We start from the raw sequence: 57,538 nt of genomic DNA on the forward strand, positions 1-57,538 counted from the left end.
GCGTTCTTGCAGCTGAAGTTGCTGATACTGCTGGAGTTTTTTCATCTTCACACCTTAGTTGAATAAAGGTGTTGCACTTCAGATTTGAGTCCGCCTTGCGCAACAGCCCTGTTTGGCTTGAAAACTGGTTAAAAAGCGCCGCTGCGGCGAGCGGCTTCAGTCCAGCTTGGACTCTGGCGCGCGGCACCACTTTTTTGCAGCGTGCCTGCCCGGTCGTGATGAGGCCGTCGGGTGCGCGCCCGTGCCGCCCGTCCGCAGTGCGGCAGTGGCTGAAACGGACACCTGCGTGTCAGCATGCTGACATGCTGGGTGTGTCATCATCAAAAATTATTCAAGCCGTTAAAAAAGAGAGACGCCGTGTCCTTTCAAATCCAGTACCAGCAAAAACGCCTTTCCGCCCTTGACGCCATTCGTGTCGTCATGAACGGGGACACCATCGTGGTTCCTACGGCGGTGGGCGAGCCGCCTGCGCTGCTGACGGCGCTCTCTGAGGCCAAGCGCGATTTCCAGGGGGTTCAGGTGGCGCAGATCCTGCCGGTTCGCAAGTATGGCTATTTCGACCCGGAAACCGCCGGGCATGTCCGGCACACAGCTTATTTTTTCAGCGGCGTTTCACGCGCCGGCGGCCAGGCGGGCTGGATCGACTTTATTCCGGCGCACTTTTCAGAACTTCCGGATTTGCTGAGGCGTCGGCTGATTGCCTCTGACGTGGTGTTTTCCATGGCCTCGCCAATGGACGAGCACGGCTTTTTCTCGCTCTCGCTGGCCGCTGACTACACGATGGCGGCGCTTAAAAACGCCCGGGCTGTGGTGCTGGAGGTCAATCCGAACGTGCCGTTTGCCAACGGCAACTGCCACATCCATATCTCGGAGATCGCCGCGCTGACGGAAAGCGACGACGCATTGATGGAAGTCGGGCTGCCCAAGATTGGCCCGGTGCAAGAAGCCATCGGCAAGTACGTCGCCGACATGATCCCGGACGGCGCGACGCTGCAAATCGGCTACGGCGGCATTCCGGACGCGGTGGTGATGCAGCTGACCGGCAAGCACGACCTGGGCGTGCACACCGAGATGATCGGCGACGGCATCATGACGCTGGTCGAAGCCGGCGTGGTGACCAACCGCAGGAAAAATTACCTGCCTGGGAAGATGGTGGCGACTTTTGCCCTGGGCTCGAAAAAGCTGTATGACTTTTTGCACCGTAATCCGGGGCTGGAAATGCACCCGGTCGATTTCACCAACGACCCGTATCTGGCCGGCCAGAACGACAATCTGCACGCCATCAATGCGACGATGCAGATCGACTTCATGGGTCAGTGCGGCTCGGAAAGCCTGGGCTCCTCACCTTATTCCGGTACCGGCGGTCAGACCGACTTCGTGCGCTCGGCGAACCGCTCGAACGGCGGCAAAGCCTTCATTGTGCTGCCCTCAACCGCCAAGAACGACACCATCTCGCGCATCGTGCCGGTGCTGTCGCCCGGCACGCATGTCAGCACCAGCAAGAACGACATCAACTACGTGGTGACCGAATACGGCGTGGCGCAGTTGCGCGGCAAAACCGCCCGCCAGCGCTGCGAAGCCTTGATCGCTATTGCGCACCCGGACTTTCGCAGCGAACTGCGTGATGCCGCCCGGCGGATGAAGCTGCTGTAAGGCGAACGTAGCGTTGAATCTGCGTTTCAAGTTCCATATGCTGAAATAGCAATAATTATGTAAGTTAAACCTAGTAATATTTCATTTTGTAATAAAAAGAAATATCTGTATGCGTTTTGCCCTGACTCTTGTAGCTTCCTCTGTCATTCTTGCTGCTTGCGGCGGAGGCAGTGATAACAACTCACCTTCTAATGACGCAGGACCATCTGCTCCCGTTGCAGTCCAGGCCACCCTGACATCGGCCAATTACTTGGCGGTTGCTCAGGAAACACTGTCCTCGTCTGCCTATCTGGCTACTGCGGCAGACCTTGCCACAGGCGCGCAGGTCAGTGATTCGGACGTACTGATCCGCTTCGGTCAAGATCAGCTTCCCAAGCTCACGCGCTGGTTTTCCAATTCGCTTGTTCAAGCTGTAGGGGCGGTACAAACGCAGACGGAAGCCTGCGCTGGCGGCGGCAGCCTCACGATTACGGAAACCGATATGAACGGGAACCGCAAAGTTGACGCGGGCGATTCCGCCACTCTGACCGCAGCGAACTGTGTATTTGAAGGCCAATCATTGAATGGGCAGTTGGCGTTAACGGTCAACAGCATTACAGGTGAGCCGGGCGAATTTCCCTATAGCCTTTCCGTTAGCCTCCTGTTTACTGAGCTGGCTGCCAAATCTTCAACGGTTCGCTCGGTCGGCAACGGCAACCTTGTCCTAGCTCTCAGCGCGCGTGCAGTAAACGACCAGTCACTGGGATTTAGCACTTCCAGCTTTGCAGTCGCCGCCACCTATAACAATGCAAGCTATAGCAGAGCACTCACAAACTATAAAACTTCCGTTGTTGTGCGTCCCGGAGGCACTGGCGCAACCTCTACCAGCACAGTGAGCGGAACGCTGAGCAGCACCGCCTTTGAGTCCAAGTCCATCGATATCACTACGCCGGTTTCTTTTGTCAGGGCAGGCACTCAGGCATACCCTGCAAGTGGTCAGTTCATCATCACCGGAGCCGCTGGCAGCAAAGTCCGCATCACGGCCACCAGCGCCACCATGCTCACCATTGAACTCGATGCAGATGGCAACGGAAGCTACGAGTTGTCCACCAATAAACGCTGGAACGAAATGCTTTGATGCCTGTTTTATCAGGCACTTTCAGGCACTCGCGAATTTTGAGGGTGCTTGAGCTGCTGGCAGGCCTGTCAATGTCCGGTGCTGCAGCGGCCACGGCTTGCGACTCTCCTGTCTTGGGCGCTCTGGCTGGTGTGGAGCGCAGCCAATGGGAAGAGTTTGACGCGCAGGGAAAGTCTCTTGTACGCGAGCGCGGAACGTTGGTGCTTGCGGGTTTGCAGGTTTCCGGACGTTGTAGCGACGTGGACTGGTCAGCGCAATGGACGCGTAGCCAAGGCGAGCGCGCGTATGACGGCATGACTACCACGCAGCAGCCCTTGCAAACGAACAGCCAGCTGCGCGCGCAGGCCATCACCATTGCCGCCTGGCTGCCTTTGGGCGAGGGCTGGGCTGTGGGCTCGCAACTGGACTACCGACAGCTTGACCGCAATATCGCCAGTACCGGCAGCGTGCTGGGTTACCCGGAGCGGTTTGACTACCTGCAGGCCGCACTGGGTGCGCGTTACCAGACGGCGCTGGCAGAAGGTTTGCGCCTCACGGCTTCTGGCTGGCTCGGTGGCGGGCCAGGCGGTCGTGTAAGGGTTGCTTTGCCGCGTGCTGATGTGGTGACGCTGGCACTCGGATCAAGCCGCTTGTTGGCCTTGCGTTTGCAGCTGGACGGCGGCGAATCAGTCCGGCCCGGTTGGTCGTGGCAGGCCGGTGTGGCGTATCGGCGTGAGCAAACCAGCGCAGGCACACCCGAAGCCCTTACGCGCAACGGCGTGACCGTCGGAGCTGCCTTTCAACCGCGCTTCGTGCAGCGCCATCTGGAAACCACTGCCGTGCTGGCTTATCGCTTCTGAGGGCCTTCGGCTTGTCCGGCACGACCGTCCACATTTGGAAGTGGCAGTGATTGATGTTTATGAGTAAAAAGTGCTTCTAGCGCAATCAGTACAAGCGCAAGCAGCTATAAAATAAATAGCAATTTGCAGTGCTGTGCCTGACGAGCGATGCCGTCGGCGCACACGCTTTTTACAGCGTGTGCGTCACCAGCCTGAAATCCGGGTCTTCTGCAAACGGCTTGACGGTGAAACCCAGGCTTTTCATGAGCTTGAGCATGCCGGGGTTTTGCGTCAGCACCAGGCCTTCTATTTCGGACAGGCCTTTTTCACGCGCCACGTCCATGATGCTGAGCATCAGGCGCGAGCCCAGGCCTTTGCCGCTGAAGTCGTCGGCCACCACCAGCGCAAATTCGCAGCTCGACTGATCCGGGTTGGTGATGTAGCGCGACACGCCCACGATGCGTTCTTTTTCAATCACGTCGCCCTCTGGCCCGGTCTTGCGTTCGCGGTACACGGCCACCAGCGCCATTTCCTTGTCGTAGTCGATCAGCGTGAAGCGCGCCAGCATGGCGGGCGGCAGCTCGACGATGGACGAAATGAAGCGGAAATAGCGGCTCTCGGGCGACAGGTGCAGCATCATTTCCTGCAGCATGCTGGCGTCGTCAGGGTGAATCGGGCGCACCGTGTATTCGCCGCCGCCGCGCAGGGGCCAGAGCTGCTCAAAGCGCGCCGGATAGGGCAGGATGGACAGATGGCTGTAGTTGTTGGCCCGGCCGCTGGACGCTTGCGGTGAATGGTCGATTACGATGCGCGCATCGACCGCCACCGCGCCCGAGGCGTCAACAATGATCGGGTTGATGTCCATCTCGCGCAGCTGGGGCAGCTCGCAGACCATTTCTGACACGCGCAGCAAAATCTGCTCCAGCGCATCCCTGTTGACGGCCGGCGCACCGCGCCAGTCGCCCAGTGTTTTAGCCACGCGGGAGCGGTCGATCAGGTGCCGCGCCAAAAACTGGTTAAGCGGCGGCAACTCCATCGCCCGGTCGTTGATCAGCTCGATCATGGTGCCGCCGGCGCCGAAGGCAATCACCGGGCCAAACGGCTCGTCGGTGACCAGGCCCACGCACACTTCGCGGCCACGCTTTGCGCGCGCCATGGTCTGCACGGTGATGCCGTTGATGCGGGCCTGCGGCTTGAGCCGGGCGACGGTCTGGATCATCTCGGCATAGGCATCGCGCACGCCGGTGGCGTTCTGGATGTTGAGTGCCACGCCTTCGACATCGGACTTGTGGCTGATGTCGGGCGAGTCGATTTTCAGCGCCACCGGAAATCCCAGCTGCGTGGCGATCATCATGGCTTCGTTCGCGCTGCGGGCCAAAATGGTCTGGGTGACGGGAATATGAAACGCCGACAGCAGCGTCTTGGACTCCATTTCGGTCAGCACCTTGCGGCGTTCGGCGAGCACGTTTTCAATGATCAGGCGCGCGCCTTCGATGTCGGGTTTGGCCAGCGTGGACAGCGGCGGCGGGGTTTGCTGCAGCAGTTGCTGGTTTTGGTAGAACGAGGCAATGTTGCCAAACGCGCCGACCGCCGCTTCGGGTGTGCGAAAGGTGGGGATCGCCGCGTCGCTCAGAATGCCACGACCTGCCACGACCGATGCGTCGCCCATCCAGCACGACAGCAGCGGCTTGCCCATGCTGCGCTTGACTTCGGCCAGCGCCTGCGCCACTTCGGAGGCGTTCACGCCTTCCTTGGGCGAGTAAATGGCCAGCACGCCGTCAATTTTCCGGTCATTGCCGGCCGTTTCAATGGCCAGTTTGTAATGCTCGGCGGTGGCTTCTTCGGACAAGTCAATCAGGTTTGTCAGTGAGGCTTGAGTGTTCAACAGCGGGCTCAAGGATTTGACCGATTCGGGCGAGAGTTTGCCCAGCTCCAGGCCGATTTCATTGACCCAGTCGGCAGCCAGCACGCCCGGCCCGCCGCCGTTGGTGACGATGGCCAGCCGGTTGCCCACCGGCCGGTAGCGCGAGGCCAGGCATTTGGCGGCTGAAAACAGGGCGACAAACGAGCGCACGCGCACCGCACCGGCCCGGCGCAAGGCGGCATCAAACACGTCGTCGCTGCCGACGATGGCGCCGCTGTGGGTTTGCGCCGCTTCGTTGCCGGCAGGCTGGCGACCCGCCTTGAGCACCACGACAGGCTTGGCATTGGCGGCTGAACGCAGCGCGCTCATGAAGCGGCGTGCGTTGGAAATGCCTTCCAGGTAGACGACTATGCTTTGGGTTTGGCGGTCATTGGCCAGAAAATCGAGCACCTGCGCAATATCGACCGAGGTATTGGGGCCGAGCGAGACGACTGAGGAAAAACCGACGCCGTTCTTGCTGGCCCAGTCCAGGATGGCCGCCGTCAGCGCGCCGGATTGCGACACCAGCGCCAGCGAACCCGGTTTGGCCATCGGCCCGGCGGCGCTGGCATTGAGTTGCAAGTGCGGGCGCTGCAGCCCCAGGCCGTTCGGCCCTAACAGGAACACGCCTTCACGGCGCGCAATTTTCTTGAGTTCGGCGGCATCGTCAGCGTTGATGCCGCTGGAAATTACCAGCGCCGAGCGGCAGGTCATGCGGCCGGCGATTTCAAGCGCAGCCGGAATTTCAGCCGGCGGCAGCGCAATGATGGCCAGGTCAGCGCCTGTTTGGGCCAGGTCGGCCAGTGTGCCGGTGGTGTTGATGTCCAAAAACCGCAGCACACCCGTGTAATGCTGCGCGCGCAAGGCGTCATTCAGCACCTTGGCGCGCGGCGTCAGGCTGTCGGGGTCGTCCACCTGGCCGGCAAAGACAACGATGGATTGAGGGGCGAAAAGGGGGGTGAGGTAGTGTTTGTCCATGATGGTGTTCAGTCGGCGCCAATCAGCACCTTGATATGCGCGGCAACGCTGCGGGCCAGCGGGCTCAGGACATAACCGCCTTCGAGGCACGAGATGACCCGGCCTTTGCAGTGGCGATCGGCCACCGCCATGATCTGCTTGGTGACCCACTCGTAGTCGGCCTCGACCAGTGCCAGGTTGCCCATGTCGTCTTCGCGGTGCGCGTCGAAGCCGGCAGAGATATAGATCATTTCGGGCTTGAAGGCCTCCAGCGCAGGCAGCCATTGCTGGCTGACGGCTTCGCGGAATTTGTCACTTCCCGAGCGCGAAGGCAGGCCGATGTTGACCATGTTGGGGCCTTGTGCGTTTTCGCCGGTGAACGGGTAAATGCCGAGCTCAAAAATCGAGCACATCAGCACCCGTTCGTCGCCGCGAAAAATATCTTCGCTGCCGTTGCCGTGGTGGACATCAAAGTCGATCAGCGCCACGCGCTGCACGCCGTGCCGGGTAAAGGCATGGCGGATGCCGACGGCGACGTTGTTGAAAAAGCAAAAGCCCATCGCCTTGTCGCGCTCCGCATGGTGGCCGGGCGGGCGCACGCAGCAAAACGCGCTGGGCGCTTCGCCGGACATGACCAGGTCGGTGGCCAGCACCACCGCACCGGCGGCGCGCAATGCGGCCGTGACGGTGAACGGATTCATGTCGGTATCGGGATCAACCTTGTGGTAGCCCTCGGTGGGCGAGGCGGCCATGAGTTCGCTGACATACAGCGAGGAATGCGCGTGCGACAGCTGCTCTGGCGTGGCCAGCGGCGCGTCGTAGGGATGCATGTAGTCGAGCAGGCCCTTGACCAGCAGCATGTCGTTGATGGCGCCCAGGCGCTCGGGGCATTCGGGGTGATGGGCGCCCATTTCGTGGCGCGCGCAATCGGCGTGGGTGATGTAGGCAGGCAGCAAAATTTGTCTCCTTGAAGCAACTCTGGCGACTTCGGCCAGATACGTGCATCCTGACAGTCTAGGCTTGCGCGTGCATTACCGGCTTGATGCAGCGCAATTTTTCTGACGACTGCGGGTCTAGATTTGTCTTGGAAAGCCGACGCGCATGGCGCGGCTTGCCGTGAATGCCCCCGACCAGCGTCAGGCTGATCAGGGGCGTCAATGGCTTACATCCGCTCGAAAATCGCCGCAATGCCCTGGCCGCCGCCAATGCACATCGTCACCAGTGCGTAGCGGCCCTGGATACGTTCGAGTTCATGCAGCGCCTTGACCGTGATCAGCGCGCCGGTGGCGCCAATCGGGTGGCCCAGCGAGATGCCCGAGCCATTCGGATTGACCTTGGCCGGGTCGAGGCCGAGGTCGCGGCTGACGGCGCAGGCCTGGGCGGCGAAGGCTTCATTGGCTTCGATCACGTCCAGGTCATTGACGGTGAGGCCGGCTTTTTTCAGCGCCATTTGCGTGGCAGGCACCGGGCCGATGCCCATGTACTTCGGGTCTACGCCGGCATGCGCGTAGGCCACCAGCCGGGCCAGCGGTTTGAGGCCGCGCGCTTTGGCGGCGCCGGCTTCCATCAGCACCACGGCCGCAGCCGCGTCGTTGATGCCCGACGCATTGCCGGCGGTGACGGTACCGTTTTCTTTGACGAACACCGGCTTGAGCTTGGCCATGTCGGCCATCGAGCAGTTGGGGCGGAAATGCTCGTCCGTGTCGTAGGCGACTTCACCCTTGCGGCTTTTCAGCATCACCGGAACGATCTGGTCTTTGAAATGGCCGGCTTCCACGGCGCGCTGGGCGCGGTTGTGGCTTTCAACGGCCAGTGCGTCCTGCTCTTCGCGCGTGATGCCCCATTTGGCAGCGATGTTTTCAGCCGTCACGCCCATGTGAATGGTGTGGAACGGGTCGTGCAGCGCACCGACCACCATGTCGATCATCTTGGTGTCGCCCAAACGTGCACCAAAACGCATGGCCGAACTGGCGTAGGGGCCACGGCTCATGTTCTCAGCGCCGCCGCCAATGGCGATGTCGGTGTCGCCCAGCAAGATGGACTGGCTGGCCGAGATGATGGCTTGCAGGCCGGAGCCGCACAGGCGGTTGACGTTAAACGCTGGCGTGCCTTCGGCGCAGCCGCCGTTGATGGCGGCCACGCGCGACAGGTACATGTCTTTCGGTTCCGTGTTGACGACATGGCCGAACACCACATGGCCGACATCCTTGCCCTCGACACCGGCGCGCGCCAGCGACTCGCGCACGACCAGCGCGGCCAGTTCGGTGGGCGGCGTGTCTTTCAGGCTGCCGCCAAAGGTTCCAATGGCGGTGCGCACACCGCTGACAACTACAACTTCACGGGTCATGAAAATCTCCTGGGTTTTAAAAATAGGCCACATGCAGTGTGGACTGGCTTGACTACGCCCGGCTGACACGGGAGTTGACGCAAATCAGTATGTCACGACTCCGGACGCTGGCTGTTGATAACCTTGATCTGTGTCATTTAATGATAAAAAATGGCCTTTGTGCAATCTGCATGGGCGTAAGGCGCTATAAAAAAAGGAGTGATTTGAAAAGTCTGAGCCGCAAGTTGCCAAGCCTGGTGCGGCAAGTAACGCCCGCTCAGTGAACCCCGCTCCGCGTTTGTGTTCAGGCTGTTTGAGTTGTGGCAAATGAAAGCCCTGCAGGACAAGGCGCACAGGCAATGCCCATAAAATAGGCACAACCCGTAGAGCGAGACAGCGCAGGATTTCATTGACTTTGAGGTGCTCCCCACCAACCCCGAGAGGCAAGCACTGACCCGCGCCGTGATGGCCTGCATTTGACTGCGCGCCATGCAGGCACTGCGTATCGGAACCACCCGGATTTTGCAGGTACGCCGGTTTCTGACGGCTGATCCCAAGCAGGCCCTGACGGCATCAGCCGCCGGCCTGAAAACTGAACTGATAGAGGCTTGACATGTTTTACCCCCAGGAATTTGACGTGATCGTGGTGGGCGGCGGCCATGCCGGCACCGAGGCCGCGCTGGCTGCCGCCCGCATGGGCTGCAAGACGCTGCTCTTGAGCCACAACATTGAGACGCTCGGCCAGATGAGCTGCAATCCGTCGATAGGCGGCATTGGCAAGGGCCATCTGGTGAAGGAAGTCGATGCGATGGGCGGCGCGATGGCGCTGGCCACCGACGAAAGCGGCATCCAGTTCCGCATCCTGAATTCGAGCAAAGGCCCCGCCGTGCGCGCCACCCGCGCCCAGGCCGACCGGATTTTGTACAAGGCAGCGATTCGCCGCATGGTCGAGAACCAGCCTAATCTGTGGCTGTTCCAGCAGGCGGTCGATGACCTGATGGTCGAGGGCGACCGGGTGGTGGGCGCAGTGACGCAGGTGGGCATCAAGTTCCGCGCGCGCACTGTGGTGCTGACGGCGGGCACATTTCTGGACGGCAAAATTCATGTCGGCCTGAGCAACTACGCCGCTGGCCGCGCTGGAGACCCACCCGCCGTGTCGCTCAGCAGCAGGCTGAAAGAACTCAAGCTGCCGCAAGGCCGGCTGAAAACCGGCACGCCGCCGCGCATTGATGGCCGCTCGATTGACTTCAGCAAATGCGGTGTGCAACCGGGCGACGGCATGCCGGGCGGCACCAAAGGGCCGGTGCCGGTGTTCAGCTTCATGGGCGGGCAGATTGCGCATCCGCAGCAGATGCCGTGCTGGATCACGCATACCAACGAACGCACGCACGACATCATTCGCTCGGGTTTTGACCGCAGCCCGATGTTCACCGGCAAGATTGACGGCGTGGGGCCGCGTTACTGCCCGAGCGTCGAAGACAAGATCAACCGTTTTGCCGACAAGGACAGCCACCAGATTTTCCTGGAGCCGGAAGGCTTGACGACCCACGAGATTTACCCGAACGGCATCTCAACCAGCTTGCCGTTTGACATTCAGTACGCGCTGGTGCGCTCGATGGTGGGAATGGAAAACGCCCACATTCTGCGGCCCGGCTACGCGATTGAATACGACTACTTTGATCCGCGCGCCTTGAAAACCAGCTTTGAAACCCGTGCCATTAGCGGCTTGTTTTTTGCGGGCCAAATCAATGGCACCACGGGCTATGAAGAAGCCGCTGCGCAAGGCATGTTCGCCGGTATCAACGCCGCGCTGCAATGCCAGGGCAAGGAAGCCTGGCTGCCCAAGCGCGACGAAGCATATCTGGGCGTGCTGGTCGATGACTTGATCACCAAGGGCGTGACCGAGCCGTACCGCATGTTTACCAGCCGGGCCGAGTTTCGGCTGATGCTGCGCGAAGACAACGCCGACATGCGACTGACCGAAAAAGGTCGCGAGTTGGGCTTGGTCGATGACGCCCGCTGGGACGCCTTCAACCGCAAACGCGATATTGTTTCACGTGAAACACAGCGGTTGCGCGCGCTCTGGATCAACCCGAACAACCTGCCGGTCAGCGAAGCCGAGCGGGTTTTGGGCAAGGCCATTGAACGCGAATACAACTTGGCTGATTTGCTGCGCCGCCCCGATGTGAGCTACGCCGGCTTAATGTCGCTGAGCGACGGCAAATATGCCAACCCGGAAATTCCGACCAGCGAAGCCGATGTTTCACGTGAAACATTGAACGAAGCCGCCTTGCCTGCTGATCTGGTCAAAAGCGTGATCGAGCAAATCGAGATCACCGCAAAATATGCTGGCTATATTGATTTGCAAAAAGTCGAGGTCGAACGTGCGTCGCATTACGAAAGTTTGAAACTTCCGGCTGATCTGGATTACTTGCAGGTCGCCGCCTTGAGTTTTGAGGCGCGACAAACGCTGGCCAAGCACCGACCCGAAACGCTCGGGCTGGCGTCGCGTATCCAGGGCATCACGCCGGCCACGATTTCTTTGCTGTTGGTGCATTTGAAAAAGAACCTGTGGAAAAACACAACGCCCCTTAAAGCCACCGAGCAGGCAGAACTTTGATGGCCGGCACCGAACACGATTTGCGCCGCACCTTGACAGCAGGGTTGCAGGCGCTGCAATTGGACTTGAGCGAACAACAGGTTGACCAGTTGCTGGCTTACCAGGCAATGATTGCCAAATGGACGAAGGTTTACAACCTGACTTCTGTGCGCGACCCGGCTGAAATGATGACGCACCACCTGCTCGACAGTCTGGCTGCTATTGCTGCCTTGCAGCGCCATTTGCACAGTGCTGGTCTGGAGCAGGGCAGTCGTCTGCTGGATGTCGGCTCGGGGGCCGGTTTGCCGGGCGTGGTGATTGCGATCTGCTGCCCACGGGTTGCCGTGACCTGCGTTGATACCGTGGCCAAGAAGGCCGCCTTTATCAAACAGGCGGCGCTGGCCTTGAAGTTGCCCAATCTCACAGGTTTGCACGCCCGCGTCGAAAGCATCACTGAAACTTTTGATGTGATTTGTTCTCGCGCTTTTGCGTCGCTGGTTGACTTCACCAACTGGTCTGTTGCTGCGCTCGCACCGCAAGGCGTCTGGATGGCGATGAAGGGTAAATATCCTGCGGATGAGCTTCAGGCATTGCCGCCCGCTATTGCAATGTTTCACGTGGAACAATTGAAAGTCCCTAGCCTTGATGCCGAGCGCTGCATCCTGTGGCTGCGACCGGTGTCGTAAACTCAGCCTCTTCTACTACCGGAAAAATCCCATGTCAGGATCGTTTGTGGGTGTTGCCGACTATGGCGCTTTTGTCATCGCCATCCTGGTTTTTCTGGCTATTCCCGGCCCCGGCAACCTGGCGCTGATCACCTCGACAAGCAAGGGCGGCATTGCGGGCGGCATGGGTGCCACGCTGGGCGTGATTGCCGGCGACCAGTCGCTGCTCTGGGCAGCGGTGGCGGGTGTTTCGGCCATCATGGTGGCGTATCCGGCCGCTTTTCATGCAGTGCAGTGGTTGGGTGCAATTTACCTGGCCTGGCTGGGCACAAAAATGCTGCTGGCCAAGCCTGGCGCTGCGCCTATTTTGCAGATCAAGCCGCACCACTATTTTCGCCAAGCCTTGTTCATCACGCTGCTTAACCCCAAAGCCATCGTGTTCTACCTGGCGTTTTTCCCGCTGTTCGTCGACCCAGTACAGCACCAAGGGCTGAAAACCTTTGGCGTGATGGCCGCCACCATTGCGGTGCTAACTTTTCTTTATGGCCTGACGGCTGTGCTGCTGACCTGGACACTGGCCGAGCGTTTGCGGGCCAATCCAAAAATAGTAACCACGCTGGAAAAGGCAGCGGGCATGTTCCTGGTTGCGTTTGGCATCAAGCTGGCGCTTTCCCGGTAAAAGATTCAGGCATTTCTCTTTTCCTTCTACGGAACAAAACCAAAAATACGCTATGGCCAAAATATTCTGCATTGCCAACCAAAAAGGCGGCGTCGGCAAAACCACCACCACCGTCAATCTGGCCGCCGGCCTGGCCCAGATCGGCCAGCGCGTGCTGATGGTCGACCTGGACCCGCAGGGCAATGCCACCATGGGCTCGGGCGTGGACAAGCGCAAGCTTGAAATGACGGTCTATGACGTGCTGCTCGAAGTGGCGTCCATCGTCGATGTGCGCGTACGTAGCGAAAAATGCGGCTACGACGTGCTGGGCGCCAACCGCGAACTGTCTGGCGCCGAGATCGAACTGGTCACGCTGGAGCGGCGCGAAATGCGCCTCAAGAAGGCGCTGGCCAAGGTGGACAAGGACTATGACTTCATCCTGATCGACTGCCCGCCCTCGCTGTCGATGCTCACGTTGAACGGCTTGTGTGCGGCGCATGGCGTGGTGGTTCCCATGCAGTGCGAATACTTTGCGCTGGAAGGCGTGACCGATCTGGTCAACACCATCAAGCAAGTCCACGCCAACCTGAACAAGGACTTGCAGATCATCGGCTTGCTGCGCGTCATGTTCGACCCGCGCATCACGCTGCAGCAGCAAGTCAGTGAGCAGCTCAAAGGCCATTTTGGCGAAAAGGTGTTCAACACCGTCATTCCGCGCAACGTGCGGCTGGCCGAAGCGCCAAGCTACGGTTTGCCCGGCGTGATTTTTGACCCCAACTCCAAAGGCGCTCAAGCGTTCGTCGCTTTTGCCCGGGAAATGGTCGGGCGTGTGATGTAAGGCGTGAAATACGTCTTTTAAGCGTCAAATCCATTGCTTGCGCACAGTCCACGGGCGTAAGCAGCTATTAAAAGCATAGCGAATTGCGTGCTGACAGCATTTTCTTTTTAAAGAGTCGATTTAAGGCATGAATCCCTGCAATGTTCTGATTCTTCCCGGCTGGCAAGGCAGCGGGCCGGCGCACTGGCAAAGCCGCTGGGAGCGCACGCACTGCTACACGCGGGTTGAGCAGCACGACTGGATGCGGCCACTGCGGGGCGACTGGATTGCGCGGCTTGAAGACGTGCTGCTGTCGTGCGACGCGCCGGCTGTGCTGGTGGCGCACAGCCTGGGCTGCCAGCATGTGGCGGCCTGGGCCGCGCATTCGCGCAATACGCACCGCGTCAAGGGCGCATTGCTGGTGGCCCCGCCCGATGTCGAGCGGGTCGATGTGCGCGCCTTGCTGCCGAGCTGGTCGCCAGTGGCGCGGGGCCGCTTGCCGTTTCAAACGCGGCTGTTTGCCAGCAGCAACGACCCTTTTTGCAGCCTTGAGCGCGCGCGAGAATTTGCTGCTGCGTGGGGCACCAAAGTAATCGATGTCGGACCGCGCGGCCACCTGAATGCCGACAGTGGCCTGGGCGACTGGCCAGATGCGCATGAACAGTTGCTGCAGCTGATGGGTGATACTTCCGCCGATGCGTTTTAACGCCCGCGCCCCCGATTCTTCAGATTAAAGAAAGACAAGACAACTTCATGGTCACCAAAAAACAAAAAGGTCTGGGCCGTGGGCTCGAAGTGCTGCTCGGCCCCAAGGTGGACGATTCAACTGAGGCGGCGAATGCCTTGACGACGGCCACCAGCCCCGGCCTGCCGGCGTCGCTGCGGCTGGATGATCTGGTGCCAGGTCAGTACCAGCCGCGCACCCGCATGGACGAAGGGGCGCTCTATGAGCTGGCCGAATCCATCAAGGCGCAGGGCATCATGCAGCCGATTTTGGTGCGCCGCCTGCGCAGTGGCCCGAACGACGGCAAGTACGAAATCATTGCCGGCGAACGGCGTTTCAGGGCTGCCCGGCTGGCCGGACTCGACAGCCTGCCGGTGCTGATCCGCGATGTGCCAGACGAGTCGGCGGCGGCCATGTCGCTGATTGAAAACATCCAGCGCGAAGACCTCAACCCGCTTGAAGAAGCGCAAGGCCTGCAGCGTCTGGTGAAGGAATTCGGCCTGACGCATGAACTCGCTGCGCAGGCCGTGGGCCGCTCGCGCAGCGCCGCGTCCAACCTGCTGCGTTTGCTGAACCTGGCCGACCCGGTGCAAACCATGCTGATGGCCGGCGACCTCGACATGGGCCACGCGCGGGCCTTGCTGGCACTGGATCGGGCCACGCAAATTACTGCCGCCAACCAGATTGCGGCGCGCAAACTGTCGGTACGCGAGGCCGAAAGCCTGGTCAAGAAACTGGGTACCGAATTTGCGCTGAAACCCGATAAAGCCAGCCCTGAAAAAGGCAGCGACACGCGTCGTGTGGAAGAAGAGCTGGCCGACTTGCTGATGGCCGAGGTGGAAGTACGCGTTAAAAAGCAGGTCAAGCGCAACGGGAAACGTGAAGAAACGGGCGAGCTGGCGATCCAGTTTTCGTCGATGGATGAGCTGAACGGGTTGATTGAACGCTTGCGCCGAATGGCTTGAGAGGGCAGGGTGCGGGTTTTTAAACCGCGCACATAGCGACTGAAAAAAGCGCAAAAAAAGCGGCACGCCCTTGAGGCATGCCGCTTTTTTGCATCATGTTCAGGCCGCACAGGGCGGCCTGTTGATACCGATGGCTATTTAACGGTAAACATGCTGGCCACGGTTCTGGCGCCACTCGTTTTCAAAGTGCAGTGCATCTTCATCATTTTTGGTGCGCACGCCCATCAGGATGCCGCCGTTATTGATGCCTTCTTCGTATTCCTTGACACGCTCTTCGGGCATGTTCCAGCCGATCAGTGCGCCCAACAAGCCGCCGCCTGCTGCACCCGCGCCTGCACCGGCGGCCGCTGCTGCCAGCGGGCCTGCAATCACCAGTCCGAGGCCTGGCAGGGCCAGCGTGGTGCCTACGGCTGCGATACCGGCAATCACGGCACCAATCGTGCCGCCAATGCCTGCGCCAATACCGGCGCCTTCAGCGGCCTTGGTGCCCAGCTCGGTTTCCTTGCCTGCGGTGGTGCCGGCGAAGTGGCGCTCACGGGTGGCGTCAGACATCACCAGATTGACGTCGTCTTTGGAGTAGCCGCGCGAGTGCGCAGCGTTGTAAGCAGCTTCTGCGCTTTCGCGATCAGGAAACAGACCCGTCACCAGATTGCCCGAGCCTGTGGAAGACGTCGTGACGGTGTCGGTGGTGGTGTAAGTAGGGGTGGTATTGGTCATGAGTAGCTCCTTTAGAAATTAAAACTCGAAGAAAAAAGTGCTGGTTCAATCGCGCTTAGTTGCGGTCTGCACGGGCAGGACGCACGGTCTTCATGGGGCGGTTGTTTACCGTAGAACGCACGGGTGCCACGGTGGTATTGGCAACGTCGTTCACGGTGCTACGGGCCTTGTCATTGGCTGAAGGCGCTGTCCTTACCAAAGTAGCCGTGTCGCTGCGCGGCACTGCTTTTTGCGTGGCAGTAGCGGCTTCTTGCGGCGTGACACCGATGGTGGTTGCAGCGGAAGCAGCGCCCATGGGAGCGACTGTCTGCGCTGAAACGCTGCCGAGTGCCAAGGCCAGCACTGCAGCCAGAGGAATTGACTTGATGTAATTTTTCATGGCGTTTCCTTTTTGAAATTAACGATCTGATGCGGAAAAGTTTTTTATGAGCTGCTTGTTTGCAGGCCTGAATCAACTATAGAAAAAGCCAGGGACCCGGCAGCTCAGAGCAAGTCCACTGCCCGCGTAGGAAAGTCTCCCTATTGTTGATAGGGCAGTTTCACAGTCAAACACAGTTAAACGCGATGCTTTACCATTTCTCTATTGCTCATCCTGACGTGTTACGTTGTTTTTTTAAAGTTCATGAAAATCCTATTTGCACCTTTTTCACGCCAGTTCGCACGCACGGTGACCGGGTCATGCGTGGCGCTGGCGGCCTGGCTTTGCCTTCCTGTCGCGGCGACGGCTGCCGCCCCTGCTGCGTCTACTCAGGCTGCCAAAGCGCCTCAAGTTCTCATGGGACAAGACGCGCAACAGCTCGCCGCGTGGATTCGTGCGACGGCCAATAACCACGCTCAACCGTTTGCCCTGATCGACAAAAAGTCTGCCAGTGTGCATGTCTTCGATGCGGCGGGCACGCTGCGCGGCTCGTCGCCGGTGTTGCTGGGGCTGGCCGAGGGAGATGACTCGGTGCCCGGCATTGGCGAACGCAAGATGTCTCAAATCCGGCCGGAAGAACGCACCACGCCGGCCGGGCGTTTTGCGTCCGAAGCGGGCCGCAATCTTCAGGGCGATGACATTGTCTGGATTGACTATGAAGCGGCTGTTTCCATGCACCGCGTCCGCTCTGGCAACAAGGCCGAGCACCGCCTTGAGCGGCTGGCCACCCCGACGGTGGCCGACAACAGAATCTCTTACGGCTGCGTCAATGTGCCTGTGGCGTTTTATGACGCGCTGATCAAGCCGTTTTTAGGCGAGCAGGCAGCGGTGATTTATGTGCTGCCTGAAACGCGTTCTGTCAGTGCCGTCTTTGGCATGGCAGACAAGCCGGTGGCAGGCGCTGACCGGAGCGTAGCCGGCACGCCGTAAAGCATCCGGCCACCCCCTGCCGGGTTTACAGCGTAAAAATCTTGCCCGGATTCATGATGTTTTTCGGGTCGAGTGCGCGCTTGATGGTGCGCATCATGTCGACTGCGCCGTCGCCGGTCTCGCTGAGTAAAAAGTCGATCTTGCCCAGTCCAATGCCGTGTTCGCCGGTGCAGGTGCCTTCCAGCCGCAGGGCGCGCGTCACCAGCTTGTGGTTCAGGTCTTCGGCGGTTTCGCGTTCTTCGGGCTTGTTGGGGTCAATCAGGTAGCCAAAGTGGAAGTTTCCGTCGCCGACATGGCCGACCAGAAAGTAGGGAATGCCGCTGGCATCGGCCTCGGCCACCGACTCCAGCAGGCAGTCGGCCAGGCGTGAAATCGGCACGCAGGTGTCGGTCGAAATCGCGCGGCAGCCGGGCTTGCTCTGGATGGCGGCAAAGTAGGCGTTGTGCCGCGCCGTCCACAGTCGGGTGCGTTCCTCGGGCGTGCTGGCCCATTCAAAGGCGTTTCCGCCCTGGTCGCTGGCCAGTTCCTGCACCAGTTCGGCCTGCTCTTTCACGCTGTTCGGCGTGCCGTGGAACTCCATCAGCAGCATGGCTTCTTCGCGCAAACCGAGCTTGCTGTGCGCGTTCACCATGCGCACGGTGTTGGCGTCGATCAGCTCGACGCGCGCAATCGGCACACCCAGCTGGATGATCTCGATGGTCGTGCGCACCGCCGCTTCGATGCTGGGAAACGAGCAGATCGCCGCTGAAATGGCTTCGGGCAGCGGGTACAGCTTGACCGTGACTTCGGTAATCACGCCCAGCGTGCCTTCGCTGCCGACCATCAGGCGCGTCAGGTCGTAGCCGGCGGAGGACTTTTTGGCACGCGTGCCGGTGCGAATGATGCGGCCGCTGGCCGTGACCACTTCCAGCGCCAGCACGTTCTCGCGCATGGTGCCGTAGCGCACGGCGTTGGTGCCGCTGGCGCGGGTGGCGCTCATGCCGCCCAGTGTGGCGTCCGCGCCGGGGTCGATGGGGAAAAACAGGCCCGTGCTTTTGACTTCTTCATTGAGCTGCTTGCGCGTCACGCCGGGCTGCACGGTCACCGTCAGGTCTTCGGCGTTGATGGCCAGCACGCGGTTCATGCGGCTCACGTCAATGCTGATGCCGCCTTGCACCGCCAGCAGGTGGCCTTCGAGCGAGGTGCCGACGCCAAACGGAATCACCGGCACATTGAATTGGCTGGCCAGCGTCACCGCGTCGGCCACGTCCTGCGTGCTTTCGGCAAACACCACCGCAGCCGGCGGCAGCGAGGTGAACGACGACTCGTCGCGGCCGTGCTGCTCGCGCACCACCAGGGCGGTCGAGCAGCGTTCGGCAAAACGCGTTTTGAGGGCATCAATCAGCGCTTGCGGCGTTTCGCGCTGAAGAATTTCGGGCAACAAGTGGTCAGGCAGTGGGGCGTTCATGCGGTGTCTCCAGAGGGGCTTCACAGTTTACGGCCTGCGCAAAGCCGACAAGCGCGCACGGGATCGACGGCGGGGCGCCGGGGTTTTGCGGGCGCAAGCCAAAGCGGGGGAAAGCTTGCTAACCTTGCCGACTGGTTTATCAATTATTTCAATCCAACTGCGCCTGCGCGCGCCTCTCCATCATGGCCAACAGACTTTCACAAATTGCCACCCGTACCGGTGACAACGGCACCACCGGGCTGGGCGACAACACCCGCGTTTCCAAAGACAGCCTGCGCGTTCACGCGATGGGCGATGTCGATGAGCTGAACTCGAACATCGGCGTGCTGCTGTGCGAAGACATGCCGGGCGGCGTGCGCGCGGTGCTGATCGAAGTGCAGCACCAGCTCTTCAACCTGGGCGGCGAACTATCGATTCCGGGCTTTGAGCTGCTCAAGCCCGAAGCGGTGGCGCTGCTCGATGAGGCGCTGGAAACCTACAACGCCCAGTTGCCGCGCCTGGCTGAATTCATCCTGCCGGCTGGCTCGCGCGCCGCATCGCTGGCGCATGTCTGCCGCACCGTGGCGCGCCGCGCCGAACGCGCCGTGGTGGCACTGGACAAAGCCGAAACACTGAAAGAAGCGCCGCGCCTGTACCTGAACCGCCTGAGCGACTTGCTGTTCGTGCTGTCGCGCGTGCTCAACCGCATGAACGGCGGCGACGACGTGTACTGGAAAAGCGAGCGCATGGTGCGCATGGCGCAGGACGACCAGGCCTGAAGCCGAGACCGCGCTGACAGCTAAATGTCGTAATGCACGTCGCTGGGCCCGTCATTCAGGGTTTTCTCGACCAGCGTGCGGGTCAGCATGGGCGCGAAAGATTCGATGAAGGCGTACACGTAGCTGCGCAAATAGCTGCCGCGCCGCACCGCCAGCCGGGTCAGGTTGATGCCGAACAGCGCGCCCGCGTCCAGCGCCCGCAACGCCGTGTCGCGCTCGGCCTCAAAGGCAATCGACGCCACGATGCCGACACCCATACCGAGCGCCACATAGGTCTTGATCACGTCGGCGTCCATCGCCGTCAGCACGATGTTGGGTGCCAGTTGGTGCTGCGCGAAAGCCTGGTCGATGTGCGTGCGGCCGGTGAAGCCGGTGTCGTAGGTAATCAGCGCAAACGCAGCCAGCCGCTCCAGCGTCAGCGGGCCGTTCAGCAAGTCGTGGCCGGGCGGCACGATGACCGCATGCGTCCAGCGGTAGCAGGGCAGGGCGACCAGATCGGGGTAGTCGCTGAGTGCTTCGGTGGCAATGGCGACATCGACCTCGCCTGACAGCAGCATTTCGGCCACCTGTTTGGGCGAGCCCTGGTGCAGATGCAGTTTTACGTTCGGAAACTGCGCCCGGAATTCCTGCACGGCCGTCGGCAGGGCATAACGCGCCTGGGAGTGCGTGGCGGCTATCGACAGCAGGCCGTTTTGCTGCGCCATGTATTCCGCGCCGGCTTTTTTCAGGTTGCTGCATTCGAGCAGCAGGCGCTCGACGATGGGCAGCACGTGGGCGCCGGGCTCGGTGAGGCCGGTCAGGCGCTTGCCGGCGCGCACGAACAGCTCGATGCCCAGTTCTTCTTCGAGTTCACGGATTTGCCGGCTGACGCCCGGTTGCGAGGTGTGCAGTGCGCTGGCCACGTCGGTGAGGTTGAAGTTGCATCGCACGGTTTCACGCACGGAGCGCAGTTGCTGAAAGTTCATGGGCTGGATGCTTGTGCGGTGTTTGGGACTCGGGATTGTGGGCGCTACCGGGTGGTTTTGGAACGACTGTTTAGTTGGTTATTCATAACGGAAACTGTCTTTAAGACTGGCGCTGGTTTTGGTCTTGTGTGCGCTGCTTTGGCTGGCTGGCCGGGGGTTGCCCGGCGGCAACTTACTTGTCTTTTGGCTATCGCCAAAGAAAAGTAAGCAAAAGAAAGGCGACCCGACTGGCTGGGGCCCTTCGGGCAACCTGTGCTGAGCGGGAAAAGCGGGGGTCGGCGCAAACTCGGCTATCACTGCGTTGCGCTCAAACAGCGCGCCGCCCTGATCCCGCTTTTCCCGCTCATCACAGGCCCAGCCAGAACGGGGTGGGGAAGGGGTTCGGGAGCGGATTCGGGCTCAAAAAGTGCCTGATGAGCTAATTACCTCAGACGTTTATTTATTACCCCCTGTCATTCCCGCGAAGGCGGGAATCCAGCCGGCGCTGGTCATGGATCACTGGATTCCCGCCTTCGCGGGAATGACGGCTGCAAGTAGCTGAGGCACGTAGTTAATCAGAAAAAAGTACCGGATGCGCATACGGCGCGGGCGCAAGCAGCTATTGAATTTGTAGCGGTTTTGATTAACTGGACGCGATGTCTTTTTGACTTCGGCTGTTCGGTATTGGTTTTCGCCTTCCATTCCCCAGCCCCTTCTGTCTGCGCTGAGGAGCGCAAGGCCAGACGGATCAGGGCTCGTGCTTGTTTGAGCCGAAGGCGAGTTTGCACGAGACCCCGGCTGGACTGAGCACCGCAGGGTGCCCCGTAGCGAAGCGAAGGGGTCGCAGACAGCAGGGGTCGCCTTTCTTTGCTTACTTTCTTTGGCGATAGCCAAAGAAAGTGAGTAGCCGCCGGGCTACCCCGGCAAGCCGGCCCATGCAGCTTTAGCCAGCGATCGAACAAATAACTATCCCAAACAAAACGCTACGAATCCAATAGCAGCTACCGCAAGACCACCCTGCACAAGCGGCCTTTTCGATGGTTATCGAGCTGCCAGAACCGCCATCGTGATGCGCGACACGCAGGTCAGCTCGCCGGCGTCGTTGCGCAGCTCAATGGCCCACACCTGCGTGCTGCGGCCGATATGAACGGGCCGGGTGATGCCGGTAACCCAGCCGCTGGTTGTGCCCTTGAGGTGGTTGGCGTTGATGTCCAGGCCCACCACGCGCTGGCCTGGCGGGGCGCAATAAGCCGCGCCGCACGAACCCAGCGTTTCGGCCAGCACCACCGCCACGCCGCCATGCAGCAGGCCGTAAGGCTGAATCGTGCGGCCATCCACCGGCACGCGGGCGCGAATGAAATCGTCGCCGACCTCCAGAAACTCGATGCCCAGATGGCTGACGGCGGTGTGGGCGCTTGAGGCGGTGAGCAGTTCGACAGAGATGGCTTGTTTCCAGATTGGCATGACGGGCCCTTAAAGATGAATGGCCTTGACTATATAAGGCAGTCACCTACAGCCGATGGGTGGGTTGTCGCTGGTGCGTCCGCTGCGCGCGGTTTAAGCTGCAACCATGAACCCTACCCAGGAAACAGCATGATGCGCGCCCGTCGATGGCTGATGGGTGGCGGCATTGCCCTGGGTGTGCTGGGCTTGGTGGCGGTGGTTGCCGTGCAGATGATTCCTTCTGACGAGGAACTGAAGGTTCGCGCCGCTGCCGAGCTGGAAACGGCGCTGGGCGTTCCGGTCAGCATCGGCGCGTTGCACTGGCAGCTGCTGCCTTCGGCGCGCGTGACGGTTGAAAACGTGGTGACCACGCAAACCCAGCCGATTGAAGTGAAAAAACTCACGACCTACCTTGATGCCTCGGCGCTCTGGCAGCGCCGCCTGAAAGTAAAGCGCGCCGAACTGGACGGTGGCGTTTTGCCGCAGCTTTCCTTGCGCGCCCTGGGCAGCAAGCCGGGGTCGCAAGAGGCGCAAAAGTCGCCAGACCCGAAACCTGCGCAAAAGCCAGGCACGTTCACCGTTGACCCCTTGCCGCTGGCGCAATTTGCCTTTCGGGATGTGACCTGGATTTCGCGAACCGGCGTGCGGCTTGTTTTGGCCGGAGAAGTGGGTTTTGATGTCGGCTGGCGACCACGCACGGCCCAGATTCGCCGCCCGGACATCACACCGCCAGCCGATCTGACGCTGACGCGCCAAGGGCAGGAAGACCGCTGGGAAGCCCTGATCAATCTGGGCGGCGGCACGGCCAACGGCGCGTTGACGCTGAAATCGCAAGACAAAGGCGGCTTGCGCCTGAGCGGCACCTTCAAGCCGCAAGGCATTGAAGTCAGCAGTGCGCTGCGGGCGATGAACCAGCGCGCTGTCGTGGGCGGCAAGGCGTCGGGCGACACCAGTTTGTCGGCCAGCGGCGACACGGCAGGCGAGTTGGCCCGGTCGCTGCACACCACCACATCCTTCAAAATGGGCCCCTCCAGCTTGCTGCGGTTTGACCTGGACAAAGCCATTCGCAGCTTGGGCAAAGACCATGCCGGCAAAACTCCCCTTGACGGCATCACCGGCCAGCTGGACACGCAAAACACCGCGCAAGGCATGGTGGTCAGCTTGACCCGGCTTAAAACCAGTTCGGGCGCTTTAAGCGCATCGGGCCAGGCGCGCATAGCCAACCGCAAGATCGACGCCGAGTTTTCGGTCGATCTGGTCGATGGCGTGATTGGTATCCCGCTCAAGCTCAGCGGCCCGCTGGACAAAGTCCAGGTGTCGGTGCCCCCCGGTGCGCTGGCCGGTGCTGTGGTGGGCACGGCGGTGCTGCCGGTGATCGGCACCGCCATCGGTGCGCGCATTGGCGCTGCCTTGGGAAAGATTTTTGGCACCCAGCCTGACGCTCAAAAACCCGCGCCGCCGGCTGCCAGAAAACGTTGACACAGCGGGCGGCTTGTTGCAAAAAAGGGCAAAACAATCTTCGCTGTTGGCGTAACAAGGGGGCTCTGCTAAGCTGCTTGCTTACCCCTTTGCTGCCTGCCATGCCTAAACACCCGCCCAAATCCGCCTCACTCACGTCCCTGGAGCGTGTACTTGACCAAAATGTCGCCATTCAGGACACGGTCGGACAGTCCGCTGGTGAGCTGTGCCTGATCAATACGGTGCTCAAGCAGGAAGTGCCCCGCCATGCGCAAAACGGCGTTGTGGCGCAAGCGCTGCAGAAAACCGACGAACTGGAAAGCCGGATTCAGGCCTCTGCCGACGACCTGGCACAGGTCAATGCAGCGCTGAAACACGAAATCAGCAAGCGCGCGGCGCTGGAGCGCCAGCTGGCGTCCACCCAAAGTGCGCTGGAGCAAGCGCAGGACGCGATGCCGGAGTCGTCTTCACAGGGCAATTCAAAAGACTTTTCGTCCCGCCAGCCTGCCAGCCGTTAACCGTTAACCGTTAACCGTTAACCGTTGACCGTTGACTGCAACTGCAAGGCCGCAGCCGCGAAAAAGGGTTGAGTGGCAACCCGCTTGACGCGCCATCACAGCCTGTAAAAACTGATTCTTGCTATTGAATAAATAGCTTCCAGCGCAGGCACAGCCTGCGCAAGAGGCCGTTTTGGTATTAAAAAGCCGTTTTCTGGCCAGCGCAAGCGGCTTTAACCGCCTTACTGCCTGCGGTTCAGCAGCGCGTACAGCAAAATCGCACCAAAAGTGGCCGTTCCAATGCCGCCCAGCGCAAACTGGCCAAACTTCAGCGTGAAGTCGCCCGTGCCCAGCACCAGCGTGATGGCGGCGACCAGCAGGTTCTTGTTGTCTGAAAAATCTACCCGGTTATCGACCCATATCCGGGCACCGGCTACGGCAATCAGGCCAAACACCACAATGCTCACGCCGCCCATCACCGGCAGCGGAATCGCCTGGATCAGCGCGCCAAACTTGGGGCTGAAGCCCAGCACCACTGCAATCAGCGCGGCAAACACAAATACGGCGGTCGAATAAATCTTGGTGGCCGCCATCACGCCGATGTTTTCTGCATACGTCGTCACGCCGGTGCCGCCGGCGCTGCCCGACACCATGGTGGCAATGCCGTCGCCGATGAAAGCGCGGCCCATGTAGGCATCGAGGTTCTTGCCGGTCATGGCCGTCACTGCCTTGATGTGGCCCAGGTTTTCAGCCACCAGAATAATCACCACCGGCACGATCAGCAGCATGGCGTTGGCGCTGAACACCGGCGCGGTAAAGCCCGGCAGGCCAACCCAGGCGGCGCTGCCGATGGCGGTCAAGTCAATCGGCTTGCCCAGTCCCAGGCCGTTGGTCAGCAGCGCATAAATCAGGCTGGACACAATCAGGCCGATCAGAATCAACAGGCGCTGCAGCATGCCGCGCGTCATCACCGCCACCAGCGCCACGCTGACAAAAGTGACCACCTGCATCCACGAATCAAAGTTGCTGGCCGCCATGTTCTTGATGGGAATGCTGGCCAGGTTCAGGCCAATTACCGCCACCACCGCGCCGGTGACGACGGGCGGCATGAGCCGCTCGATCCAGCGTGTGCCCACCACTTGCACCAAAGCGCCCACCGCCGCATACACCGCGCCGCAGGCAATGATGCCGCCCAGCGCCAGGCCAATGTTGGCATTTGACCCCTTGCCGGCGTAGCTGGTGGCGGCAATCACCACGCCGATAAAGGCAAAGCTCGACCCGAGATAGCTCGGCACCTTGCCGCCCGTGACGATAAAAAAGATCAGCGTGCCGATGCCGCTCATCAAGATAGCAATGTTCGGGTCAAACCCCATCAGCAGCGGTGCCAGCACGGTCGAGCCAAACATGGCCACCACGTGCTGCATGCCCATGACCGCTGTTTGCGGCCACGGCAGCCGCTCGTCCGGCCCGATCACACCGCCTTGCAGCAGCACCGCGCTGCTTTTTTCTGTCCAGTCCAGCATGCCCATTGATCGCTCCCATTTTTGAATTGGGGCAATGCTAAAGGCAATTTGCCGCGCCTGGCGCTTCCCGACAAGCGCAGCGCAAAGAAACCGGTTGAAGCCCGCCAGCCTGTGGCGTTCAAGACGCCAGGTTCAGGCAGTGGATTGCATGGAACGGCGTGTGGCGCACAAGCCTGCCAACGTCCAGTCGAGGCAGCCATGACAGGTTGACAAACCTTGACCTTGCACAGTCTTGCGCAACCCTTCAACTGCTACGCTTGCAGGCTATGAAACCTCTCGTCAAATGGAGCATGGCTGCCTTGCTGGTCGTGGCCGTATCCGCCGCAGCGCTATTGGCCAGCCGGCGCGGCACACCCGTACAACTGGCGCCCGTGGTGCGCACCGGCATCGTGCAATCGGTGGTCGCCACCGGGCGGCTGAACGCCCCGGCGCGCATGGACATTGGTGCTGAAGTCACCGCCACGGTGCTGGACGTACGGGTGCGCGAAGGCGACCGCGTCAAGGCCGGCGATGTGCTGCTGCACCTGGCGGACGCCGAAGCGCGCGCCGCGCTGCAGCAGGCCAAGGCCGCGTTGATTGAAGCGCGCGGCCGTGCCACCCAGCAGGCCATGGTGGCCGCGCCGGTCGCCAGCCAGGCGGTGGTGCAGGCCGACGCCGCATTCACCGCCGCCGAGCGCGAATACCAGCGTGCGCAGGAACTGGTGGCGCAAGGCTTTTTCTCGCGGCAAAAGCTTGACGACGCCCGGCGCGCGCTCGACACGGCGCGAAGCGCATTGCAATCAGCGCGCGTGCAAGCGCAGGCCAACCAGCCCAGCGGCATTGAGCACACGCTGGCCGCGTCGCGCATCGACCAAGCGCAAGCCGCCGTCGGCGTGGCCGAGGCGCGGCTGGCCCGCCTCAGCATCATCAGCCCGGTCGATGCCATCGTGCTGACGCGCAGCGTCGAGCCCGGCTCGATGGCCCAGCCGGGCCGCGTGCTGCTGACGCTGGCCGCGCAAGGCGGCACGCGCATCGACGCGAATGTTGATGAAAAAAACCTGCGCCTGATCAAAATGGGCATGGCCGCCAAGGCCGTGGCCGACGCCTACCCCGGCCAGTCGTTCGATGCGCAGCTCAACTACATCGCCCCGGCCATCGATCCGCAGCGCGGCACGGTCGAGGTGCGGCTGGCCGTGCCGAATGCGCCGGCGTTTTTGCGGCCCGACATGACGGTGTCGGTCGAGATGGTCGGCGGCGTGAAGCAAGACGCGCTGGTGCTGCCTTCGGGCGCGGTGCGTGACGCCGACCGCGAAGCGCCCTGGGTGCTGGCGCTGCAGGATGGCCGCGCCGTGCGCGTGCCGGTCACGCTGGGCCTGCGCGGCGTGGGCGCGGTGGAAATCGTCAAGGGCCTGGCCGAAGGCGAACAGGTGATTCCGCAAACCGAAAAAGCCGCGCCCGGCGACCGCGTGCGGCCCGGTCCCGATGCGGCCGAGAAGAAGCGCTTTGAGATTCCGGCCGGCATGGTTCGTTAATTCAAACAATCGCCGCCATGTTCAAAGCCCGCACGCCGCGCAAATCACGTCACCACCGCCCCGCGCTCAGCGGCCAGACCCGCTGGATGCCTTTCGAGCTGCTGGTGGCGCTGCGCTTTTTGCGCGAAGGCCGCATGCAAAGCGTGCTGATTCTGGCCGGCGTGACGGGCGGCGTGGCCGTCATCATTTTTCTCACGCAGCTTATCAACCAGTTGCAAAGCACCATCATCGACCGCGTGCTCGGCTCGCAAGCGCATGTGGTGATTCGCCCGCTGGAAGAAGTCACCCGGCGCGTGCTCACGCCCAGCGCCGATCGCGAAGTGGCCGCCGCCGTGCAGCCGCGCGACCAGCGCCTGCGCTCGGTGGACCAGTGGGAGCGCATCGCTGCGCTGGCCGCTGCCACCCCCGGCGTGCTGGCGGTGTCGCCCGTAGTCAGCGGCCCGGCGTTTGCCAGCCGGGGCAACAGCAACAAAAGCGTGGCCCTGCTCGGCGTGCAACCCGACGCCTACCGCCGCGTGGTGCGCATGGACGACTACATGACGCGCGGGCGATTCGACGTGACCGGCACGAACACGCTGATTGGTGTTGACCTGGCCAGCGATCTGGGCGTGACCGTTGGCGACAAGCTGCGCGTGACCAGCGCCAATGGCCGCAGCGAAACGCTGGACATCACCGGCCTGTTTGACATGGGCAACCGCGACCTGAACCGGCGCTGGGTGTTCGTCACGCTGAAACTGGCGCAAACGCTGCTGGACTTGCCCGGCGGCGTGTCCAACATCGACCTGACCGTGACCGACCTGTTCAACGCCAACCAGGTCGCCGACGCCGTGCGCGCGCAGACCAGTTTGACGGTGGACAGCTGGATGCAAACCAACGCCGGCCTGCTGACGGCGCTGAGCAACCAGACCGTGTCAAACAACCTGATCCGCAGCTTCGTCGTCATCATCGTCGCGCTGGGTATCTCCAGCGTGCTGGTGGTGAGCGTGGTGCAAAAGCAGCGCGAAATCGGTATCTTGCGCGCCATGGGCGCCGGCCGGCGGCGCATCATGACGGTGTTTTTGCTGCAGGGCGGACTGGTCGGACTGGCTGGATCCGTGCTCGGTTCAGCGCTGGCTTTCGGCCTGCTGGTCGTGTTCTCGCACATCTTCAAAAGCCCCGATGGCAGCGCGCTGTTTTCAGCGCAGCTCGACCCGATGCTGGTGTTGATGGCGTCCGTGGTGGCCTGCGGCGTGGGGCTGGCAGCGGCAGCGATTCCGGCCCGCAGTGCAGCGCGCATGGACCCGGTGCAGGCGATTCGGGCTTGAGGTCAGTGTTGCAGTGAAGCACGCTGTTTGATCTGCCGCGTTGGGATTGAAAGAGCGAAGGCTTGCAAGGTTGATGTGATACCGCATCTGTCCAAACGATCTGCACCGTTTGCCATGATTTTTATCTCTTGACGAGAACATGTCCAACTCGCGCAAATCAAAACGGCCATCTCATCAAACCTGCATGCATCCGCTTTCAGGCGATGCACATGACTGGTAGCCCGGGCTGCTGTCTGACACCGCATGGCGGCAAGATACGTTACGGTTATTGGTGTGCTTCGACTGTCGTTGCGAGGCGCCATTGTTTTTTTGTTATCGCAAGGAGATCTCACACCATGGCCTACACCCTTACCCAGGCACGCCCACTGCTTAACGCTGCCGAGCTGGAGCTTTTCGAGCAGAGCCGCACCGAGCCCGTCAAGCGCCTGACACCCGCCAAGCTGTCTGGTGCTGTCAAGCGCACCCGCACACTGCGCGACAAGTACCGCGACCTGTACCAGCGCCAGACCGTGACCGTGCGCACCAGTACCCCGGGTGCAGTCACCGGCAGCGACAACGATCGCACCAAGCGCAAGGCTGACATCCTGCAGGAAGTGCTGGAGCGCTATGAAGCGCGCGTCACTTTGCTTCAAGGACGTGACAGCAGCACAACCAAAGATACAGAGCCCGTTGGCAAAGCTGCAGCCAGGACTTCCGCAAGCCAGGATGTGAAGGCGGCTGTCAAAAAGACGCCGCGTGCTGGCGCAGCCGCACAGGCTACAGTCGCTGGCAAGGCATCCAAGCCCGCCAGCACCGCCACTGCCACCGCACCCAAAGCATCCAAGACAGAAAAACCGCCTGTCAGCCCCAAAAAGCGTGCTGCAACCGAAAAGCCCAATGCTTCAGCGGGCAGCGATGCCAGCACTTCTGCAGACAAGGCAGGACAAAGCATGGCGACACCTCAGCATGACCAAGCCGGCAAGCCGGCCAAGCGTTCCGAGAAAGCGCCTTCACGAAAAGCCCCCACAGCGGGCGACAAGACCAGCGCGCCTCCTGTCAATGCGCCGCTCGACATCGTCCCCGCCGCCAAGCGCGCCTCGCCCTTGAAGCAAGACCCGACCAACAAAGCGATCAATGCCCACCAAAGCTCGCAAGGGCGCCGCACGCAGGCCAAGCGCGACAGCCGCTGAGCTGAGACCCTGACGGGGTGTATTGCCACCCTGTTGCGCTAAAAAGGGCGGATGCCTTTGGATCAAGGGCGTCGCGGCATGTAGCGCGCGACAAGCCGCCCAGGCGGGCATGCAAAAAGTGCTTAATTTCCCCAAATTGCGAGAATGAACTTGCGCTTGGGATGCCGTCTGGAGCTCGTTAGTCAACTAAAACCCGTACATGACAGTAATATACAAAAATGATTGATCTCGACAAGATCACCGGGTTCAACTGGGACGACGGCAACGCGCGCAAGAACGAAAAGCATGGCGTATCCATGGCGCAAGCTGAGCAGGTTTTTTTCAACGCGCCCTTGCTGCTGCTGGAAGATGGTGCCCATAGCCAGCAAGAGCCCCGCCTTCATGCCTTGGGCAAGACCGATGCGGGACGTACGGTCCACATCACGTTCACGCTGCGCCAAGCGGGTTCGCTGATCCGTGTTATTTCAGCCAGAGACATGCACAGAAAGGAGCGAGCGATTTATGAACAAGCAGCCTAAAGCCATTCCGGCGTTTGTCAACGAAGCCGAGGAGCGTGCGTATTGGGAATCGCACGATTCCACCGAACATCTAAACTGGGCGGCAGCGAAGAAAGTTTCGCTGCCCCATCTCAAACCCACCACCAAGACGATTTCCCTGCGCTTGCCCCAGCATTTGCTCGACTCCATCAAAGTGGCGGCCAATGCGCGGGACGTGCCCTACCAGTCGCTCATCAAGGTGTGGTTGCAGGAAAAGCTGCACAGCCGCTGAACTGAGTTCGATCAACACCGAACGGCCAGATTCAAACGTCAAGCGCCGCCATCGGCAGAAAACCCTTTACAGAGTGACCACATCCCGCACCCCCATCCTGCGCCTCACCGACATCCGGCGCAGCTACAACGTCGGCACCGAGGTGGAGACCGAGGTGCTGCACGGTATTTCCATCGCCTTGCAACAGGCTGAGTTTGTCGCGCTGCGGGGGCCGTCGGGGTCGGGCAAGAGCACGCTGCTCAACATCATCGGCCTCTTGGAGCGGCCCACATCGGGCACGCTGGAAATCGCCGGCCAGCAGACCACCGCGCTTGACGACGCGGGGCTGACGAAGCTGCGTGGCGCAACCATCGGCTTTGTCTTTCAGTTCCACCATTTGCTGCCGGCTTTTACCGCGCTGGAAAACGTGTTGATGCCGTCCATCATTGCCCACGGCACGGCCACGGCAGCCGCTGAAGCCAACGGGCGCGATTTGCTGGCGAGGGTGGGCCTGAAGGGTGCGGAATACAAGCACCCCGGCGAACTCTCGGGCGGTATGCAGCAGCGCGTGGCGATTGCACGGGCGCTGTCTTTGAAGCCGCGCCTGATTCTGGCCGACGAGCCGACCGGCAACCTCGACACGGTGTCGGCTGACGAGGTGTTCGGCCTGCTGCGCGAGTTCAACCAGGACCACGGCAGCGCCTGCCTGATCGTCACGCACGACCCGCGTCTGGCGGCGCGCTGCGACCGCTTGATCGAGCTGGTGGATGGGCGTCTGGTCGCATGACACTGGATTGACTCAAACCTGGCAGGCCAGCGCGACGGGCATGGCATTCTGTGGCCTTGCTGCGCGTGCGCCGGGCCCGCTGGATGCGAACAAGAAAATCAGGTGAAAATCAAAAAATGCAGACCCAGTCCAAGCTACTTTTAGTCGATGACGAACCGCACAGCATTCATCTCCTGCAGCGGCTGTTTCAGCTGAGCTATGAGGTGTTTACGGCAACCAGCGGCAGCAAAGCGCTAAAGATCATTGCCACACACGACATTCAGGTCATCGTTGCGGATCAGCAGATGCCGGGCATGTCAGGCGCCCAATTGCTGTCCATCGTTCGCCAGCGTTCGCCGACCACGCTGGGCATTTTGCTGTCTGACCATGCGGATTTGGCAACGCTTGCGGGCTCGGCCCATGAAACCGGCATCTTCCGCTTTATGCACAAACCCTGGAACATCGCCGAGATCAAGACCAGCGTGCGTGAAGCGTGCGAGCTGTCGATACGCCTGCGCGAGATGGCGCTCAAGCGCAAACCCGCGTTGCCCCCGCGTGATCAGGTCGGGCCCGTGGCGCAAGCAGTCAATGGGGCTGCCGCACCTTCTTTGCTGGTGCTGGTGGGCAGCGAAGTCGACCGGCTGGAGATCATGCAGATGTTTGCCGGTGACTACTCCGTGCAGGGCGCGGCCGATGTGGCCGAGGCGCTGAAAGTCATTGAAGAGCAAGACGTCGGCGTGGTCATTTGCGAAGCACATGTTGGCAGCAAATACAACGGGCCGTTTCTGCGCATGCTGACGCTGAGCCAGCCGCTGGTGCAGACGGTGATGCTGACCAGCACAGCTGACAGCGAACTCATCAACAAGATGATCAAGCAGGTGCAGATTTTTCGTTTCGTGATGAAGCCGGTCGTGCGGCCCCATGTGTTGCTTTTCGCGGTTTCGGCGGCGATGAAGGAGCACCTCAGCCTTCGCAGCAATGCGCGCCTGCCCAGCCCGCCCGGTGCCGCCCAGACCACGCCTCCCGAAGCATTTAACCAGGGTTCTGCAGAGCAATGAAGCTGGACAGGCTGGCGTCAGTCAAGGGCTTTTTTTGAGCCGCCCGAGTTCGGATTCCAGTGCGGTGATGTCGCCCTGGCGGCGCTGGCGCTGCTCGTCAAGCGTTCCTGCGCCGCCTGGCATCGGGAAATTTACGCAGCAACGGCTTGTATTCAACATCGCTCCAGAGCGGCACACGGCCAGTGTCGGGATTGATCTGCGCGGTGCCGTCCCGGTAAGCAATCACGCCGTTATGGGTCGAGATCGGGGTAAAAAGCGGGAATGGCGGAATGCTTCACGTCTGAATAGCGGGCGAAATATACATCCCGAAAAATAGCAGCACCATGACCCGCAACGCCACCAGGAATTCAACCGTGACCTGGCCTGTGTTGCGGCAATAGGTGCCAGAAGCATTTGCTTTTTCACGCGTTTTCCTGCGTGTCATTGCGCTGACGGAAAGGCTGCACTGTCGGCTGGGGCCTGAAATTTTTCTGCCGCAATAGCGGTGCCCATACTGATGGAGACAGCGTGTTCGGTGCTGGTGAGGCTTTGCGTACTCAATGCGTCCATGCCTGGCAGGGGCGTGGCGGACTGGCGCAGTGACTCAGGCATCTTGCGAATCGCCACCAGCGGTCGACCTGTGCCCGCATGCAAGGCAGACGGCACCAGCGTGCATTCCGGGACATGCAGCGCACCGCTGCCCGGTGTCCATTTGCATTGCGCCGATGTGCCCGGCACCGGCACAGCTTCGCCGCTTTGCAAGGGCGCGGCTTCCGGTGGGCTGCAGGCGTCCTTGATTTCTGTTTTAAGTCCTGTGCGTTTGGCGAAGTCGTATTCGATGCTCACAAAATTGCACGCACCGTCCTGGATCTCGACCGACTTGAAGGGCTGCGGCTGGAGTTTGCAGGTGCCGCCTTTTTCAACTGAAATCCGGGACGCATCGTAAAGACCGCCGGAGACCACTTTCGCGTACTTTTTGCCGTCGAAGTATTCCTCGGTGCGCTCTGTGTCCAGCAGGGCGATTTCTGCATCCGTCAGTCGCTCTTTGGCCGCGTCAAAGGCCCAACCCTGCGCAGCAGCCACAGCCGATTTTCCGGCCAAGCAGCGCTCCTGAATCTCCCGCATGCTTGCGGCAAGTTTCTCGGGAAAGTCGTGGCGTTTTTCGCGCACGATCATCACCGGGTTGCCGCCACTGTTGGCGGACGCGCCGGAAACTGCCCCCTCGGCCTGGGGCGAACAGCCCTGTGCCAGCAGGCAAAGCATCAGCGTGGTCATGCGCCAGTGCGGCAGACGCAGCAGGCAGGCAAGGTGGGCACGTGATAGGGAAATAAGGCGTTGAATTGTTTTCATTGTGCAAAGACCGACAGGCCTGGGTTGATGCCGCCGAGTGCATACACCGACGCCCGCGTAAGTGCAGAAGGCGTTGACAGGCGAACCTGCTAATACGGGTTGTAAAGGCTGGCGTATTCCTTGTTGCCACCGGACGATTCATAAATCCCAGCGACTCGCATAAAGAAGATTTTTTGCATTTTTTTATTTGCCACTCACAGCAGCATTGAAGTTTTGCAGATGATAAGTAGCTTTCGCCATTGTCATTGGGCAATAGATGCACAACATCGACCACCGCGTCACGGTGCGGCTGTCAGCCCAGCGGGATTAAAAACAGGCGACAGCCTTTGCGGCCTGACGCTGCTACGCTGACAAGCTTTAAAAAGCCACCGGAGACAAAAGGCATGCGCGAAACAGCAACAGCCCCCTTCATTCCCCAAATCCGCCTTTACCAGGACTGGCTGCGCGACCAGCGCGGTCTGGTGTTTGACGACTACGACGCGCTCTGGCGCTGGTCGACCACTGACCTGGACGCTTTTTGGCAAAGCATCTGGGACTACTTTGCGTTGCAGTCGCCCACGCCGCACAGCGCGGCGCTGGCCAAAAACACCATGCCCGGCGCGCAGTGGTTTCCGGGCGCGCAGGTCAACTATGCGCGGCAGGTGCTGCGCCACGCCGATGCGGCCCATGCCGCCGGTGTGCCTGCGGTGGTCAGCAACAACGAAAAGCGCCAGCAGCGCGAACTTTCGTGGCTTGAATTGCGCCGGCAAGTGGCGTCGCTGGCGCTGCATTTGCAAGCTCAGGGCGTGCAGCCGGGCGACCGCGTGGCGGCGTATTTGCCCAACGTTCCTGAAACCCTGGTGGCCTTTTTGGCCACGGTCAGTATTGGCGGGGTCTGGAGCGTTTGCGCGCCTGACATGGGCACGCATGCGGTGCTCGACCGCTTCAAGCAAATCGCGCCCAAGGTGTTGATTGCCTGCGACGGCGTCACGCATGCCGGGCGCGACCACGACCGCCTGGGCGTGCTGGCCGAGTTGCGCGCCGCACTGCCCAGCGTGCAGCACACGCTGCTGCTGGGAAATCTGGATGCTACGGTTTTAGTAGCTGGTTGCGCACGCTGGACAAGCGCTACAGCTAGAGATGATGCTGAAACGGCAAATTTCGAGCCGCTTTGGCTGCCGTTTGACCATCCGCTGTGGATTGTTTACTCCAGCGGCACCACCGGCCTGCCCAAACCTATCGTGCATGGCCACGGCGGCATGATTTTGGTGCAACTGCAATTGGGCACGCTGCACAACGATGTGGGCTGCAGTTACGCGCCCAACAGTTGGGGCGAGCGCTACCACTGGTACAGCTCGACCGGCTGGGTGATGTGGAACGCCCAGCTGGCCGGCCTGCTGGGCGGCACCACCTGCGTGATCTTCGACGGCAACCCCGGCGGCAGCCGCGAGCAACCCGACTGGACCACGCTCTGGCGCTTTGCAGCCGACACCGGCGTGACGTTCTTCGGTGCCGGTGCGGCCTTTTATGCCAACTGCATGAAGGCCGGCGTCACGCCCGTGCGCTGCGGGGATTTAAGCCGCATTCGCGCGCTCGGTTCCACCGGCTCGCCGCTGAGCGCCGAGGTGCAGCAATGGGGAACCCGCTTTATGGCTGAGGCGGGCGTCGATGGCCGCGCGCAGGGCCGCAGCGACGGTATCTGGTGGAGCAATATTTCAGGCGGCACCGACTTTGCCGGCGCGTTCATCGGCGGCAACCGCGAGCTGCCGCAGACACCCGGAAAAATGCAGTGCCGCATGCTGGGCGCTGCCGTCGAGGCATGGAGTGAAACCGGCCAGCCGGTCATCGGCGAAGTCGGCGAGCTGGTTTGTACCCAGCCGATTCCGTCGATGCCGCTGTTTTTGTGGGGTGACGACAGCGGCGCGCGTTACCTGGCGAGCTATTTCGACATGTACCCGCCCGGCCACGGCCGCCAGCCCGGCGGCGGCGATGCCGGGCCAGAAGCGGGCGCGGTCTGGCGTCATGGCGACTGGCTGAAGATTGACGCCGGGCTGGAAGGCGGCTGCGTGATTTATGGCCGCTCCGACGCGACCATCAACCGCCACGGCCTGCGCATGGGCACCAGCGAGCTGTACAGCGCCATCGAAGCCTTGCCTGAAGTGCTCGATTCGCTGGTGGTCGATCTGGAATACCTGGGGCGCGACAGCTACATGCCGCTGTTCGTGGTGCTGCAAAACGGCGCGGCGCTGGATGCGGCGATGAAAGCAAAAATCAGCCACGCCGTGCGGACGGCGCTGAGTCCGCGCTTCGTGCCCGACGGCATCTTTCTGGTGGCTGAAATCCCGCGCACGCTGTCGGGCAAAAAGCAGGAACTGCCGATCAAAAAACTGCTGCTCGGCCAGCCGCTGGAAAAAGTCGTCAACCGCGACGCGATGGCCAATCCGGCTTGCCTCGACTGGTATGTGGCGTTTGCGCAAAAGCGGCTGGCGGACACGGCAAGGCAGTAAGGCCGTCGCTTGCGGGCATCAAGCCACGCCGATCCGCGTCAAGTCACTTTCGGCTTTGCTGCCCGACGGCCACACCGCGCAAAAACTCCGCCAGCCCGGCGTCTTTGCCGGGGTGGGCGGCCAGCGCGGCGGCGTTCAGCAGATCGCGCGCTGTGCCCATGTCGGTCTGCAGCGCCACGGCTTTCGCGTGCCAGCGCCGGGCAGGCCGTTTTGGCAAAAGGGGCTGCAACGCTTCAATGCCGTAACGCAGCCGTTTGGAAAGAATGCGGGCACGGTGCTGGCTTTGCGGATCGTCAACATTCTTTAATGCGCGTTTCAGCTTTTGGTGCAGACGGGCGATGCGTTGCCTGGCCCAGTGCCGCAATTCGGGTTTCAGCGCCTCGCTGGTTTCAGGCAAATCTGCCAGCGTTTCCAGCCATTGCGTGATGGCCAGCAGCGCAGCGCCGACGGCAGGCACTTCAAGCGCATGGCGAACCTGTTGGCGCTGGCGCGTGGCGGCGTGCGTCAATGCCAGGTGCATCGCCTGCCAGCGTTCTTCTCTGGCCGAGTCGCCGGCGGTGTACGCGTCAGCAAACGGCGGCAGGGTGTCGGTGCGGGCCACGTCCAGATCGCGCAGCGTTCCCACCAGCGCCAGCAGCGGTTTCAGCGCTTGCCAGTCGGGTACGGCATCAAGCGCCAGAACGGGTTTGAAAAGCTGATACGCACTGTGAAAGCGCCGCCAGCCGACGCGGGCCTGGTGCACGACTTCCGGGTCATCCGACGTGCGCAGCGTGTGCAGGTTGCTGGTGAACTGGCTGAACATTTCGCGCAGCACCTGCTGCGCGGCCACCGGCACCGGCATGTCGGCGCGCAAGCACGGCGGCCGGGCGCGCAGCGGCCGATCTAATGCGTCCTCCAGCAAGGCGTAACCGCGCTCGGCCTTGCTGATGTTCAGCGGCAACACCGCCAGCGTGCGGGCGATTTGTTGCGCCACCTCAAACAGTGCAGCCGGTGGCCCGGCCAGCAGCTCGAGTTCCAGCTCGCAAATCGGCGTGCTTTTGCCACCCGCTGTGACCTGCCCGATGTCGAGTGCCACCTCGATGACGCTGCCGCCGCGCCGGCGCACTTCCCAAACGGTGCGCGTGAAGGTGGTGACCAGACACGGCACCAGCGTATCGAACAGCGCGCCGTCCGCATCCAGGTCTTGCCAGGGCGTGGCGTCAAGCGCGCGCCAGGACAGTTCCGCGCCCGGCACGGACACCTCCCATTCGCCGCGCTGGCTCAGGGCTGAGTCGCTGCGGCCGCCCATCTTCAGGGTTTGCAGCCACTCCGGCTTGGCAGCGCTGCCCTTGCGCCGCAGCCGCAGGGCGATGCGTTGCTGGTGCAAGCGCTGATCGGGTGTGTCGAAGTAGATGTTGTGCAAATGAAGCTGCACGGCCTTGCGGCGCGCCAGCACGGGCATGCGCGCCAGTAGTTTGGCCAGACCCGACGGGTGGGTCGTGGGCAGCGCCAGTTTGAGCTCGATTTCTTGCGGCTGCGGGGCCGGGCGGTGCGGTGGTTTTTTGGATTTCATGGGAAAGCTTGCATCAAGCCGTGCCGCTTGTCCAGCGCGCAGTCGCGCGCCATTGAAAGCCTGCAAAGGGTGCGGGGTGATTACCGTAGCAGTGCTTGACCTTGCCCCCGTGGCAAGCTTCACCATTCAGGACGCCTGCACAGGCGTGAAACCGTTCATGAACCGTTGAAGGACTTCAAAAATGAATCAAGCCCAATTTATCCGCACCGTTTGCGCCTGCAGCGGCATCGCCCTGTCAGCCCTGAGTTTCAGCGCCAACGCGCAGACCGCCAGCCCCACGCCCATGCCCATGCCCATGCCACATTCGGGCATGCAGCAGGCGCCCGATGCCACCGCCAGCGCCGCGACCCAAGCCTTCCAGCAGGGCAGCGAAAAGATGATGAAGAACATGGACCAGCCGTACACCGGCAACGCCGACAAGGATTTTGTCGCGCACATGATTCCGCACCATGCGGGCGCTGTGGAGATGGCGCAAGTCGAGCTGAAGTACGGCAAAGACCCTGAAATGCGGAAATTGGCCCGCGACATCATCAAGGCTCAGAAAACCGAAATTGCTTTCATGAAAAAATGGCAGGCCAAGCACGGCGTAAAGTAAAGGCGGGCAAGGCGCAGAAGCGCTGAAGCCATCGGCGCAGATCCGAGGGCGGCTGTGTCTGGAGGGCGCGCTGCCTTTTTGCGGTTGGGCGCTCATGCCGGCCAGCCGCATGAGCGCTCCGGTGCTGGCCTGGATGAAGCTGGCGCAAGAACATCGCCCGGCGCAAACCCGGTTAACCCGCTCTGCGGCTGGCGCGCAGGTAAATTGAGGCGAAAATTGTGGCCTGTCAGGCACATTTTTGCTATTGATTAAATAGCTGCTTGCGCCCGGCCTGCTTGCGCAATCGGCCTAAATAGCCTTAAATTCAAGGCGTTTGAGCGGCCAGAGACCGTCAACCCGTCACAACCGGGCTTGTTGCGATTTTTCGGCTGGCTTGCGGTTCACCAGCACGATGCCCACGGCCACCGTGGCCAGCGCCCCCAGCAGGCCGGGCGTGACGCTTTCGCCCAGCCAGGCCGCGCCAAACAACAGCGCAAACAGCGGCGTGAAAAACACGAACACCGAAATCTTCGTCGCCGGGTAGCGGCCCAGCATCCACATCCAGGCCAGGTAGCTGGCAAAAGCGCCAATCACCGTTTGCACCGCCAGCGACATCAAGCCAAAAGGGCTGAAGTGCCAGACCCAGGCTTCGCCCAGCGCGAGCGACGCCACCGGAAAAGCCGCTGCACTGACCGCCAGCTGGTAAAAAAGCAGTTTTTCGGCCCGGATGCGACTCAGGCTGGAGGCGCGGATCACAACGGTCGTCAGGCCCCAGAACATGCCGGCGGCCAGCCCCAGCAAGTCGCCGTGCGCGGTCGATACCGTGCCGGCTGAAAAACCTTCGCGCAGCGCAAATACCACCGCCACAAAAGCGCACAGCAGCCCGACCCATTGCAGGCCGCGCAGCTTTTCCGACGTGACCCAAAACGGCACCAACACCGCCACCCAAAACGGCGAGGTGTACAAAAAAACCGTCAGCCGCGAGGCGCTGGTGTATTGCAGGCCGAGGTAAATACAGGCAAATTCAGTGGCAAACAGCGAACCCGCCAGCAAGCCCGCCGCCAGCGAGCCGTCACGGCTGAACAGGGGAATCCGCCGCCATGCGCACCACAGCCAGAGCAGCGCAGTCGCACCCACCAGCCGCAGCGACGCCTGGAACATCGGCGGTATCTCGGCAATCGTCGCCTTGATGAGTACCTGCTGCAGGCCCCAGAACAGGCAGCAGCCCAGCAACAGGGAAACGGCCAGGGTGTCGAGATGGGCTTTGCGCGGCGGGGTCATGGCGTGATGGTAAGGGTGCTTGTTGGGGCGCGCCGGTCAGGGCGCAGGCAGGTCAGGTGTCGTCTCGTTCGAGAGGCTTGGGTCATCGTCATCAAGAGCACAGCGCGGCAATCGATGCCTGCGCTGGCCCGGCGATGACGGGGCCAAGCCACCACGCCCAGGTCACGCAAACGGTCGTTTTCAAAGGCAACGGTGAATGAAATTACAACGGATGCTCGGTATAGAACTTGCCGCCGTGGTACAGCAGCGGCGCGGCGCCGGCGCGGTGGCTGCAGCGCTCGACTTCGCCGACAAAAATCACATGGTCGCCTTCTTCGTAGCGGCTGCGGTTGAAGCATTCAAAAGTGGCGGCGGCCCCGGTCAGCAGCGGCGCGCCGCAGGGGCTGTCGGTAAACGGCACATCCAGCCAGCGGTCGGCGCGCCTGCTGGCAAAGCGTTCGGCCAGCTCTTTCTGGTCAGCTGCCAGGATGTTGATGGCGTAGTGCGAACCGGTGCTGAAGGCCGACATGGAACTGGCGCCCTGCGACAGGCTCCAGAGCACCAGGGGCGGGTTCAGCGACACCGAATTGAAGGAATTGGCCGTCAGGCCGATCAGCTCGCCGGCGGGTGTGCGGGCCGTGACGATGGTCACGCCGGTGGCAAACATCGCCAGCGAGGCGCGGAATTCCTGGGCAGAAAAGCCGGGAAGGCTGGCTTGACGAGGGGGAGAAGAAGGCAACATAGAAAGCTAATTTAACTGAAGCCCTGCAGGCGGGTGGGTTCAAGGGTGAGGTTACTCATTTATTGATAGCTGCTTGCGCCCATGCAGCCTGCGCCAGGCACGGTTTTGATACGTATTTCATGCTGCACAGCGCTACGCCGGGCGGACAAGGTGACTTTTCCCGTCAACGCAGCATCGACGACATGGCCGACAGGCAGTTGGTCATGCGCACCGCGCTTTGCACCGTATCGGCTTCAAACGCCACCTGAACGCCGTCAAGCCGCTGCAACAGCGGCCACTGGCAAAACAAATCGGCCATGGCGGGCGAGGTGGTCTGGATGCGCACGTGGATCGGGCCGGGCAGCACGAACACGCTGGCCTGGGCGCGAACGGCCAGCGCCTGCGCCACGCCGGCGCGAATGGCGCTGCACGCCTGCGCTGGCGACAGGCTGATGCCGCTGGTCTGGCCCGTGGCGCGCTTGGTCTGCACAAAAGTGGCGTGCGGGAACAGCGGGCGGTGCTCTTCGATGAACACATCGTCGCCGCTGGCCATCACCACCGGCACGCCGAATTCACCGGCCAGCGCGCCATAAATGCCGGCTTCGCCCAGTTCTTGTCCGTTGAAGTACACGCCGGCAAAGGCAAAGCTGTTGATGGTGTGGGCCAAAATGCCGCGCCCTTGCGCGCGCGAGTGGTAGCCAATCAGGCAGACCGCATCCACGCCGTCGTCGACCCCGGCCATCATGCCCAGATAGCGCGGCTTGCCCATCACGGCCTGCGCGCGCGCGTCGAGCACATCGGGCGGCATGTTGCGAAAGCCGCCGTGCGAATCATTGACCAGCACGTCGGTCGCGCCGGCATCGAAAGCCCCGGCGATGGCCGCATTGGCTTCGTGCGCCATCAGCAGGCGGGCGCGTTCGTATTCAGGGTTGCCGGCGCGTACCTGTTCGGGGTGAAACACGCCGGCAACGCCTTCAATGTCAGTAGAAATCAGAATTTTCATGCGGGCCTTCAGGCAGATCAACGATTAAACGAGGGGCCAGCGCGGCAGCAGGTCGGCCAGCGCGGCGCGGTGATGGCCGTCGCGGCCCGTGACGGCCTGGGCGCGCCACAGGGCATGAATGATGGCTTGCTCGGTGCTGTCGGCCACCGCCTGAAACAGCGGGTCGAGCAGCGCGTCATGCAGCAGGGCGATGGCCGGCATGGCGCGCGCCGGGTCTTGCGGCACGGTAAAGGCGGTTGAAAACGCCAGCGCAATGTCGCCACTGCCGTGGCCGAAAACCGAGCCGGTGCGTGCCAGCCCGGCACCGGCGCGCAGGGCGAGTCGGCGCAGCTGGCGCGCGTCGAGCGGCGCGTCGGTGGCGATCAGCAAAATGATGGAGCCTTTTTCAGGCTCCGGGGCTGCCGCGATATCTGGCGCGGCCAGTTGCGCACCGACGGGCTGTCCGGCCAGCACCAGTTGCGCCAGCCGGCCGCAGTTGGCCAGCACCAGCGCCCCCACGGTGTAGCCCGTGTCGCCAGCAATCACTTGGCGTGACGCCGTGCCGATGCCGCCCTTCAGGCCAAAGCTCGACATGCCGCGCCCCGCACCGACAGAACCTTCTGCCACTTCAGCGCCCGCCGCCGCCCAAGCCTGCAGGTAATGGCTTTCGGTAATCGCCATGCGCTGGATGTCGTTCAGGAAGCCGTCGTTGCATTCAAACACCAGCGGATTGACGGTCGCCAGGCTGCGGCCGCTTTCAGGATTGGCGGCAAGGCACTGGCGGATTTGCGCGCTGGCGACGCTGGCGACCGAGAAGGTGTTGGTCAGCGCAATCGGCGTTTCGAGCACGCCCAGCTCCTCGATTTGCAGCAGGCCGATGCTTTTGCCGAAACCGTTGATGACCACGCTGGCCGCCGGCACCCGGTCATGAAACAGGTCGCCGCCATGCGGCCGCACCACGGTCACGCCGGTTTGCACGTTGCCCGCATCCAGCGTGCAGTGGCCCACCGTGACGCCGGCCACGTCGGTGATGGCGTGGCGCGGCCCCGGCGGCAACTGGCCGATGTAGGGCGGAACGGGTAACGGCATGGGCGCGCGGTTACCGGCTTTCGAGCTTCGGGTCGAGCGCATCGCGCAGCCCGTCACCCAGCAGGTTGAAGGCCAGCACGGTCAGGAAAATCGCCAGGCTCGGGAACAGGGCAATATGCGGCGCGTTGAGCATGTCAGCGCGCGCTTCGTTGAGCATGGAACCCCACTCGGGTGTGGGCGGCTGCGCACCCAGGCCCAGAAACGACAGGCTGGCCGCCGTGATGATGGAGGTGCCAATGCGCATGGTCAGGTAAACCACGACCGATGAAATCGTGCCTGGCAGCAGATGGCGCAGCATGATGACGGAGTCGGGTGCGCCGATGGAGCGCACCGCCTCGATGTAGGTCTGGTGCTTGAGCGACAGCACATTGCCGCGCACCAGCCGCGCAAAAGCCGGCACGCTGAACACGGCCACCGCGACGATGACGTTGATCATGCCGTTGCCCAGAATCGCCACGATACCGATGGCCAGCAAGATGCCCGGAAAGGCAAACAGCACGTCCGACATGCGCATCACGATGCGATCCCACCAGCCTTCGTAATAACCGGCCAGCAAGCCCAGCGCGGTGCCGATCAAGGCGCCCACGGCCACCGAGATCAAACCGGCGGCCAGAGAAATGCGCGCGCCCATCAGGATGCGGCTGAAAATGTCGCGGCCCAGCGCATCGACACCAAACCAGTGCTTGGCCGAAGGCGGGTTGTTCAGCGCGTCGTAGTCGAAGAAGTTTTCGGCATCAAACGGCACCAGCCACGGCGCCAGAATCGCCACCAGGATCAGCGCCAGCACAAAGATGCCCGCAATAACCGCCACACGCTGGCGCTTGAACTTGCGCCAGAATTCGGAAGCCGGCGTGCGCACCGCTTCGGCAGGAGGCAGGTTCAGTGCAGGGATTGGTGGGGGCTCGCTATTCGCCATTACTTGAACCGTATCGTGGGGTTGATGATGGCGTAGAGCACGTCCACCACCAGGTTGATCAGAATGAATTCAAGCGAAAACAGCAGCACCAGCGCCTGAATCACCGGGTAGTCGCGCATTTCCACCGCATCGACCAGCAGCCGGCCCATGCCGGGCCAGTTGAACACCACCTCAACCACGATGGAGCCGCCCAGCAGAAAGCCAAACTGCAGGCCCATCATGGTGACGACCGGAATCAAGGCATTGCGCAGCGCGTGCTTGACCACCACCGTGGTTTCCGAAAGGCCCTTGGCGCGCGCGGTGCGCACATAGTCTTCTTTCAAAATGTCGATGAAGGAGCTGCGCGTGAACCGCGCCATCACCGCCGCCACGCCGGCGCCCAAGGTGATTGACGGCAGGATGTAGTGACGCCAGCTGTCTGCGCCCACCGTGGGCAGCCAGCCCAGCTGGACGGAAAACAGTTGCATCAGCAGCATGCCCAGTGCAAACGACGGAAAGGAAATGCCCGACACCGCCAGCGTCATGCCCAGCCGGTCCGGCCACTGGTTGCGCCAGACGGCCGACACCATGCCCAGAATCAAGCCGAGCATCACCGACCAGCCCATCGCCGCCAGGGTGAGCCAGAACGTCGGGAAAAACCGCTCGGCAATCTCGGTGGCGACGGGCCGCTTGGTGCGGATCGACAGGCCGAAATCGCCTTGCAGCGCATGGCTGAAAAAGCGCACGAACTGCTGCGGCAGCGGCAAGTCCAGCCCCAGGTCGCGGCGCACCAGTTCCACGGTTTCGGGGCCGGCGTCCGGCCCGGCAGCCAGACGCGCCGGGTCGCCGGGCAACAGATGCACGAACAGGAACACCAGCACGGCCACGATCAGCAACGTCGGCAAAAGGCCCAGCAGGCGCTTGATGAGATAGACGATCATTTCAAAACGACCCTGGATTCAGCGCAGGACGCAACACGACAAGCATGGGAGCGTCACTCCCCCACCAGCCAGGGCCGCGGGACTGGCTTTGCCAGACCGCAGGCGCAGCGGCCCCCTCGGGGGGCAGCGCAGTACACGCAGTGACAAGCGTGGGGGCATCACTTCAGTTCGGCTTCGTCAAAGTTGAAGCTGCCGTCCGGAATCACATAAAAGCCGGTCAGGTTGCGAGCATGCACCGACAACAGCTGCTCGGTGACCAGAAAGGCCCAGGGCGCGTCTTTCCAGATACGCTGCTGCGCGTCGCCATAAAGCCTGGCTTTCTCGGTGTTGCTGGTGGTGACCAGCGCCTTGGCGATGTCGGCATCGACTTCCGGGTTCTGGTAGTAAGCGGTATTGAACATCTTGGGCGGCACGGACTCGGACGCCAGCAGTGGGCGCATCGCCCAGTCGGCCTCGCCGGTCGATGACGACCAGCCGACGTAGTACATGCGCACCGGGGCGGTGGCGGGGTCTTGTGCGCTTTCGACGAGCTCGACGCGCTGGCCGGCTTCAAGCGCGCGCACCTGCACCTTGATGCCGACCTGGCCCAGCTGCTGCTGCACGAACTGGATCACCTTTTGCGCCGTGGTGTAGTTGTAGGCCGACCACAGCGTGCTTTCAAAACCGTTCGGGTAGCCCGCTTCCTTCAGCAACTCGCGCGCCTTGGCCGGGTTGTACGGCCAGGGGCCGAGCTTGGTGGCGTATTCGACGCCCTGCGGCAACACGCCCTGGGCCGGAATGGCGTAGCCCGAGAAAGCGACCTTGACCAGCGCATCCTTGTTGATGGCGTAGTTGATGGCTTCACGCACCTTCGGGTTGTCAAAGGGCTTTTGCGTCGTGTTCATCGAAATGTAGCGGTGGATGATGGACGGCGCTTTGATCACTTCCAGGCTGGCTTTTTTCGACAGTGTTTCCACGGCTTCGGGCGGCATCGGGAAGGCGAAATGCGCCTCGTTGGTTTGCATCATGGCGGCGCGGGTGTTGTTGTCCACCACCGGACGCCAGGTGATGCTGTCGATCTTCGGGTAGCCCTTTTTCCAGTAACCGTCAAACTTGGCGACTTTCAGGTAGTCGGTGGATTTCCATTCGACAAACTTGAACGGGCCGGTGCCGACCGGGTTTTGCGCAATGCCTTTGCTGCCGTATTTGGCCAGCGCGGCGGGCGAAATCATCACGCCTGACGGGTGCGCCAACGTATTGATGAAGGGCGAAAACGGCTCTTTCAGCGTGACGCGCACGGTGGTGGCGTCGATGGCTTCGGTCTTGGCGATGTTTTTGTACAGCGTGTAGCGCTTGAGCTTGTTCTCGGGGTTGGTGACGCGGTCGAAGTTGACCTTCACGGCTTCGGCGTTGAACGCTGTGCCGTCATGGAACTTGACGCCCGACTTCAGCTTGAAGGTGTAGACCAGGCCGTCCTTGCTGACGGTGTGGCTGTCGGCCAGCACCGGCACCATTTTCAGACTCTTGTCGAAGCCATACAGGCCCTGGTAGAAGGACTTGGCCACTGCTTGCGACAGCGTGTCGTTGGCGTCGTACGGGTCGGTGGTCGTGAAATTGGACTGCACTGCCACGACCACGTCCTTGGCGGCGTGGGCCGACACGGCCAGGCCGGCCAGCGCCAGGGCAGCGGCGAGGGTCGAAAGAGACTTGTTCATCAGAAAACTCCTTGAAGGTAAGTACAAAAAACGGCACACAGAAAGCAAGCAAGCAAGAGGATAGGTGAATAAGACGGCGAAAAAACCAACTCATCAACCCCGCAACCGATGGGCCGGCAGGGCAAATGGACAACGGCCGGCGCGGTGCGTCAGGGGCATCAAGTCCATCAGTAAGGCCCGCCCACCGAATGCCGTGCGACGAAATGCCCGGGGCCCACCTCAACCAATGGCGCGACCTGCGGCGGATCGCCAATGGCGCGTATCGGGCTGGGAATCTCGTCGGCCATCAACTGGCGCACCGCGCGGCGGCGCGATGGATCAGCCACCGGCACGGCGGCCAGCAAGCGCCGCGTGTAGGCATGTTGCGGGTTCTCGAACACCGCCCGGCGCGGGCCGATTTCAACGATCTGGCCGAGATACATCACCGCCACGCGGTGGCTGATGCGCTCGACCACCGCCATGTCGTGCGAGATGAACAGAAAAGCGATGCCGAATTCCTGCTGCAAATCAAGCATCAGGTTGATGATTTGCGCACGAATCGACACGTCCAGCGCTGACACCGCCTCGTCGGCAATCACTACCTTGGGGTTGAGCGCCAACGCCCGTGCAATCGCGACGCGCTGGCGCTGGCCGCCGGAAAATTCATGCGGATAGCGGTTGGCGGCGTCTGCCGGCAGACCGACCTTGCCCAGCAGCCAACCGACCCGTTCCTGCGCTTGGGCGGTCGGCATCATGCGGTGAATCAGCATCGGCTCCATGACCGAATAGCCGACTGTCAGGCGCGGATCGAGCGACGCAAACGGATCCTGGAAGACAAACTGGATGTCGCGCCGCAGCGCTTGCAGGGCTTTGCCCTTCAGGCCGGCAATATCGCGGCCTGCCACTTCGACGCTGCCGCCCTGGAAATCCACCAGCCGCGCCAGTGAACGGCCGGTGGTGGACTTGCCGCAACCGGATTCGCCGACCAGCGACAGCGTTTCACCGGCCTTCACCTCAAAACTCAGTTGTTCGACCGCATGCACCTGACGGTGGACGCGCCCGAGCAGGCCGGTGCGCAGCGGAAACCGGGTGATCAGTCCTTTTACCTTGAGCACGGCGGGCTGGTCGTGGCGCACGGTGTCGGGTTCGGTGGCGGGTGCCGCCACGCCCGGCACTTCAAAGCGCTTGGGCAGGTCGTGCCCCTGCATTGCGCCCAGTCGCGGCACGGCGGCCAGCAGGGCGCGGGTGTAAGGCTCGCGCGGGTGGGCAAACAGCGCGGTGCAGTCGTTTTCTTCAACCTTGTCGCCGCGAAACATCACCAGCACGCGGTCGGCTATTTCTGCCACCACGCCCATGTCGTGGGTGATGAAGATCACGCCCATCGACAGGTCGCGCTGCAGTTGCTGGATCAGCGCCAGGATTTGTGCCTGAATCGTCACGTCCAGCGCCGTTGTGGGTTCGTCGGCAATCAGCAGCGTGGGCTTGCAGGCCAGCGCCATCGCAATCACGACACGCTGGCGCATGCCGCCCGACAGCTGGTGCGGATGGCGGCCCAGCATGTTGCGCGCTTCGGGAATGCGCACCAGGTCCAGCATGCGCAGCGCCTCGGCCAGCGCCGCGCGGTGCGACAGGCCCTGGTGCAGGCGAATCGATTCGGCAATTTGCTCGCCGACGGTGAACACCGGGTTCAGCGATGTCATGGGCTCCTGAAACACCATTGCCAGATCGGCACCGCGCAGGCTGCGCATTTGCGCTTGAGAGGCTTGGGCCAGGTCAATGCGCTCGCCGTTGCGGCGCGTCAGCCACATGCTGCCACTGCCCAGGCGGCCGCCGCCTTGCTCGACCAGCCGCATCAGCGCCAGCGACGTGACCGACTTGCCGGAACCCGATTCGCCGACGATGGCCAGCGTTTCGCCGGCATCAACATGAAAACCCAGCTTTTTCACCGCGTGCACCGTGCGTTGCTCGCCGTGAAAACTCACGCTCAGGTCGCTGACCTCGATGACGCGCTGTCGCGTGGGTGCGGGCGGTTGGCTGTCGTCGCCCGAAAGTGGCTCAGCCGGTTCGGTGGGGCTGCCCAGAAACGTCATGGGGCAGACCCGCCCAAATCGCCTGCACTGCCTGCATCATTCGCGTAAATGGCCGTGACCGGCGCTTCGCCCACCCGCGCCCAGCCCCGGTACATGCCTTCGGTGTTGAAGGGCAGACTAAGGTTGCCTTGCGCATCGACGGCAATCAGGCCGCCGCGTCCGTCGATGGCGGGCAAGACCTGCATGACGACGGCTTGCGCGGCTTCGTCCAGCGACTGGCCCGCATACACCATGCGCGCACAAATGTCGTAAGCGGCTACGGTGCGCATGAACATTTCGCCGGTGCCGGTGCAGGAAATGGCGGCGCTGCGGTTGTCGGCATACGTGCCCGCGCCAATCACCGGCGAGTCGCCGATGCGGCCGGGGCGTTTGTTGGTCATGCCGCCGGTCGAGGTGGCGGCGGCCAGATTGCCGTGGCAGTCGAGTGCTACTGCGCCGACCGTGCCCAGTTTGCGGTCTTCATCCAGTGGCGCAGCCGCCGCGTTGCGAAAGCTCAGGGCGGCAGCACCGTCGTGGTCGAGCACCGCCGTGTCGCTGCCAAGCGCACGCTGCAATTGCTGGCGGCGCGCGTCGGTCGAAAAGTAGCCGGGTTCGACCATTTCCAGCCCCTGTTCTTCTGCGAAAACCTCGGCACCGGGGCCGACCAGCAGCACATGCGGGCTGTGCGCCATGACCGCGCGGGCGGCACGGACCGGGCGGCGGATGCGGCTGACGCAGGCCACGGCGCCAGCGCGTAGGGTGGCGCCGTCCATCACCATCGCATCAAGCTCATGGGTTTCGTCGTGCGTGAAAACAGCGCCGTGACCGGCATTGAACAGCGGGCAGTCTTCCAGCAGTTCTACGGCCACGCTGACCGCGTCGAGTGCGCTGCCGCCGTCGGCCAGGACTTGCTGGCCGGCGCGCAGGATACGCTGCAGCGCCGCGTGATAGGCCGCGTGCTGTTCGACGCTAAGGTCGCTGCGGCTCATGGTGCCGGCACCGCCGTGGATGGCAATCACAGGAAGTGGAGAAACAGGTTTCACGGCAGGGCCTTTGGTGATGTCAGGGGAACGGCTTGAGAAACGGTTTGAGGGTTGGCCGCCGGTTTGCGCGCAGTCGGTTTGCCCGCTTCGCCCGCCGTGCGCAGCCGTACCGGATGCGGGCCGTGCAACCACGGCAGCACGGCTTCGGCCAGTTGCGCTGCCGCCTTGACCGAGCCTTTTGCGCCATGCGCCACTGCGCTGCACAGCGCTTCAATCAGGGCCAGCACGGCGGCTTCGGAATTGGAAAAATACTGGCTTTCAGTGTGCGCATACAGCGCCATGTTGGCCAGCGGCGCGAGCGGTGAAGTCACGCGGTCGGTCAGCGCCAGCACCGGCACGCCGGCTTCGCGGGCACGGCGTGTCAGCAGAACGGTGTCTTCAAAATAGCGCGGGAAGGCAATCGCAATCAGCAGGTCGGAGGCATTCAGGTGCGACAAAATGCGCGCGGCGTAAGACGAGCCTTCGACGCTCGCCAGCAGTTGCACTTGGCTGCAATACGGGTCGAGGCAGCGCTGCAGCAACCCGCCCAGCCAGCTGCTGGTGCCAAAGCCGACGATGCAGATGCGCCGCGCACCCAGAATGGCCGCCACTGCCGCTGTGCAGCTTTGGGGGTCAATCGACTGGCGCGTCAGGTCGATATTGCGCTGGCTTTCTTCCAGAGATGCGGCAAAAATGTCAGCCACCGTGGCCGGTTGTGCCAGCGTGCTGCGCAGCTTTTCGACCGGGGCCAGCGTGGTTTCAAAGCCCAGCACCAGCGCTGCCCGGAACTGCGGATAGCCATCGAACTCCAGCGCCCGCGCAAAGCGGTTGGCCGTGGCAACTGACACGCCCACCGTAGCGGCCAGCTCGTCAATCCGCAGGGTTGCCGCTTGCAGCGGGTGGGCCAGCACATAGTCAGCCACCTGCCGATGCGAACGGCTTAGCGTGGGCAGCATGCGCGCTATGCGCTGCGCCATCGAAGGGTTGCCGGGAACGTGTGGCAGTGAGGTCAAGGTGGGGCTTAAATGAATAAAAATTTACAACGCTATTGATAATAGCGAAATTCTTTATCATTTTTACCCCTTCAGGGTTTCCCCCAGTGCGCGGGTTATGCTCGCTTGCGGGCGTTCAGGGTTGCTGCTTTTTGTAGGTGCGGTCCATCTCAGGCGCTTTGCTGGTGTCTTTAAGGCCGTTCTCGATGTCTTTTGCGGCCTGCTCGATCACTGCGCTGTTCTGGTCGTCGGTCATATCGACCGCCTGGTCGCGGTCGTTGGGCAATTCGAGCGTGTTCTTGACCGAGCTGTCGCCGGGCGTTTCATGCTTGCCGGGGAGCGAGCGTTGCGGCTTAGGGTCTCTGGCCGGCATGCCCTTGCCTGCGGCGGGCTGGTCGGGCGTGTTGTTGGGGGAGGGGGTGGATTTTTGTGTCGTCATCAGGCCACTATGGGCGTGACTTGCACGCAGCGCTGTCAGCCTGCCAAGGCAGGCGCTGTAGGAGAAAGGCAACGCTGCCGCCTTTCTGAGCCCACGGTTTTTTCAGGCGGTCTGGGTATTCAGACGGGCACCGCTGCGGTCAAAGCCGTAAAAGCCAAACGCCATCGCCGGGACTTCGCCGCTGATCAGCTCGGCCATCGCCTTGCCTGACCCCGCGCCGTGGGTCCAGCCCAGCGTGCCGTGGCCGGCGTTCACCCACAGCCGGTCGACTTTGGTTTTGCCGATATAGGGAATATTGGTGGGCGTGGCCGGGCGCAGGCCGGTCCAGAAGTTCGGCGTGCCGCCTTCTGCTTCGAGCCGTGTGTCGCACACGCCGGGAAACACTTTTTCGATGCGCCGGGCCAGCATGTGGCACCGGGCCTTGGCCAGCGGCGTGTCGAGCGATAAACCGTAGTCGCCGACTTCAATCGTTCCGGCCACCCGCAACTCGTTGCCCAGCCGGCTGATGGCGCATTTGACTTCGTCGTCGATGGTGCTGACAAAAGGCGCCAGCTCGGGCCTCCGCAGTTTGAAGGTGGCGCTGTAGCCTTTGCCGGGGTAAATCGGCAAGTCCACGCCGACGGTGCGCAGCAGCGGCGCACTGTAGGAACCGCAGGCCACCACCACCGCATCGGCCTTCAAATGCTTCAATGGTGCATCATTCAGGCCGCTGGCGCTTGATGGACGGGCGCGTACAGCTACTGAATTAATAGCGCCGCCGGCTTCTTCAAGGCGAACGATGTCGTGGTGGTACAAAAACTCGACGCCGCGTTCAGCGCAGCGCCGGGCCAGCGACTGGGTAAACACACGGGCGTCGCCGCTTTCGTCGCTGGCGGTGTAGGTGCCGCCAACGATCTTGTCAGCAAACTGGCTGAGGGCGGGCTCGATCTTGAGCAACTCGGCGGTAGAAACCACTTGGCGCGCCACGCCGTATTTGCGCATCAGCGCGGCGGCGTCGCCAGCGGTGTCGAATGATTTTTGCTCGGTGTAGTAGTGCGCAATGCCGCGCTCCAGCCGGTGGTAGTCAATGCCGGTGCTGCGCACCACGTCTTTCAGGGCGGTGTGGCTGTAGGCGCCCAGGGCGACGAGCTGCTGCACATTGCGCTCGAAGGCGGTGTCGTTGCACTGCGCCAAAAACTGCAGGCCCCAGCGCCATTGTTGCCAGCCTTCGCCAAACGGCATGCGGGGCCGGAACAGCAGCGGCGCATCGTCACGGAACATCCATTTCAACGCCTTGAGCGGCGCGTCGCGGTTGGCCCAGGGTTCGCAGTAACTGACGGAAATTTGCGCGGCATTGGCAAAGCTGGTTTCCAGTGCGGCGTCAAGCTGCCGGTCGACCACCGTCACTTCGTGCCCGCGCTCAAGCAAATGCCAGGCGGTGCTCACGCCGATGATGCCTGCGCCCAAAACCACAACTTTCATGACGATCCCCTTTGACTGGGCTCTGAGTGTGAAGGCGCTTGTGGCTATTTAACAGTCAAATTAAACTCTTAGCTTAAACATCAGAATCACTAATACTGGAGCCCCTTCCCATGAGCACTTTTGACCCGGATGCGCTGGAGTGCCTCGCGGCGATTGTGGAAGAGGGCGGTTTTGAGCGCGCGGCCCGGCGCCTGTCGATCACGCAGTCGGCGGTGTCGCAGCGGCTGCGGGCGCTTGAAGCGCAGGTAGGCACGGTGCTGATTGTGCGCAGCCGCCCGCTCAAGGCGACCTCGGCCGGGCAACTGCTGCTCAAGCACACCAAAATGGTGCGGCTGTTGCGCGCTGACCTGGAGCGCGACCTGAAGGAGCTCGCGCCCAGTTCGCTGCGCGGCACGCGCGAAGAAGAGCGCATCTCGATTGCCATCAATGCCGACAGCATTGCCACCTGGGCGCTGCCGGCGCTGACCGGTCTGGCGCAGCAAGGGCTGCCGATGGAAATCATCACCGACGACCAGGACTTCACGCAGGAATGGCTGCGTCAGGGCCAGGTGCTGGGCTGCGTCACCACGCTCAAGCAAGCCCTGCGCGGCTGCAAGATGGTGGCGCTGGGCGCGATGGACTATGTGGTGGTTGCCACGCCCGCGCTGGTGCAGGAGCGGCTGGGCAGCGCGGGGCTGACGGCGCACAACTTCCGCGAGATTGCCTTCGTCGCCTTCAACCGCAAGGACGACATGCAAAGCGAGTTTGTCGGCAAGGCTTTCGGGCTCAAGCGGGTCATGCTGAACCAGCTGTTCGTGCCCTCGTCCGAAGGCCAGGTGCGCGCCGTGCTGGCCGGCTGGGGCGCCAGCGTGCTGCCGCGCCTGCTGGCGCAGCCGCTGCTGGACCAGGGTCTGCTGGTCAACCTGGCGCCTGCCTGCGTGCTGCCGATCCAGCTCTACTGGCATTGCTGGAACCTGGAGTCCGAGGTGCTCGATGCCCTGACCGCCGAGTTGACCGCATCGGCGGCACTGGCGCTGGTGGCCTGAATCCGGCACGGCATGAAGCGCCCCTGCGCCACCGGATGGACGCGGATTGCCACGCGGCAAGACAGGCGGGTTTATTCGCTGTCCGGCAAACCCGGCAGTCCGACCCTGAAGGCGGCGCTGGCGCGCAAAAACCGCATCAGTCAAGGCATCATCGCCATACACGGGAAACTTTTGATCCGGAAAACAGGCACAGCCTGTTCTCGCGGCGCAAGCCATAAAATACCGCAAAACGTGTCCGGCATGAATGCCGGCGTCCGGCTTCACAGGCCGTAATTCAAGTTATCCCCGCCTCCCCCTCTGGGGTCGGGCGCGCAGTCAAAGAGACAAGGAAATCAGCATGCTGAGCTGCTTGGGTCTTCGTTCCCGTCTGATGCTGCTGGTATTGGCCGCCCTGGCGCCGGTATTTGTACTTTTTGCCTATTCGGCTGCAAAAAACCAGCAAACCGTGCTGGCGCTGGCCCAGTCCGGCCTGCAGTCTGAAGTGCTGCTGACTGCGGCGCACCAGCAACGTCTGATTGACCGGGTGGCGCAGCTGCTCGCGGACATTGCCAGCGGCCCTTCGATCAAGGACACCCGCAGCCGCCTGTGCATGCAGTACCTGAAGAATCTGCAAGCACAAGATTCCATTTATTCCAACCTGGGCGTGATTGGCCTGGACGGAAAACTGTCCTGCCACGCCATGGCCAGCGGCACCCCGGGCGAGATCTATATCGGTGACCGCACTTTCTACCGACAAGTGCTCAATGGACAGAAATTCTCCGTCGGGGACTATGCGGTGTCGCGCTCCACCGGCAAGCCCGGTATTGCGTTCGGCATGCCGGTTTACAGCAGCGAAGGCGCTCTCAATGGTGTGGCTTTTGCCTCCATTGATATTGAAGTCATGGCCGAGGTCATGGCGGCAGACCCGCTCGTGCCCGGTGCGCAGCTGCGGATCATTGACCGGCAGGGTGTAGTCCTGGCGGCGCATCCGTCCAGCACCGCAATACCAGGCAGCCCAGAGGCCGATGTCCAGGTGCTGAAAGCCCTGCAGTCCGGCAAGCCGGGGGTGCGTGAAGCGGTGGATGCGGCTGGCGTGCAGCAGGTCTATGCCTATGCGCCAGTCGGTAGCCCGAAGGACGGGCTGTGGGTCGCCCTCAGCATGCCGCGCGACCTTCTCACGGCCGCGCCGCGGGACTTGCTGTTGACTGATTTTGCGACCTTGCTGGTCATGACGGTTTTTGGCATGGTCTGTGCCTGGGCGATGGGCAAGCACCTGGTGGTGAATCCCGCCAACGCCTTGCTGAAAGAATCCAACGAGATCGCGCGCGGCAATTTTCTGGTGCGCGTCCAGCCCGGCGCATCAAGCCACGACGAAATCGGCCAGCTGGGGCGGGCGTTCAACCGCATGGCCGAATCGTTGCAGGCACAACGCAGTGCGCTGGACGCCGCCTTGGGACAAGCTCACGCAGAGCGCACGATGCTCGACCTGATGCTCAACAGCATGAATGACGGCGTCATTGCCGTGGACACCGAGGGCCGCTTTTTGCTGTTCAATGCCACGGCGCGCGACGTTTTTCCAGTGCCCGAGGCCGACATGCTGTTCGGGCAATGGCAGCGCAGCAATCCGCTGCTTGCACTGGATACAAAAGCCCCCATCGTGTCCGATGGCCCGCTAACGCAAACCCTGCGCGGCCTCAGCATCAATAACTGGGATCTGCTGTTTTCCAGAGCCGGTTTTCCGGACCGTATTTTGCGAATGAGCACGCGGCCCTTGCACGGACCGGACCAGCAACAGATCGGCGCCTTGCTGGTATTTATTGATGTCACTGAACTCAAGGCCAGGGAAAGTTTTGCGCTGGCGCAGGAAAAGGTGCTGCAGCTGATTGCCGTTGGCGCGCCCCTGCGGCAATTGCTTGACGCGGTGCTGCTGCTGGTGGAAAAAGAATCGCCGCAAAGCAGGTGTTCCATCCTGCTGGTGAAAGGCGGGAAGCTTTTTCACGGTGCGGCCCCCAGTTTGCCCGACAGCTATACCCTGGCGGTTGAAGGCTTGATCATCGCCGAGGGCATTGGCGCGTGCGGCACGGCTGCATTTCGCAAAGCCCCGGTGGTGGTTGAAGACGTTGCGCGCAGCCCGCTGATGCAGAACTACCGCGAGTTGCTGCTGGGCCATGCGTTGCGGGCCTGCTGGTCCACGCCGGTGATTGCCGCAGACGGCGACGTGCTGGCCACCTTTGCCATTTACCGCGATACGCCCGGCCCGCCCCGGCCCGCCGACCTCGACCTGATTGCTACGGCCACCCGGCTGGCCCGGCTGGCACTGGAGGGCGCCCGCACCAAGGAAGCGCTCGTCAACAGCGATGCGCGCTTTCGCGAACTGGCTGAAAAAGTGGAAGACGTTTTTTACAGCGCCGATATTGCGCAGGACGGCCGCATACGCTACGTCAGCCCCGGTTACGAGAAAATATGGGGGCGCAGTTGCGAGAGCCTGTACGCCATGCCCAGCACCTATGCCGATGCCGTGCTGCCTGAAGACCGGCACCTGCTGACGCTGGCGCGCGAAATCAGGAGCGCCGGGCACGTCTCTGATGTGGAGTACCGCATCCTGTCTGCCGATGGCCAGACCCGCTGGATACGCGATCGTGGCTATCCTGTGTGCAATGACGCCGGTGTGCTGGAGCGCGTGGTCGGCACAGCGCGTGACGTGACTGACCGCAAACTGGCTCATCTCGAGTTGGCCAGCACCAACCGGGCGCTGCAGATGCTGAGCCGCTCCAGCATTGCCATCAACCGGATTCATGACGAAACCGGTTTGCTGGCTGAAGTGTGCCGCGTGGCGGTTGAGGTTGGCGGCTACCGCATGGCCTGGGTCGGTTATGCCCAGGACGATGCGGAAAAAACCATTCGGCCCATGGCCCATGCCGGTGAAGAGTTGGGTTATCTGGCTGCCATCCACCTCAAATGGCATGCCGGGCTGCCCGGTGGTCAGGGGCCGGCCGGGCAGGCGATTCGCACCGGAAAATCGCAGCAAAGCAACGACATCAGGTCCGACGAACGGTTTGCCTGGAGTGAAGCGGCCCTGGCGCGTGGTTACCGTAGCGCCATTCTTCTTCCCCTGTGCAACGAGGCGCAGAGCTTTGGCATTTTGTGCCTTTATGCCGGCGAGGTGCAGCAGTTTGCCCCCAAGGAGGTTCAGCTGTTGCAGGAACTGGCTGACAACCTGGCGTTCGGTATTCTCAGCCTGCGTACCCGGCTGGAGCGCCGGCGCAGCGAAGAAGCCGCACGCCAGGCGGCTGCCAAGCTCCATGAGCAGGCTTCGCTGATCAACCTGTCGCATGACGCCATCATGGTGCGCAACCTCGACCGCACCTTGCGTTTCTGGAACAAGGGGGCCGAGCGTCTGTATGGCTGGACGTCCGAAGAGGTGATGGGCAAAACCATGGAAGCGCTGATGTACCGCAACCCGCAGGTGCTTGCCAATATCATGAAACACACCGTGACCGATGGCCATGACTGGTCTGGCGAATTGGAGCAGATCAGGCGAGATGGCGCCCCTGTGTATGTCGAGACGCGCACCACCGCGCTGCGTGATGCGCAAGGCCAGGTCAACGGCATGCTGGGCGTCAACACCGACATCCACGAACGCAAGCAGGCGCGCGATGAAATCATGCGGCTCAACGCCAGCCTGGAAGAACGGGTCGAGCAGCGCACCGCCCAGCTGAAGTTTGCCAACCAGCAGCTTGAGGCCTTTTCCTATTCCGTATCGCATGACCTGCGCAGTCCGCTCAGCGTCGTTGACGGATTCTCCAACCTGCTTGAAAAGTCCATCACCCAGCCGGGCGCAGCCCCCCTGGCCGAGCGCAGCCGGCATTACCTCGCCCGAATCCGTGCTGGCGTCCGGCAGATGGGCGAGCTGATCGACGCCATGCTGTTGCTGGCGCAGGTGACACGCGCCAGCCTGCGCTGGGAGGCGGTTGACCTGAGCGCCAAGGCCGAGGCCGTGCTGCAAGGTTTTCAGGAGCGCGAACCGGACCGGGTGGCGTGCTGGCAGGTGGCGCCGGGGTTGGTGGTGCAGGGCGATTCGCAGCTGCTGGGGCAAGTGCTCGACAACCTGCTTGGCAATGCCTGGAAGTTCACCAGCGGGAAGGCCGACACCCGCATCACCGTAGGCCAGGAAACCGGCTTTGACGGCGAAACAGTCTTTTTTGTGCGCGACAACGGCGCCGGGTTTGACATGAGCTATGCCGCCAAGCTGTTCGGTGCGTTTCAGCGCCTGCACGCCCAGAACGAGTTCCCGGGCACCGGCGTAGGGCTGGCAACAGTCCAGCGAATTATCGAGCGCCACGGCGGCAGGGTCTGGGCCGACTCGGCGCCTGACCAAGGCGCCACGTTCTATTTCACGCTGGGGCCGGCGGCAGCCGTGTGACGCCTTTGCAGGCGCTGCGAAGGGCATGAAAAAAACCAGCGTGCTTCAACAGCACGCTGGTTTTTGTTATTTTCAAGCATTTAAGGCCGCTAGCGCATGACTGGCGGGCGCCGACAGCTATTAAATAAGTAGCAGTTTAAAAGCGCTTTCCCGTCCGTGCCGACCGCCGGGCGCGGCTTAACGAACCATCAGCACCGGCACGGCGCATTGCGCCAGCACCTTGGTGGCCACCGAACCCATGACCAGGTTGCCCAAGGCGCCATTTCCGTGCGAGCCCATCACCAGCAGATCGAACTTGCCCTCGTCGGCAAACTTGGCGATGGTTTCGCCCGCCGGCCCCACTTTCCATTCGCTTTTGGCATTGATCTCATGGCGCGCCAGAAACTCCGAGACCGGCGCAAGAACCTCTTCGGTTTCGTCGGCGTAATAACTGTTCACCACTTCCTTGCCCACGGCGGCGCGGGCGCGCGCAGGCAAGGCGGGCTGAACCGTGAGCACGGTGTAGGTGTTGTTGGCGCTGAAAATCTCGTCATGCGTTGCCAGGTACGCCAGCATTTTCTTGGTGTATTTACTGCCGTCAACGGCCAGGAGAATATTCATGAGAGCACCTCTTTAAAAACTGTAGTTTAGCCACCGTCGGCAGCGGCCAGAGCGTCCTGAAAACGGGATGGCTTTAGGGGTGTGGTGGTCAAATAATTTTGAACAGTTCGATAAGTTTTTTAGTTGTCGATTGA

The 57,538-nt window shown here is 62.0% G+C and carries 49 protein-coding genes and 1 pseudogene (1 of these 50 cut by a window edge); 24 read left to right on the forward strand and 26 right to left on the reverse strand.

Annotated features, from left to right (window positions below; all coding sequences use genetic code 11):
- Positions 1-190 (reverse strand): hypothetical protein (locus RCH06_RS14135; protein WP_327082108.1); only part of this gene is annotated, 190 nt, incomplete at its 3' end.
- Positions 191-357: 167 nt separating this feature from the next.
- Here RCH06_RS14135 and RCH06_RS14140 point away from each other — a divergent pair.
- From RCH06_RS14140 to RCH06_RS14150, 3 genes are all read left to right on the forward strand, one after another.
- Positions 358-1,653, forward strand: a complete 1,296-nt coding sequence (locus RCH06_RS14140) for an acetyl-CoA hydrolase/transferase family protein (protein WP_327082109.1) — start codon at positions 358-360, stop codon at positions 1,651-1,653.
- 109 nt (positions 1,654-1,762) lie between these two features.
- Positions 1,763-2,770: a hypothetical protein gene (locus RCH06_RS14145; RefSeq protein WP_327082110.1), complete on the forward strand. Its 1,008-nt coding sequence runs from the start codon at positions 1,763-1,765 to the stop codon at positions 2,768-2,770.
- Positions 2,770-3,609: a hypothetical protein gene (locus RCH06_RS14150; protein WP_327082111.1), complete on the forward strand. Its 840-nt coding sequence runs from the start codon at positions 2,770-2,772 to the stop codon at positions 3,607-3,609. Before RCH06_RS14145 ends, RCH06_RS14150 begins: the two co-directional genes overlap by 1 nt.
- Positions 3,610-3,778: 169 nt before the next feature.
- On the opposite strand, the gene RCH06_RS14155 is transcribed toward RCH06_RS14150, so the two are convergent.
- The 3 genes from RCH06_RS14155 to bktB all read right to left on the reverse strand — a co-directional run bounded on the left by RCH06_RS14155 (position 3,779) and on the right by bktB (position 8,795).
- On the reverse strand, positions 3,779-6,469 hold the full coding sequence (locus RCH06_RS14155; protein WP_327082112.1) for a bifunctional acetate--CoA ligase family protein/GNAT family N-acetyltransferase: 2,691 nt from the start codon (positions 6,467-6,469) through the stop codon (positions 3,779-3,781).
- Positions 6,470-6,477: 8 nt separating this feature from the next.
- On the reverse strand, positions 6,478-7,404 hold the full coding sequence (locus RCH06_RS14160; protein ID WP_327082113.1) for a histone deacetylase family protein: 927 nt from the start codon (positions 7,402-7,404) through the stop codon (positions 6,478-6,480).
- A gap of 206 nt (positions 7,405-7,610) precedes the next feature.
- Positions 7,611-8,795: a beta-ketothiolase BktB gene (bktB, locus tag RCH06_RS14165; protein WP_327082114.1), complete on the reverse strand. Its 1,185-nt coding sequence runs from the start codon at positions 8,793-8,795 to the stop codon at positions 7,611-7,613.
- Between the two features lie 592 nt (positions 8,796-9,387).
- On the opposite strand from bktB, the gene mnmG reads away from it, so the two are divergent.
- The 6 genes from mnmG to RCH06_RS14195 all read left to right on the forward strand — a co-directional run bounded on the left by mnmG (position 9,388) and on the right by RCH06_RS14195 (position 15,202).
- On the forward strand, positions 9,388-11,394 hold the full coding sequence (mnmG, locus tag RCH06_RS14170; RefSeq protein ID WP_327082115.1) for a tRNA uridine-5-carboxymethylaminomethyl(34) synthesis enzyme MnmG: 2,007 nt from the start codon (positions 9,388-9,390) through the stop codon (positions 11,392-11,394).
- The gene (gene rsmG / locus RCH06_RS14175; protein WP_327082116.1) at positions 11,394-12,059 is read left to right on the forward strand and encodes a 16S rRNA (guanine(527)-N(7))-methyltransferase RsmG; all 666 of its coding nucleotides are present in this window, start codon (positions 11,394-11,396) and stop codon (positions 12,057-12,059) included. The genes mnmG and rsmG overlap by 1 nt, the downstream gene beginning before the upstream one ends.
- Before the next feature lie 31 nt (positions 12,060-12,090).
- On the forward strand, positions 12,091-12,717 hold the full coding sequence (locus tag RCH06_RS14180; protein ID WP_327082117.1) for a LysE family translocator: 627 nt from the start codon (positions 12,091-12,093) through the stop codon (positions 12,715-12,717).
- 52 nt (positions 12,718-12,769) lie between these two features.
- The gene (locus RCH06_RS14185) at positions 12,770-13,534 is read left to right on the forward strand and encodes a ParA family protein (protein ID WP_327082118.1); all 765 of its coding nucleotides are present in this window, start codon (positions 12,770-12,772) and stop codon (positions 13,532-13,534) included.
- A 127-nt stretch (positions 13,535-13,661) separates the two neighbouring features.
- Complete coding sequence (locus RCH06_RS14190; protein ID WP_327082119.1) at positions 13,662-14,219, forward strand: RBBP9/YdeN family alpha/beta hydrolase; 558 nt, start codon at positions 13,662-13,664, stop codon at positions 14,217-14,219.
- A 47-nt stretch (positions 14,220-14,266) separates the two neighbouring features.
- Positions 14,267-15,202 (forward strand): ParB/RepB/Spo0J family partition protein, encoded by a 936-nt coding sequence (locus RCH06_RS14195; RefSeq protein ID WP_327082120.1) that lies wholly within the window; start codon positions 14,267-14,269, stop codon positions 15,200-15,202.
- Between the two features lie 138 nt (positions 15,203-15,340).
- Here RCH06_RS14195 and RCH06_RS14200 read toward each other — a convergent pair whose 3' ends face one another.
- Both RCH06_RS14200 and RCH06_RS14205 read right to left on the reverse strand, forming a co-directional pair.
- Positions 15,341-15,919, reverse strand: coding sequence for a hypothetical protein (locus RCH06_RS14200; RefSeq protein WP_327082121.1), 579 nt, complete (start codon positions 15,917-15,919; stop codon positions 15,341-15,343).
- 55 nt (positions 15,920-15,974) lie between these two features.
- The gene (locus RCH06_RS14205) at positions 15,975-16,298 is read right to left on the reverse strand and encodes a hypothetical protein (RefSeq protein ID WP_327082122.1); all 324 of its coding nucleotides are present in this window, start codon (positions 16,296-16,298) and stop codon (positions 15,975-15,977) included.
- A gap of 243 nt (positions 16,299-16,541) precedes the next feature.
- Here RCH06_RS14205 and RCH06_RS14210 point away from each other — a divergent pair, with 243 nt between their 5' ends.
- Complete coding sequence (locus RCH06_RS14210; protein WP_327082123.1) at positions 16,542-17,267, forward strand: L,D-transpeptidase; 726 nt, start codon at positions 16,542-16,544, stop codon at positions 17,265-17,267.
- Between the two features lie 25 nt (positions 17,268-17,292).
- On the opposite strand, the gene RCH06_RS14215 is transcribed toward RCH06_RS14210, so the two are convergent.
- Positions 17,293-18,714, reverse strand: coding sequence for an FAD-binding oxidoreductase (locus RCH06_RS14215; protein WP_327082124.1), 1,422 nt, complete (start codon positions 18,712-18,714; stop codon positions 17,293-17,295).
- A 182-nt stretch (positions 18,715-18,896) separates the two neighbouring features.
- Between RCH06_RS14215 and RCH06_RS14220 the strand changes: the two genes are divergently transcribed.
- On the forward strand, positions 18,897-19,472 hold the full coding sequence (locus RCH06_RS14220; protein WP_327082125.1) for a cob(I)yrinic acid a,c-diamide adenosyltransferase: 576 nt from the start codon (positions 18,897-18,899) through the stop codon (positions 19,470-19,472).
- A 20-nt stretch (positions 19,473-19,492) separates the two neighbouring features.
- Here RCH06_RS14220 and RCH06_RS14225 read toward each other — a convergent pair whose 3' ends face one another.
- Complete coding sequence (locus tag RCH06_RS14225; RefSeq protein WP_327082126.1) at positions 19,493-20,437, reverse strand: CysB family HTH-type transcriptional regulator; 945 nt, start codon at positions 20,435-20,437, stop codon at positions 19,493-19,495.
- A gap of 1,020 nt (positions 20,438-21,457) precedes the next feature.
- A complete protein-coding gene (locus tag RCH06_RS14230) occupies positions 21,458-21,880 on the reverse strand; it encodes a hotdog fold thioesterase (RefSeq protein ID WP_327082127.1) in 423 nt (140 codons plus the stop codon).
- Positions 21,881-22,009: 129 nt separating this feature from the next.
- On the opposite strand from RCH06_RS14230, the gene RCH06_RS14235 reads away from it, so the two are divergent.
- Together RCH06_RS14235 and RCH06_RS14240 are read left to right on the forward strand one after the other, a co-directional pair.
- Positions 22,010-23,338: a glycine zipper domain-containing protein gene (locus RCH06_RS14235; protein ID WP_327082128.1), complete on the forward strand. Its 1,329-nt coding sequence runs from the start codon at positions 22,010-22,012 to the stop codon at positions 23,336-23,338.
- A 101-nt stretch (positions 23,339-23,439) separates the two neighbouring features.
- The gene (locus RCH06_RS14240; RefSeq protein ID WP_327082129.1) at positions 23,440-23,835 is read left to right on the forward strand and encodes a hypothetical protein; all 396 of its coding nucleotides are present in this window, start codon (positions 23,440-23,442) and stop codon (positions 23,833-23,835) included.
- Positions 23,836-24,056: 221 nt separating this feature from the next.
- On the opposite strand, the gene RCH06_RS14245 is transcribed toward RCH06_RS14240, so the two are convergent.
- Positions 24,057-25,343 carry a solute carrier family 23 protein gene (locus tag RCH06_RS14245; protein ID WP_327082130.1) on the reverse strand — a complete coding sequence of 429 codons (1,287 nt, stop codon included), beginning with the start codon at positions 25,341-25,343 and terminating at the stop codon, positions 24,057-24,059.
- A 260-nt stretch (positions 25,344-25,603) separates the two neighbouring features.
- On the opposite strand from RCH06_RS14245, the gene RCH06_RS14250 reads away from it, so the two are divergent.
- From RCH06_RS14250 to RCH06_RS14280, 7 genes are all read left to right on the forward strand, one after another.
- Positions 25,604-26,848: an efflux RND transporter periplasmic adaptor subunit gene (locus tag RCH06_RS14250; RefSeq protein WP_327082131.1), complete on the forward strand. Its 1,245-nt coding sequence runs from the start codon at positions 25,604-25,606 to the stop codon at positions 26,846-26,848.
- Positions 26,849-26,865: 17 nt separating this feature from the next.
- The gene (locus RCH06_RS14255) at positions 26,866-28,152 is read left to right on the forward strand and encodes an ABC transporter permease (protein ID WP_327082132.1); all 1,287 of its coding nucleotides are present in this window, start codon (positions 26,866-26,868) and stop codon (positions 28,150-28,152) included.
- Positions 28,153-28,487: 335 nt separating this feature from the next.
- Positions 28,488-29,321: a hypothetical protein gene (locus tag RCH06_RS14260; RefSeq protein ID WP_327082133.1), complete on the forward strand. Its 834-nt coding sequence runs from the start codon at positions 28,488-28,490 to the stop codon at positions 29,319-29,321.
- Between the two features lie 218 nt (positions 29,322-29,539).
- Complete coding sequence (locus RCH06_RS14265) at positions 29,540-29,839, forward strand: BrnT family toxin (protein WP_327082134.1); 300 nt, start codon at positions 29,540-29,542, stop codon at positions 29,837-29,839.
- Positions 29,823-30,089, forward strand: a complete 267-nt coding sequence (locus tag RCH06_RS14270) for a BrnA antitoxin family protein (protein ID WP_327082135.1) — start codon at positions 29,823-29,825, stop codon at positions 30,087-30,089. The genes RCH06_RS14265 and RCH06_RS14270 overlap by 17 nt, the downstream gene beginning before the upstream one ends.
- A 73-nt stretch (positions 30,090-30,162) precedes the next feature.
- Positions 30,163-30,855, forward strand: coding sequence for an ABC transporter ATP-binding protein (locus RCH06_RS14275; RefSeq protein ID WP_327082136.1), 693 nt, complete (start codon positions 30,163-30,165; stop codon positions 30,853-30,855).
- A 116-nt stretch (positions 30,856-30,971) separates the two neighbouring features.
- A complete protein-coding gene (locus RCH06_RS14280; RefSeq protein WP_327082137.1) occupies positions 30,972-31,892 on the forward strand; it encodes a response regulator in 921 nt (306 codons plus the stop codon).
- 420 nt (positions 31,893-32,312) lie between these two features.
- Here the strand turns inward: RCH06_RS14280 and RCH06_RS14285 are convergent, their stop codons facing one another.
- The gene (locus RCH06_RS14285) at positions 32,313-33,221 is read right to left on the reverse strand and encodes a hypothetical protein (RefSeq protein ID WP_327082138.1); all 909 of its coding nucleotides are present in this window, start codon (positions 33,219-33,221) and stop codon (positions 32,313-32,315) included.
- A gap of 383 nt (positions 33,222-33,604) precedes the next feature.
- Between RCH06_RS14285 and RCH06_RS14290 the strand changes: the two genes are divergently transcribed.
- Entirely contained in the window at positions 33,605-35,707 is a 2,103-nt protein-coding gene (locus RCH06_RS14290; protein ID WP_327082139.1) for an acetoacetate--CoA ligase, read from the forward strand.
- 43 nt (positions 35,708-35,750) lie between these two features.
- Here RCH06_RS14290 and RCH06_RS14295 read toward each other — a convergent pair whose 3' ends face one another.
- Positions 35,751-37,259, reverse strand: a complete 1,509-nt coding sequence (locus tag RCH06_RS14295; RefSeq protein ID WP_327082140.1) for a CYTH and CHAD domain-containing protein — start codon at positions 37,257-37,259, stop codon at positions 35,751-35,753.
- 181 nt (positions 37,260-37,440) lie between these two features.
- On the opposite strand from RCH06_RS14295, the gene copM reads away from it, so the two are divergent.
- Positions 37,441-37,854, forward strand: coding sequence for a CopM family metallochaperone (gene copM, locus RCH06_RS14300; RefSeq protein ID WP_327082141.1), 414 nt, complete (start codon positions 37,441-37,443; stop codon positions 37,852-37,854).
- Between the two features lie 339 nt (positions 37,855-38,193).
- On the opposite strand, the gene RCH06_RS14305 is transcribed toward copM, so the two are convergent.
- From RCH06_RS14305 to RCH06_RS14360, 12 genes are all read right to left on the reverse strand, one after another.
- The gene (locus RCH06_RS14305) at positions 38,194-39,114 is read right to left on the reverse strand and encodes a DMT family transporter (protein WP_327082142.1); all 921 of its coding nucleotides are present in this window, start codon (positions 39,112-39,114) and stop codon (positions 38,194-38,196) included.
- Positions 39,115-39,316: 202 nt separating this feature from the next.
- A complete protein-coding gene (locus RCH06_RS14310) occupies positions 39,317-39,835 on the reverse strand; it encodes a flavin reductase family protein (protein ID WP_327082143.1) in 519 nt (172 codons plus the stop codon).
- Positions 39,836-39,998: 163 nt separating this feature from the next.
- Entirely contained in the window at positions 39,999-40,817 is an 819-nt protein-coding gene (locus tag RCH06_RS14315; protein ID WP_327082144.1) for a M55 family metallopeptidase, read from the reverse strand.
- Positions 40,818-40,841: 24 nt separating this feature from the next.
- A complete protein-coding gene (locus RCH06_RS14320) occupies positions 40,842-41,885 on the reverse strand; it encodes a DmpA family aminopeptidase (RefSeq protein ID WP_327082145.1) in 1,044 nt (347 codons plus the stop codon).
- Between the two features lie 10 nt (positions 41,886-41,895).
- Positions 41,896-42,801, reverse strand: coding sequence for a glutathione ABC transporter permease GsiD (gsiD, locus tag RCH06_RS14325; RefSeq protein WP_327082146.1), 906 nt, complete (start codon positions 42,799-42,801; stop codon positions 41,896-41,898).
- A complete protein-coding gene (gsiC, locus tag RCH06_RS14330; protein WP_327082147.1) occupies positions 42,801-43,721 on the reverse strand; it encodes a glutathione ABC transporter permease GsiC in 921 nt (306 codons plus the stop codon). Before gsiC ends, gsiD begins: the two co-directional genes overlap by 1 nt.
- Before the next feature lie 158 nt (positions 43,722-43,879).
- Entirely contained in the window at positions 43,880-45,415 is a 1,536-nt protein-coding gene (gene gsiB, locus RCH06_RS14335) for a glutathione ABC transporter substrate-binding protein GsiB (protein WP_327082148.1), read from the reverse strand.
- Between the two features lie 167 nt (positions 45,416-45,582).
- Complete coding sequence (locus tag RCH06_RS14340; RefSeq protein WP_327082149.1) at positions 45,583-47,484, reverse strand: dipeptide ABC transporter ATP-binding protein; 1,902 nt, start codon at positions 47,482-47,484, stop codon at positions 45,583-45,585.
- Positions 47,481-48,506, reverse strand: a complete 1,026-nt coding sequence (locus tag RCH06_RS14345) for an isoaspartyl peptidase/L-asparaginase family protein (RefSeq protein WP_327082150.1) — start codon at positions 48,504-48,506, stop codon at positions 47,481-47,483. The genes RCH06_RS14340 and RCH06_RS14345 overlap by 4 nt, the downstream gene beginning before the upstream one ends.
- A complete protein-coding gene (locus RCH06_RS14350; RefSeq protein WP_442799681.1) occupies positions 48,503-49,462 on the reverse strand; it encodes a MurR/RpiR family transcriptional regulator in 960 nt (319 codons plus the stop codon). Before RCH06_RS14350 ends, RCH06_RS14345 begins: the two co-directional genes overlap by 4 nt.
- A gap of 151 nt (positions 49,463-49,613) precedes the next feature.
- Positions 49,614-49,916: a hypothetical protein gene (locus RCH06_RS14355; RefSeq protein WP_327082151.1), complete on the reverse strand. Its 303-nt coding sequence runs from the start codon at positions 49,914-49,916 to the stop codon at positions 49,614-49,616.
- Positions 49,917-50,018: 102 nt separating this feature from the next.
- Positions 50,019-51,377: a D-amino acid dehydrogenase gene (locus RCH06_RS14360; RefSeq protein ID WP_327082152.1), complete on the reverse strand. Its 1,359-nt coding sequence runs from the start codon at positions 51,375-51,377 to the stop codon at positions 50,019-50,021.
- Positions 51,378-51,487: 110 nt separating this feature from the next.
- On the opposite strand from RCH06_RS14360, the gene RCH06_RS14365 reads away from it, so the two are divergent.
- Together RCH06_RS14365 and RCH06_RS14370 are read left to right on the forward strand one after the other, a co-directional pair.
- Positions 51,488-52,402, forward strand: a complete 915-nt coding sequence (locus RCH06_RS14365; RefSeq protein ID WP_327082153.1) for a LysR family transcriptional regulator ArgP — start codon at positions 51,488-51,490, stop codon at positions 52,400-52,402.
- Positions 52,403-52,739: 337 nt separating this feature from the next.
- On the forward strand, positions 52,740-56,804 hold the full coding sequence (locus tag RCH06_RS14370; protein ID WP_327082154.1) for a PAS domain S-box protein: 4,065 nt from the start codon (positions 52,740-52,742) through the stop codon (positions 56,802-56,804).
- A 177-nt stretch (positions 56,805-56,981) separates the two neighbouring features.
- On the opposite strand, the gene RCH06_RS14375 is transcribed toward RCH06_RS14370, so the two are convergent.
- Positions 56,982-57,404: a universal stress protein gene (locus RCH06_RS14375; RefSeq protein WP_327082155.1), complete on the reverse strand. Its 423-nt coding sequence runs from the start codon at positions 57,402-57,404 to the stop codon at positions 56,982-56,984.
- An 88-nt stretch (positions 57,405-57,492) separates the two neighbouring features.
- Positions 57,493-57,538, reverse strand: a pseudogene (locus RCH06_RS14380) (IS3 family transposase) (its annotated part continues 260 nt past the right edge of the window); the annotation flags it as partial.

This window comes from Polaromonas sp. CG_9.5 (assembly GCF_035984465.1).
Lineage (GTDB): Bacteria > Pseudomonadota > Gammaproteobacteria > Burkholderiales > Burkholderiaceae_C > Polaromonas.

Bases quoted from the DNA above. Each gene is read 5' to 3' on its own strand.
- RCH06_RS14145 (WP_327082110.1), top strand. From the start codon at position 1,763: ATGCGTTTTGCCCTGACTCTTGTAGCTTCCTCTGTCATTCTTGCTGCT.
- RCH06_RS14150 (WP_327082111.1), top strand. From the start codon at position 2,770: ATGCCTGTTTTATCAGGCACTTTCAGGCACTCGCGAATTTTGAGGGTG.
- RCH06_RS14155 (WP_327082112.1), bottom strand. From the start codon at position 6,469: ATGGACAAACACTACCTCACCCCCCTTTTCGCCCCTCAATCCATCGTT.
- bktB (WP_327082114.1), bottom strand. From the start codon at position 8,795: ATGACCCGTGAAGTTGTAGTTGTCAGCGGTGTGCGCACCGCCATTGGA.
- mnmG (WP_327082115.1), top strand. From the start codon at position 9,388: ATGTTTTACCCCCAGGAATTTGACGTGATCGTGGTGGGCGGCGGCCAT.
- rsmG (WP_327082116.1), top strand. From the start codon at position 11,394: ATGGCCGGCACCGAACACGATTTGCGCCGCACCTTGACAGCAGGGTTG.
- RCH06_RS14180 (WP_327082117.1), top strand. From the start codon at position 12,091: ATGTCAGGATCGTTTGTGGGTGTTGCCGACTATGGCGCTTTTGTCATC.
- RCH06_RS14185 (WP_327082118.1), top strand. From the start codon at position 12,770: ATGGCCAAAATATTCTGCATTGCCAACCAAAAAGGCGGCGTCGGCAAA.
- RCH06_RS14190 (WP_327082119.1), top strand. From the start codon at position 13,662: ATGAATCCCTGCAATGTTCTGATTCTTCCCGGCTGGCAAGGCAGCGGG.
- RCH06_RS14195 (WP_327082120.1), top strand. From the start codon at position 14,267: ATGGTCACCAAAAAACAAAAAGGTCTGGGCCGTGGGCTCGAAGTGCTG.
- RCH06_RS14200 (WP_327082121.1), bottom strand. From the start codon at position 15,919: ATGACCAATACCACCCCTACTTACACCACCACCGACACCGTCACGACG.
- RCH06_RS14205 (WP_327082122.1), bottom strand. From the start codon at position 16,298: ATGAAAAATTACATCAAGTCAATTCCTCTGGCTGCAGTGCTGGCCTTG.
- RCH06_RS14210 (WP_327082123.1), top strand. From the start codon at position 16,542: ATGAAAATCCTATTTGCACCTTTTTCACGCCAGTTCGCACGCACGGTG.
- RCH06_RS14215 (WP_327082124.1), bottom strand. From the start codon at position 18,714: ATGAACGCCCCACTGCCTGACCACTTGTTGCCCGAAATTCTTCAGCGC.
- RCH06_RS14220 (WP_327082125.1), top strand. From the start codon at position 18,897: ATGGCCAACAGACTTTCACAAATTGCCACCCGTACCGGTGACAACGGC.
- RCH06_RS14225 (WP_327082126.1), bottom strand. From the start codon at position 20,437: ATGAACTTTCAGCAACTGCGCTCCGTGCGTGAAACCGTGCGATGCAAC.
- RCH06_RS14230 (WP_327082127.1), bottom strand. From the start codon at position 21,880: ATGCCAATCTGGAAACAAGCCATCTCTGTCGAACTGCTCACCGCCTCA.
- RCH06_RS14235 (WP_327082128.1), top strand. From the start codon at position 22,010: ATGATGCGCGCCCGTCGATGGCTGATGGGTGGCGGCATTGCCCTGGGT.
- RCH06_RS14240 (WP_327082129.1), top strand. From the start codon at position 23,440: ATGCCTAAACACCCGCCCAAATCCGCCTCACTCACGTCCCTGGAGCGT.
- RCH06_RS14245 (WP_327082130.1), bottom strand. From the start codon at position 25,343: ATGGGCATGCTGGACTGGACAGAAAAAAGCAGCGCGGTGCTGCTGCAA.
- RCH06_RS14250 (WP_327082131.1), top strand. From the start codon at position 25,604: ATGAAACCTCTCGTCAAATGGAGCATGGCTGCCTTGCTGGTCGTGGCC.
- RCH06_RS14255 (WP_327082132.1), top strand. From the start codon at position 26,866: ATGTTCAAAGCCCGCACGCCGCGCAAATCACGTCACCACCGCCCCGCG.
- RCH06_RS14260 (WP_327082133.1), top strand. From the start codon at position 28,488: ATGGCCTACACCCTTACCCAGGCACGCCCACTGCTTAACGCTGCCGAG.
- RCH06_RS14265 (WP_327082134.1), top strand. From the start codon at position 29,540: ATGATTGATCTCGACAAGATCACCGGGTTCAACTGGGACGACGGCAAC.
- RCH06_RS14270 (WP_327082135.1), top strand. From the start codon at position 29,823: ATGAACAAGCAGCCTAAAGCCATTCCGGCGTTTGTCAACGAAGCCGAG.
- RCH06_RS14280 (WP_327082137.1), top strand. From the start codon at position 30,972: ATGCAGACCCAGTCCAAGCTACTTTTAGTCGATGACGAACCGCACAGC.
- RCH06_RS14285 (WP_327082138.1), bottom strand. From the start codon at position 33,221: ATGAAAACAATTCAACGCCTTATTTCCCTATCACGTGCCCACCTTGCC.
- RCH06_RS14290 (WP_327082139.1), top strand. From the start codon at position 33,605: ATGCGCGAAACAGCAACAGCCCCCTTCATTCCCCAAATCCGCCTTTAC.
- RCH06_RS14295 (WP_327082140.1), bottom strand. From the start codon at position 37,259: ATGAAATCCAAAAAACCACCGCACCGCCCGGCCCCGCAGCCGCAAGAA.
- copM (WP_327082141.1), top strand. From the start codon at position 37,441: ATGAATCAAGCCCAATTTATCCGCACCGTTTGCGCCTGCAGCGGCATC.
- RCH06_RS14305 (WP_327082142.1), bottom strand. From the start codon at position 39,114: ATGACCCCGCCGCGCAAAGCCCATCTCGACACCCTGGCCGTTTCCCTG.
- RCH06_RS14310 (WP_327082143.1), bottom strand. From the start codon at position 39,835: ATGTTGCCTTCTTCTCCCCCTCGTCAAGCCAGCCTTCCCGGCTTTTCT.
- RCH06_RS14315 (WP_327082144.1), bottom strand. From the start codon at position 40,817: ATGAAAATTCTGATTTCTACTGACATTGAAGGCGTTGCCGGCGTGTTT.
- RCH06_RS14320 (WP_327082145.1), bottom strand. From the start codon at position 41,885: ATGCCGTTACCCGTTCCGCCCTACATCGGCCAGTTGCCGCCGGGGCCG.
- gsiD (WP_327082146.1), bottom strand. From the start codon at position 42,801: ATGGCGAATAGCGAGCCCCCACCAATCCCTGCACTGAACCTGCCTCCT.
- gsiC (WP_327082147.1), bottom strand. From the start codon at position 43,721: ATGATCGTCTATCTCATCAAGCGCCTGCTGGGCCTTTTGCCGACGTTG.
- gsiB (WP_327082148.1), bottom strand. From the start codon at position 45,415: ATGAACAAGTCTCTTTCGACCCTCGCCGCTGCCCTGGCGCTGGCCGGC.
- RCH06_RS14340 (WP_327082149.1), bottom strand. From the start codon at position 47,484: ATGACGTTTCTGGGCAGCCCCACCGAACCGGCTGAGCCACTTTCGGGC.
- RCH06_RS14350 (WP_442799681.1), bottom strand. From the start codon at position 49,462: ATGGCGCAGCGCATAGCGCGCATGCTGCCCACGCTAAGCCGTTCGCAT.
- RCH06_RS14355 (WP_327082151.1), bottom strand. From the start codon at position 49,916: ATGACGACACAAAAATCCACCCCCTCCCCCAACAACACGCCCGACCAG.
- RCH06_RS14360 (WP_327082152.1), bottom strand. From the start codon at position 51,377: ATGAAAGTTGTGGTTTTGGGCGCAGGCATCATCGGCGTGAGCACCGCC.
- RCH06_RS14365 (WP_327082153.1), top strand. From the start codon at position 51,488: ATGAGCACTTTTGACCCGGATGCGCTGGAGTGCCTCGCGGCGATTGTG.
- RCH06_RS14370 (WP_327082154.1), top strand. From the start codon at position 52,740: ATGCTGAGCTGCTTGGGTCTTCGTTCCCGTCTGATGCTGCTGGTATTG.
- RCH06_RS14375 (WP_327082155.1), bottom strand. From the start codon at position 57,404: ATGAATATTCTCCTGGCCGTTGACGGCAGTAAATACACCAAGAAAATG.